The following is a 54604-nucleotide window of genomic DNA, read 5'->3' as shown; positions in this document are numbered from 1 at the left end:
GTCCTTCCCGCGTTTAGCTATCCGGCGTATACCCCCGTTCGCCCGGAATATCCGTTCCGACCGAACTATTGCTCGCCGGCTCGATACCGCAGGCGTGCGGTGCATTTCATCCGCTGTTCAGCCGGGGCGGGTACGCCCAGAGGTGTGAGTAGACAGCGCAGCTGGACGATCGATCTCGGTCGGGTCTTCGCCATCGGTGTTGTCGTAGTCATTCATTGGATTTCGGTGCGGGTGACCGTCACCGACGGGGTGGTGCGCGGCGAAACCGCGCTGCACGGCAGGCCGATCTGGGCGCTGTCCTGGGTGATTCAGGTGATGCCGCTGTTCTTTCTCGCGGGTGGGTTCGCGAACACGTTGATCGTGGATCGTTGGCGGGCAAGCGGGTTGAGTTACGGGGAGTATCTCGGGCCGCGGGCGCGGCGGCTCGTCACGCCGGTGATCGCGTTGGTCGCGGTGCTCGCACCGGTGATCGCGGTGCTCGGTGGCTACTCCGAGCGGACGGCGACGACCGCCGCGTATGTGGTGGCCAGTCCGCTGTGGTTCCTCGCGGTGTATCTGATCGCGGTGGCGGTGGCGCCGGGCGCGGTGTGGGTGCACGATCGGGGTCCGTTGCTGCTGCCGACGGTATTGCTGGCGTGCTCGATTGCGGTGGACGCCTTGCGATTCGATGGTGTGGGGCGGTTTGCCGAATGGAATCTGTTGTTCGTGTGGTTGTTCTGCCATCAGCTCGGTGTCGTGCACGCGCGCGGGCTTTTGCGCCGGGTGAACGATGCCGGTGTGCTGCTGGTCGCTGCGCTCGGTGTCTGCCTGTTGGTGGCGATGGTGGGGCCGGGGCCGTACTTTCCCACCAACTTCGGGGTGGCCGATGCGCCGGTGTCGAATCTGGCGCCACCTACTTCGGTCATCTCGATTCTCGCCGTGGTGCAGTTGGCGGTGTTGACCTTGGTGGATCGGCGGCTGACCGGGTGGGAGCCGCGTAGGTCGTTCCGGCGGGTGATCACCACGATCGTGCCGTTGTTGATGACTATCTATCTGTGGCATGTGCCCGTGATCGCGATGTTGACCGGGGCGGCGACGCTCGCGCCGTCGCCGTTGCTGCCCGCCGATCCGCAAACCTGGTGGGAGACAAGGCCGTTGTGGATTCTGCTCGGTGCGGTGGTGTTGTTCTTCGTGGTCCGGGTCAGTACGCGGTGGGATGAGTTCTGCGCGCGGTACGCGGCGCGTGACGCCACGGTGCCCGCGTTGGTCGGGACGGTGCTGGCCGCCGGTGGGGTCTACTCGATCTGGCAATTCGGGCTGTTTCCGGTGGGGCCCGGCGCGGCTGTGCTCGGTGTGCTGCTCGGTACCGTTGCGCTCACCACGACGCGGCGTGGCACCGACGCCGTCGCGGCACCCGTGTGAAGCCTTGTGCGTGGGAACACTTGCCACAGCCGAATCGTTCGACGGATATGGCGTCGGTACTGCAATGGTGGATCCCCGGCTGGATCATCTTGCTGATGCTGGTCGCGGTCTACGAGCTGATGATCGGCAAGCGGCGCAGGCGGCGACGAACCCCGGTGTCGGGCACCTTCACCGACGAATTCACGGCGCTGTTCTACGGGACCAAGCGGATGGAGCTCGATCATCGCGAGTCGGTGTCGATGCTGCGGGACGAGGATGCGGAGGGTGCGCCGCCGTTCGGTGTCGACCTGGATCGGCGCACCGTTGTGCTGCGGCGCGAGCGGCCACAAGCCGAATGACCCGGTGTACCGACCCGGTCAGGAACACCGGGTCGGCGCACGATTCGGCACGAGTGCCGGTTGTCAGGTCCGGCCAACGATTACGCTTCTTCCAGCTCGCCCGCATGCCGACCTTCCAGGAGGTAGCACGATGAGCAGGTCTTTCTTCCGAGTCGCGGTTGGTGCCGCTGCCCTCGCCGCCGTCACCGTGATCGGTCCACCGGCGAATGCCGATGTGGTGTCGGTCAGCGTTGCCGCCGGACCCGAGGGGCTGCTGACCGGCTGCCGCTATACGGTGACGGCCGCGGTCACGGATTCGGTGATCCCGCCGGGCTCGGTGTTCTTCCTGCTCGCCGGGGGTGTGATCCCGGGTAACGGGGAACGGATTCCCGGCGAGGCCGTTCATCATCCGGAGAACAACACCGTCACCGCCAGCTGGACGCCGACCGGGGTGGGTTCGCAGAACCTGATCGGGATGCAGAGCGAGCCGGGCAAATACACGTCGACGAAGTTCATCACCGTCGATGTCGTCGGCAGCGGACTCGATACCGGCAGCTCCTGTCTGCGGATCGGGTAACTGTCAGGCGAAGTCGGCGGCGTGGTCGGCGGCCCACTTCGCGTAGCTGCGGGCGGGTACGCCGGTGACCTCCTGGACCGTGGACGTCCGCGGCCCTGGCGCGTCGACCATCGCGGCGAGTCCACCGAGAATGTAGTCGGCGAATTCCGCTGGGAGCCAATCCATTTGCGCCCTAGCCTGGGCCGGGGTGATCTCCTCCCAGGTCAGCGGACGGCCGAGGGCCGCACCGATCGCCGCTACCTGCTCGACCCGGCTCAGTCGCGCCGATCCGCTCAGCTCGTATCGCGCCCCGATGTGCTCGTCGGAGGTCAGTGCGCGCACCGCGACCGCCGCGATATCCGCCTCGTGCAGCAGCGTCATCGATGCGGCCCCGTACGCGCCGCGCACGACATTGCCGGTGCGGATCTGCGGTGCCCATTCCAACGTGTTGGTCGCAAAACCGTAGGGGCGCAGGAAGGTCCACTCCAGACCGGAATCCCTGATCGGCTGTTCGATGAGCGCGTGCGCCTTGCCGATCGGATTGTCCTGTTCCTCGACGTCGTCGCGGACCGCGCCGGAGGACAGCAGGACGATGCGGCGCGCGTGCTCGGCAATCACCTCGACCACCGCCTTCGCGGCGTCGGCGGGCAACGCCGGCCAGGTCAGGTGCACGGCGTCCACTCCGTCGAGCGCGCGAGTCAGCGTTTCCGGCTTGGTCAGATCGCCCTGCACCACCTCGACACCGGTCGGCATCGATGCCGCCGCGGGTGTGCGGGCCAGCGCGCGTACCTCGACATCGGTTGCCGCGAGCTGCGAAACAACGTGTCCGCCAACGTGACCGGTCGCCCCGATCACCAGAACCTTCTTGATGTGAGCCATGAACACACCATACGAAGGCGACTAACATCTGGTAAGGCCCTACCTCAAAGTAAGCTCTAGGCGTGAAGTTAGGTTCCCAGGCCATCGGCTCGCCCGACACCATGCGGCATGCGATATTCGACAACGACTGCCCGGGCCGCACCGTCCTCGACAAGCTGACCAGCCGCTGGGGCGTGCTGATCCTGTCCGCCCTGCACGACGGGCCGATGCGGTACCACGTGCTGCGCGACCACGTCGGCGGCATCAGCGAGAAGATGCTGTCGCAGAACCTGCGCACCTTCACCGACTACGGCCTCACCGAACGCACCGTGGAACCAACCACCCCGCCGAAGGTCACATATTCACTGACCCCGATGGGTATGGAAGTAGCGGAACGATTGCACGGTCTGCTGGACTGGGTAAGCCTCAATGGCGCGGCAATCGTGAAATTCCAGTCAGGGAGGTCAGCACGATGAGCAGGTCCCACTCTCGAGCCGCAGTGCGCGCGGCGGTGTTCGCGGCCGCGACCGCCACCGCCGTCCTCGCCGGTCCACCGGCCAACGCCGAGGTAACCGGCGTCAGCGTCGACTTAGGATCCGAGGGCATCGTGACCGGCTGCCACTATCGAGTAACCGCCACAGTCACCGACGCCTCCACCCCACCCGGCACCGTCTACTTCTGGCTCTCCGGTGGTGTCATCCCCGGCAACGGTGAACGCCTCCCCGGTGACCCCATCCACCACCCCGCCAACAACACCGTCACCACCACCTGGACCCCCACCCACCCCGGACCCCAAAACCTCACCGCCATCCAAAGCGTGCCGGGTGAGTACACGTCGGCGATGTACACCACCATCAATGTCGAGGGAACCGGATTAGATACCGGAAGTTCTTGCATCAGAACGGGATAGAACGCCAGCCGACAAAGCCTCCCATCCGTGCGAATGGATGAGAGGCTTTGGATTTGAGCCCTCCCACCGGATGCCACGCAACCGCTCCCGACTGCATCCAACAACAGTTAGCGTTGGACGATGATCGAGCACGAGTCGTCTTGGGCTTGGCGTCTGGCTCAGAGCGAGTTGGAGATACCCCTGCGTCGGCGTTGGGCGCACTCGAAGGGAGTGGCCGCAGCCGCGGTTGAGCTGGCCGCACAACTGAACTGCGATCGGGGCATTGCTCGAAGCGTCCGCCATCCTCCATGACGTCGGCTACGCGCCCCGGCTTGTGGCGACCGGGTTTCATCCGCTGGACGGTGCCCGTTTCCTGCGGGACGAGCATCGCGCCGACGAGCGGCTTGTCCGTCTGGTTGCGAACCACACCTTCGCGTTGTTGGAAGCGGACGAGCGTGGGTTGCGTGATGAGCTGGAGTCAGAGTTTCCGATCCTGGATGATCCACTGCTGGTAGATGCCTTGACCTACTGCGACATAACAACAACACCGGATGGCACACGGACGACGGCGGGCGACCGGGTAGCAGAAATTCTGAGCCGCTACGGTCCAGATACTGTGGTGGGTCGATTCATTCAGCGTGCTGCACCGGATATCTTCGCGACAGCGGCGCGGATCGAGCAAGCGCTATTAGCTCATCCGAGGTAGGGGTAGTTTCCTGACAGATAGTCGCCGATCTGTTGGCGCATGCTCGGGTGTATGTCGTACTGGTCCAAATCTGCTGGGAGCACGAAGGTTACGCCGTCCGCTTCATCGTTGATGGTGGGTTTTCCACCGACCGGTCGGCCGATGTAAGCGTTCTCGTACTGCTGGCGAATTTCGCCATCGGTATAGGCAACGATGTGATTCGGGTTGCTGTAAACACCTAGGAAGCCGGTGATCTCAGCCGTGATGCCAGTTTCTTCATGGCATTCTCTAATCGCGCACTCGGCAGGCGTCTCGCCCATATCCATAGCGCCACCGGGCAACGCCCATTGCCCCGTATCGCGACGCCGCTGAAGCAGAATCGCCCCGGACTCGTCGGTGACGAGCAGATTGCATGCCACCACAAGCGAATTGGGCTTGGGCGCCTTCGGGTCGAAGTAGTACTCGATCCTGCCCATGATCAACCTTTCGTCAGAGTGTCCAGGGTTTCGTGTCTACCCAGATCGCGCGTGATCGTCGACTCGATACCGCTCGTGACCACATCAGCGAGGCGAGGAAATTAGCACGCTACATCTCGGGCGAGTGCGACTCCTACGGCACCGTGTTCAGCAAGGCGAACATCGAAATCCACTCCTGTGCAGTCGAATTAGAGGCAGGCGACCCCGGCAAGGCGGCGCGCGATGGATCGGCGTCACTCTCTGACCTACGGCTCGCCCCGCCGAGCGTGTGACTTGTGGCTGTCCCTGCTGGGACGATGGGTCAGTGAACGAGAACGGAGCGCCCGTCCTGTACGCCATCGTGACCGGTGCACGAGTCGCCCGAGATGTCGACAAGCTGATCGATCTCGCGCACGCAGACGGCTGGGATGTGTGCGTGATCGCCTCACCGAACGGCCGCCGGTTCATCGATACCGATGCCCTGGCCGCCAAGACCGGCCACCCAGTGCGAAGCGAGTACAAAGACCCCGATTCGCCGGACGCGCTTCCGCCCGCCAACGGAATGATCGTGGCGCCGATCACCTCGAACTCACTCGCGAAATGGGCCGCAGGCATCTCCGATACCCTGCCGCTCGGGCTACTGGTCGAAGGTGTCGGACTGGGACTACCCGTCGTAGCAGTACCGTTCGCCAACCGAGCATTGATCAGCTTTCCACCCGTGCGAGAAGCGGTACACAAGCTTTCACAATGGGGCGTAACCATGCTGGTCGAAGACACACCACACGAGCCGAAGTCCGGCGGCGATGCCGCCGACCGGTTCCCGTGGGCCGCGGCATGGCAAGCACTACTCGACCACCCTCGGCTATCTGCTCCGAAGTAGGGCGCTCTCGAAATTCGCGCCCCGCCTACCGACTCCAACAGGTGCTCGCAATCACTGCACGGACAGGCTGAGGGCTCGGTACACCGCGACAACTGTTGCAGCACCGACGATTTCGCCCCGGTCGATCATTGAGACCGCTTCCTCCAGAGGTATCCACCTGATCTCTTCGGCTTCGTTGATATCCGGCGGCGTATCGGTCAGGTCCGCGCCGCGCGCGAGGTAGATCTCTTGCGGCTGGTCCAGGGAGCCGATCGATGGCTGGTAGGTGACCAGGTGTTCCATGGCTTTCGGCCGCCACCCGGTTTCCTCTTCGACCTCACGCGCGGCCGCGACGGCGACATCCTCGGCATGGTCGACGTAGCCGCCGGGCAGCTCCCATACCCAGCGATCGATGATGAACCGGTGCCGGAACATCAGCAAGGCTTCTCGTTTGTCGTTGAGTACCAACGTCATTGCGCAGCGAGGCAGCCGTGCGACGTACTGCGTGAACTTCACTCCGTCGGGCAACTCGATATCGACGGTCGAGAGCTTGATGTGTCGGTTCTCGTCCACGACGTTCTCAGCGTGGATCGTCCACTGGGTGCGACTCACAGGTCGACGGTAGCCGCTACAGCGCGGCGGAGGCAGAAATGCCGCCCTCGAGTCAGCCGCCTCTCCGGTGAGGAGCTCGATCGAAACAGTGGGGGCAAGAAAAAGCCCCTCACCTGTAAGGACAGGTGAGGGGCTTTGGCGGTGGCGGAGGGATTTGAACCCTCGGAGGGGGGTTACCCCTCACACGCTTTCGAGGCGTGCTCCTTAGGCCGCTCGGACACGCCACCGCCGACAACCATACCGGAGTGGGGGCTGATCGCTAAATCGGCTGGGTAGGGGTGGGAGGGGTGTGATTTGGGGCACGGGGGCGGGCGCTCGAAGCGGGCGGCGGGGGTGGGGAGGGTTAGCGCTGGGTGCGGAAGAAGGTGTCCAGGAGGGCGGCGCAGTCGGGTTCGAGGATGCCGCCGCGGACTTGGGGGCGGTGGTTGAGGCGGCGGTCGCGGACTACGTCCCAGAGGGAGCCTACGGCGCCGGTTTTGGGTTCCCAGGCGCCGAAGACCAGGCGGGAGACGCGAGCTAGGACCAGGGCGCCTGCGCACATGGTGCAGGGTTCCAAGGTGACGGCGAGGGTGGTGCCCTCTAGGCGCCAGCCGTCGCCGTGTAGTTCGGCGGCGCGGCGCAGGGCCAGGACTTCGGCGTGTGCGGTGGGGTCGCCGAGGGCTTCTCGGGCGTTGGCTGCCCGCGCGAGTTCCCTTCCGGTGGAGTCGAATACGACGGCACCGACGGGAACGTCGCGGGGGTCCGCTTCGGCGGCCGCGGCGATCGCGGCACGCACCATGTCGGTGTCCGAAGGGAGTGACGGGCCGGGCACGTCAGCGGGGCAGCTTGTCCAGCACCGCCGATAGTTCGTCGGCGAAGCCGAGTCGTTGGGCGATCATGCCGAGCTGCTCGTCCGGGTAGAGATCTGTGTCGGCGAGGATGACGCTCAGCACCGGCTCGGGCAGACCCAGATCGGCGAGGACGCCGAGGTCGCCCTCTTCCCACGGCTCGATGTCGTCGAGCTCGTCGGGGTCGATGTCCGGGATTTCCACATTCAGGGCGTCGAGTACGTCCGCGGCGATGTCGTAATCAATGGCGGCCGTCGCGTCCGATACCAGCATCCGGGTGCCGCTGGGCGCGGGCCGGACCACGATGAAGAACTCGTCGTCGATGTCGAGCAGGCCGAAAACCGCACCCGAGCTGCGCAAGGCCTTCAGTTCGTTTTCCGCTGCGGACAAATCCGTAAGCGCATCGTGGCTCAGCGGGCTGCACCGCCATTTGCCTTCTTCGCGGACAACCGCCACTGCGAACCCTTCTACGTCGTCGTAATCATCCGACGCCGCCCTATTCGTGCCCGAGCGCTGTGCTGCCATGGCCGCAACGGTAGTCTGCCCGAGCCGAAATGTTGAAGTCGTATGCGAATCTGTTCAGGTGACTTCTGCTGAGAAAGCGTCCGTGTGCGTCCTCGGAACCGGCTTGATCGGCGGTTCCCTGCTGCGCGCCGCCGTCGGCGCCGGTTACGACGCCTGGGGGTTCAACCGATCGTCGGCGGGTGCGCAGACGGCGCGGGCCGACGGCTTCGAGGTGACCGAGGAGCTGTCCGCCGCGCTGACCCGAGCCGCCGAAGCGGACGCGCTGATCGTCATCGCGGTGCCGATGCCCGCGGTCGCGCACATGCTGTCCGCGATTGCCTCGTTCGCGCCGCGCTGTGTGCTGACCGATGTGGTCAGCGTGAAGGCACCGGTCGCCGAGGCGGTGCGCAAGGAAGGTCTGTCGGCTCGCTATGTCGGCGGGCATCCGATGGCCGGGACCGCCGAATCCGGGTGGGGTGCCACCGATTCCGGGTTGTTCCGCGACGCCGTGTGGGCGGTCGGCGTGGACGAGGGCACCCATGTCGAGGCGTGGACCAGGGTGGTGCGGCTGGCGCTGGACTGTGGCTCGGTGGTCGTCCCGGTGGTCGCGGACGAGCACGACCGCGCGGTGGCCCGGATCTCGCATCTGCCGCATGTGCTGGCCGAGGCGCTGGCCTCGGCCGGTGCGGCGGGCGGCGAGCTCGCCCTGGGGCTGGCGGCGGGTTCCTTCCGCGACGGCACCCGCGTCGCGGCCACCGCCCCCGATCTCGTGCGCGCCATTTGTGAACCGAATTCCGCGGCCCTGTTGGCGGTCCTGGAGGAAACGCTCACGGTGCTCGGCGCCGCCCGCGACAGCCTCCGCGCGGACAATTCCCTGGCCGATCTCATCGAGGCCGGACACGATGCCCGGGAACGGTACGAAACCGCGCAACGATGGGAAATCACGGATATCCACCCCGGTGACCACAATTGGCTGCCGAACCTGCGCGACGCCGGACAGCGCGGCGGGGTTATCACCCGGTTGAACCGATCCCGGTAACCCGAATTGTCAGATGCGTTCGGCGAGGCCCGGGTAGTCGAGCAGGAAGCCGTCGGCGTCGACGGTGACCGTCGCGCTGGACACCGGGGACAGCACACTGATGCCGTCGGCGGCGCTGCTGTAGGTGAGGCTCGCTTCCTGAACCAACAGATCGGGCAGGCGCACGTAGACGACCGGGACCTGGACGTCGTGCACCGCGTGCTGCAGATCGAAGCGGCGGATCGGCAGCGTGTTGAAGAACGGGCTGAGCACCACGTCGACATCGAGCGCACCGGCGAAGGTGGAGCGCACGTGGCTGCCACCCGCGTCGACCAGCCAGTAGTTCTCCTCGTCCCTGGCGATGGACGCGTGCCGCTCACCCGCCGCCGTGGTGGTGCGCAACGAGAGCCGCTTGGTGGCGCCGCTCTCGTCGGTGACCAGGTCGTAGGACGCGCTGAACGCCGGGTGGTCGTCGCACGCGCCGCCGATCATGCGACCGGCGGCGCGGATGCGATTGCCGTTCAACGTCACGCGGACCGACTCCATCCGCGACGCGTTGTGCGCGCGCCAGGTGAGAATCGCCGGCCAACGGGAGGCCGGTGGCGTCTCGGGGCCAGAGGCTTGGCTCTCGGGGGCTGGGATCGTCACGTATCTACCGTAAGCGACACCAGCCTGTAGGCCGCACCACACCAGCCCGCATCACACCAGGGATTCCCGCCACGCCGCGTGCAGGCTGGCGAACCGGCCGGTGCCCGCGATGAGCTCGGCCGGGGTGCCGTCCTCCACGACGCGCCCGGATTCCAGCACCAGCACCCGGTCGGCGACGGCCACGGTGGACAACCGGTGGGCGATGATCACCGCGGTGCGGTCCCGCAGCACCGTTTCCAGGGCCTGCTGCACCAGCCGCTCACTCGGGATGTCCAGGCTGGACGTGGCTTCGTCCAGCACGATCACCGCCGGGTCGGCCAGGAAGACCCTGGCGAACGCGACCAGCTGCCGCTGACCAGCGGACAACCTGCCGCCGCGCTTGCGCACGTCGGTGCCGAAGCCCTCCGGCAGCGCCTGCACGAAGTCGTACAGCCCGACCGCACGGGCCGCCGCGAACACTTCCGCGTCGGTCGCGTCCGGCCTGCCGAGCCGGATGTTGTCGGCGACCGATCCGGAGAACAGATACGACTCCTGGGTGACCATCACGACATTGCGGCGCAGGTCGGTGTCGGAGATCCGGCGCAGATCGACCCCGTCCAGGGTGACCGTGCCCGCGGACGGGTCGTAGAACCGCGTCAGCAGCTTGGCCAGTGTCGACTTGCCCGCACCGGTGGCGCCGACCAGCGCGACGACCTGTCCCGCCGGGATGTCCAGCGTGAACTCCGGCAGCACCTGACGCTCGGCGCCGTAACCGAACGACACCTGATCGAGCAGCACCGCGCCCTTCGCCTTCGCCAGCGGCGTCGGTTCGGTCGGCTCCGCCACCGAGGGCTCTTCCTCGAGCACGCCGGAGATCTTCTCCAGCGCCGCGGCCGCGGACTGATACGAGTTGAACACCTGGGCGAGTTCGTCGAGCGGACCGTAGAACTCGTTGAGGTACAACAGGTATGCCGCGAGCACACCTACCGCGATGTGTCCCTCGATCACCTGCCACGCGCCGACCACGATGATGATCACCGTGGTCAGGTTGCCGAGCAACCTGCTCAGTCCCGCGTAGTCGCCCATGCCGCGCATGGCCTTGGTGGTCGCCTGCTGGTAGTCGCCGTCCTCGTGCGCGAGCACCGACTCGTTGCGCTGCTCGCGGCGGAAGGTCTGCACCGCGCGCATGCCGCCCATCGACTCGACGAACTGCACGACCACCTTCGCGATGGCGCCGCGGGTGTGCCGGTAGCTCGCCCGCTGCCTGCGCTGTGCCCAGCGGGTGACGAACACCAGCGGCACGAAGCCGACCAGCACGATCGCGGCCAGCGTCAGATCCAGGTAGATCAGCAGCACCGCGATGGTCAGCACCGAAAGGATTGCGCTCAGCGCCTGATTCAGCGCGCCTTCCAGCAGCTCCTGCAGCGTCTCGATATCGCCGGTGAGGCGCGCGACGACCTTGCCCGAGGTGTACTTCTCGTGGAAGGAGACGCTGAGCCGCTGCATGTGTGTGAACGAGCGCACCCGCAGGTCGAACAGCACGCTCTGACTGAGCTTGCCGGACACCCGCAGGAACAGGAACGTGGTCGCCCCGCCGAGCAGCACCGCGCCGAAGTAGCCGCCGACCGCCCAGGTCAGCGGCGTCCAATTCCCTTGGCGGCCTGCGGCTATGCCGTTGTCGAGGCCGTGCGCGATGAACAGCGGCGCGGACACCATCGCGACATTGTCGACCACGATGAGTACCAGCGCGAGCGCCGCCAGCTTGCGATACGGCCGGACCAGGTCGAGCAGCAGTCGCCGGGATCGCCCGGCCAGCACCAGGTTTCCGGTCTGGGTGACCTCCTTGTCCTCGCTGGCGATGCCGCGCCAATCGGCGGCCTCGTCGCGCCGCTGTTCGGCCGAATCCTGTTTCGTCACCGCGTCTTTCGACGCGACCGTTTCTGTGCTCACTGCTGTTCACCTCCCATCAGTTCTCGATATCGGCTGCTGCTGCGCAGCAGTTGATCGTGGGTACCCTCGGCGACGATCCGGCCGTCGGCCAGCACCGCGACCCGGTCGGCCAACGCCGCCGTCGACGGCCGGTGTGCGACGAGCAGGGTCGTCGCGCCGGCCAGCACGGTGCGCAACCGGTCCTGTACCCGCTCTTCGGTTTCCACGTCCAGCGCGGACAGCGGGTCGTCGAGCACCATGATCCGGCTGCGGCTGTCCACACCGGCCCCGCTCAATACCGCGCGAGCCAGCGCGAGTCGCTGCCGCTGACCGCCGGACAGGCTGAGTCCCTGCTCGCCGATCCTGGTGTCCAGCCCCCACGGCAGGTTGTCCACGAACTCGGTGGCCTGCGCGACGTCCAGCGCGCTGCGCACGTCGGCGTCGGTGGCGGCCGGGTCGCCGAGCGCGACGTTCTCCCGCACGCTCGCCGAGAACAGCACCGGCTCCTCGAACGCGACCGAGACGAGCGAACGCAGGTCGGTCAGCCGCATGGTCGCGATGTCGATGCCGTCGATGGTGATGACGCCGCCGGACACGTCGTACAGCCGGGGAATCAGGTTGAGCAGCGCGGTCTTTCCGCTACCGGTCGCACCGACCAGCGCGACGGTCTCGCCGGGCCGCACCTTGAGCGAAACATCGTGCAGCACCTCCCCTTCCGCGTCGGGGAAGGCGAACTTCACGCCTTCCAAGCGCAGTTCGCCGACCACCGTTTCCGGCAGCTCCACCGGATCGGCCGGGTCGGTGATGTCGACCGGGGTGTCGATGATCTCCCAGTACCGATCGCCTGCCGTGCGCGCGTCGTTCAGCTCGGCGAGCAGGAAGCCGGTCCAGATGATCGGCCACTGCAGGAAGTTGGCCAGGGTGATCGCCGCTACCAGCGTGCCGAGCGTCATCGTGCCCTGCACCACGGCGTAGCCGCCGTAACCGAGCGCGAACGCGATCGCCAGCTGCGGCAGGCCGGTCATGGCGGACCACAGCCGCGCGTCCAGCTTCACCTTGAACAGTTCGGTCTTCTGCAGTTCGCGCGACTGCGCGAGGAATCGGCCGCCGAAGAACACACCGCGGCCGAACGCCTTCAGCACGCGCACGCCCTGCGCCGACTCCTCGGCGGTGGTGGCCAGGTCGCCGGACTGGTCCTGGGACCGCCGCGACGCCACCGAGTACTCCCGCTCGAAGCGAACGCAGATGTAGGTCAACGGAATCGCGATGATCACGAAGATGAGGCCGATCTGCCAGCTCAGGCCGAGCAGCACCAGCAGGCCGACCGGGATCAGCACGAAGTGGATGATCAGGAACGGCCCGGCGAACGCGACGAAGCGGCGCAGCGTGGCCATGTCGTCGACCGCACGCGAGAGCAGCTGACCCGATTCCCAGGCCTCGTGGCGCCCGATCGCCAGCGACTGCAGCTTGCGGAAGATCTTGGCGCGCATGGTGATCTCGACCATGGTCGCGGGCTTGGACACCAGCCAGCGGCGGCCCCACACGCCGAAGGCTTCCAGCAGGCCGAGCGCGAGCACCAGCGCCACCGGCGCGAAGACCCCCTCGAAATCGCGTCGAGCGATCGGCCCGTCGATGATCCTGGCGATCACCAGCGGAATGACGACCGCGGTCAACGCGGACAGGATCGCGAGCGTGGTCGCGGCGAGCAGCGCGCGCCGGTATGGACGCACATACGGCCAGAAGCGCCGCAACGATTGCAGGCGGCCCGGCGCGGACGCGGCGGGCCGCTCCGGTCTGTCGGCCTCCGGATCGGCCGTTGCGACGTCCAGTGCAACTGACATAGGTCCCCCTACAGGTGTGTGGTTGGCGGTGTCGAGAACCGGGACACTCAGTGATGTTCGCACCGGGGTCCGACACTTCAGGGTGGCAGCATTACCCCGAACAGCCAACCGATTTTCCGGGCGCGATGATTCCCCCGCGTCGGCGTTCGTGCTGGATATCACCGCTTGTCCGCAGGTCGCGCTGTCCGTCATGTACCCAGCAAACAACCTCGAGTAATCTTCAGGTCAATGGCTGATGTGCGTAATAGACTCCGCGACATGCTGATCGTCGCCGGGTACCTGAGGGTCACCGATCGAGACCGTTATCTCGACATGTGCCGTGCGGTGGTCGAACTCGCTCGCGCCACCGAAGGCTGCCTGGACTTCAGTCTCGGCGCCGATCTGGTCGAGCCGGATCGGATCAATGTCTACGAGCGCTGGACGACGCGCGCGGCGGTGGACAAGTTCCGCGGGGACGGGACATCGAATGACCTCGGCGCCCAGATCCTGGGCGCCGAGGTCAGTGAATTCGAGTATTCGAACGAGGTCCGGCTCTAGCGCACGCCCGCGCTTTCCCGCTCGGCCGGGGCATCCGGGAAGGCCTGCTGCTGGTATCCGCCGCGCAGCGTGCCGTCGAGATACGCGGTGCGGCAGGCCCGGCGGGCGATCTTGCCGCTGGAGGTCCGCGGAATCGAACCCGCGGGCACAAGCAACACGTCGCGCACGGTGACGCCGTGCCGCTGCGAAACGGCCGCCCGCACGGTGTCGGCGACCGGCTCGGTTTCCAGCTTGCCCGCGCCGGTGTTGCGTTCGGCGACGATCACCAACTGCTCGGAGTTGTCGTCGGCGTCGAACTTCAGGCCGGAGTGACTGTCCTTCGCGAAGACCAGCGCCGGAAGTTCGTTGGCGGGCACCGAGAATGCCGCGACGAAGCCCGGGCGCAGCGCCGTGCTGGATTCCTGCGCCGAGAACTCCAGGTCCTGCGGGTAGTGATTGCGGCCGTCCACAATCACCAGGTCCTTCACCCGCCCGGTGATGTAGAGCTCACCGTCGAGGTAGGCGCCGTAATCGCCGGTGCGCATCCAATTGGCGTCCTCGGGCGTGCCCTGCGCGTGGCTGCCCTCCGGCTGGCGCGAGGCCAGCTTGGCCTGGAAGGTGGCCGCGGTTTCGTCGGGCTTGCCCCAGTAACCGATGCCCATGTTCTCGCCGTGCAACCAGATCTCGCCGACCTCGCCGTCCGCACGCTCGACGCCGGTGTCCGGATCAACGATGGTCGCCCACTGCGACAACGCCACATACCCGCAGGACACCTGGGCGATCGAGTTCTCGGCGCCCTGCTCGACCTCGATCATCCGGCCCGAATTCAGTTGGGCGCGATCGACATACACGACCCGCGCCTCGTCCTCGGCCTTGGTCGCCGACACGAACAGCGTCGCCTCCGCCATGCCGTAGCAGGGCTTGATCGTCGTCTTCGGCAGTCCGTACGGCGCGAACGCCTCGTTGAACTTGTTCATCGACGACACCGACACCGGTTCACTGCCGTTGATCAGCCCGATCACATTCGACAGGTCGAGTTCTTCGCCCGGCTTCGGCTTGCCCCGCGCGGCGGCGTGTTCGAAGGCGAAATTCGGTGCGGCGGCGAAAGTTCCGGCGCCGTCGGAAGCAGCGGCCAGTTCCTTGATCCAGCGGTAGGGACGGCGCACGAACGCGCTCGGCGACATGATGGTGATGAACCCGCCGCCGACGGTCGGCAGAATCACGCAGAGCAGCCCCATGTCATGGAACAGCGGCAGCCAGGTGACGCCGCGCGAATTCTCTTTGACGCCAATGGCATCGATCATCTGCAGCAGATTCGTGCCGACGGCCCGGTGCGTGATCTCCACGCCCGCGGGCGTTCTGGTGGAGCCGGAGGTGTATTGCAGGTAGGCGACGCTGTCGATATTGATATCGGGCCGCACCCAACTCGCGCCGACGCTGTCCGGAATCGCTTCCACCGCAATGATCCGCGGCCGCTGTGCCGCGGGCAGATGACGGAAGAAGTTCCGCACACCGCCCGCCGCGGAACCGACCGTGAGGATCGCCGCGGGGGTGCAGTCGCTGAGCACCGCGGTGAGCCGGTCGGTGTGCCCCTGCTCCTCCGGGTCGAACAGCGGGACCGCGATATTGCCCGCGTAGACGGCCGCGAAAATGGAGACGACGTAGTCGAGCCCCTGCGGCGCCAGAATCGCGACCCGGTCGCCGGGCTGGGTCACCTGCTGCAATCGGGCCGCGACGGCCCGTAGCCGGACGCCGAACTGTCGCCAGGTCAGCTCGTGGTACTCGCCGTCGCGTTCCCGCGAATAGTCGATATAGCGGTAGGCGAGGTCGTCGCCGTTCTCCGCGCTGTGCTTGTCGACGAAGTCGATCAGGGTCTTGTCACCGCGGATTTTGATATTGCCCTGGTCGTCCAAATAGTCGTCGAATGTCTCGTCGATCATCGCCTTATCCTTTTGCCAAAGCACGCACACTGGCCGTGCATTTACACCGAACACAGGTCGATAACGAAGCGTCGGGAAGGCTAGCAGGTGCGCTGCCTTCCGACGCTCAGTACCGCCCGAAGGCGATCGCTACGTTATGTCCGCCGAAACCGAACGAGTTGTTCACGGCGTAGTCGATCCGACCCGGCCTGCTCTGGCCCTTGACGACGTCGAGGTCGATTTGCGGGTCCTGATTGTCCAAATTCAGTGTCGGCGGGACGATGCCGTCGCGAATGGAGAGCACGGTGATCACCGACTCGAGCGCGCCGACCGCGCCGATCGAATGCCCGAGCGCCGACTTCGGCGCATAGACCGAGGTGTGGCTGCCGATCGCCGACGAAATGGCCTGCGCCTCAGCGGTATCCCCGATCGGCGTGGCAGTGGCGTGCGCATTCACGTGGGTGACATCCTTTTTCGTCAACCCGGCCTTCTCGATCGCCCTGGTCATCGCGCGCGCCGCCCCCTTGCCCTCCAGGTCGGGCGCGACCAGGTGGAAGGCGTCGGATGTGATGCCCGCCCCCATGATTCGCGCGTGGATCGTCGCGCCGCGCGCCTTGGCGTGCTCCTCGGTCTCGATGATCATCATCGCGCCGGCCTCGCCGAACACGAAGCCGTCGCGGTCCTTGTCGAACGGGCGCGAGGCGCTCTTCGGATCGTGATTGCGGGTGCTCATCGCGCGCATCATGGTGAACGCCGCGATCGGCACCGCCTGGATGGAGCCCTCGACGCCGCCGGTGACCACCATGTCGGCGTCGCCCATCACGATCATCTGCCACGCGTTGGCGATCGCCTCCGAGCCGGACGAGCAGGCCGATACCGGCGTGACCACGCCGGCGCCCGCGCCGAGCTCGATGCCGACGCACGCGGCCGAGCCGTTCGGCATGATCCGTTGCACGGTCAGCGGCGAAATCTTGCGGTAGCCACCGTTTTTGATCCGGTCCCGCGCGTCGATGATGTACTCGCCGCCGCCGAGGCCGGTGCCGATGGCGACGCCGAGCCGGGTCTTGTCGACCTCCGGGCTGCCTGCGTTGCGCCACACCTCACGGCACAGCACGGTGGCCATCTGCTCCACGTAGGACAGGGTGCGCGCCTCGACCCGGGTCAGGCTCTCGGTGGGCGAGACCTTCAGATGCCCGCCGATGCGGACCGGCAGTTCGAACTGCTCGATGAAACTGTCTTCCAGGACGTCGATGCCGCTCTCGCCGTTGAGCAGGCCTTTCCACGTCGAGTCGATGTCGCCCGCGATCGAGGTCGTCGCCGCCAGGCTGGTCACGACGACGTTGGGAAAGCTCCTGTTTTTCGAAGGTATCTGCATGTTCGCTCACTTTCCCTAGCGTGACGACTAAGAAATTTCTCGAGCTCGAAACGAGGTGGAGCACGCACTGTGGAGCAATTGCATTTCGCATGCGGACGCGCCGCCGAGCACGTGGGGCGGCATCCGCGCGTATAGCGCTGGAGCGCAGGGAGATAAGCCTGCCGAGCCTGTCATCAGGGCCGCACACTTGATCGGCCGATAAGCATTATCGAGCAGCAGCAGACCGATCATGTTGCTGACACGCGGACGGTACCAGGCGACCTTCGCGATCGCTGCGTCGCGCCGTCATGGCGCTGTTCGCGGACGGCACCCGGCAACTCGAGTAACCTCTCCCCGGCACGGGGCGCGACGTCGGCGGCGTCTCGACCGAGGACGCGAGGAAGGGACAGTCGGTGACGGGCGCGCGGATGGTCGGGCTGTTCGCCGGGATCGGCGGGCTCGAGCTCGGTCTCGGCCGCAACGGCTGGCAGACCGAGTTGCTGTGCGAGATCGACGCGGGCGCGCAGGGAGTGCTCGCCGCCCGTTTCCCGGATGTACCACTGCATTCCGACATCACCAGCCTGCGTGCGCTACCGGCGGGCACCGAGTTGGTCGCGGCCGGATTCCCCTGCCAGGACCTGTCTCAGGCCGGGCGCACCGCGGGTATCACCGGCAAACGGTCGGGCCTGGTGGACGAGGTGTTCCGGCTGGTGCGGCGCAAGCGCGGGCCGCGCTGGCTGCTGATCGAGAACGTGCCGTTCATGCTGCAGCTCGGTCGCGGCGCCGCGATGCGGCACATCACCACGGCCCTGGAGGAGCTCGGCTACACCTGGGCTTATCGAGTGGTGGACGCGCGCGCGTTCGGGCTGCCACAGCGCCGTCAGCGGGTGTTGATGCTGGCTTCCAGGACCGAGGACCCGCGCGGGGTGCTGTTCGGTGACGACGCGGGCCCGCGGATCGTCGGCGATGCCGAGCGCGATCCGTGCGGGTTCTACTGGACCGAAGGAGTGCGCGGGCTCGGGTGGGCGGTCAACGCGGTGCCGACGGTGAAGGGTGGGTCGGCGTTGGGGATCGCCAGTCCACCCGCGGTGCGGCTGCCGTCCGGGGAGATCGTCACGCCCGGTCTCGTCGACGTGGAACGGCTGCAAGGCTTCGGTGCCGATTGGACCGCACCGGCGGGTGAGGTGCCCGGTATCCGGCAGGGGCATCGCTGGAAGCTGGTCGGCAATGCGGTGAGTGTGCGGATGGCCGACTGGGTCGGGTCACGGTTGTCCGCACCGACCGGGCTGGTCCCCGGTGACCTGCCGCTACCACCTGGAACGCCGTGGCCGGTGGCGGCTTGGGGGCACAACGGGGAGGCCTTTCGGGTGCCGGTGTCGACCTGGCCGGTGCACGAGCCGTACGAGGATCTTGGGAACTTTCTGACCGGTTCGCGGCTGCTGTCGGCGCGGGCGACCGCGGGGTTCTTGCGTCGAACCGGCATGGGCAGCCTGCGGTTTCCGCCCGGTTTCCTCGACGATGTGGAGAGTCATCTCCATCGGATGGGTGGCTGGGCGGCATGAGTCGGCGGACGGGTGCGGGGCCGGAACCGACCGGCGACGCGCCCGACGCTGCGCAACGATTTCCGAGCGACCCGAAGCGTCCGACAACCGATGCGGCGACGAGTGCGCGGATGGCGCGGCAGCGGCGCAGCGGGACCAAGCCAGAGCTGGCGTTGCGTAAGGAACTCCATCGGCGCGGGCTTCGATACTTCGTCGATCGGGCACCGCTCCGCGGGCAGCGGCGGCGCGCCGACCTGGTGTTTCCGCGGCTGCGGGTGGCGGTCTACGTCGACGGGTGCTTCTGGCATCGCTGCCCGCAGCACGCGACCGATCCACGCAACAACGCGGAATGGTGGGCCGCCAAGCTGGCCGGAAATGTGGCGCGGGACCGCGCGACCGACGCGGCGCTGATCGACGTGGGCTGGCAGGTGATTCGGGTGTGGGAGCACGAGGACGCGGTGGCCGCCGCCGATCGGGTGCAGGCCGCGCTCGGGCTTGGTACTAGCGAGACTTGACCCGGACCAACGTGCGCGGCGCGTGGGCGGCGAAGTAGCTCGACACCACCATCACCGACATCACGGCAACTCCGGCGGCGGCTGTCATGTAGCCGATCATGTGGACCTCCTTGGGAACGCTTCCCTGACAGCCTGTCCGTCGAACCTGACAGGAGCCTGTGCGCCGGTTGGCAAAGGCGTGTGTTTGATCCCATCGGGTAGGTGATCCCATGACTCTTCGGCCGCGCTGACCTACGGTTTGATCATCGGTCCAGTGGCAGGTAGGAGAATGGGTCCGTGACAGATAGCCAAAAGATCGCCGAACGGCGCGTGCGGGTGGCGTCCTTGGTGATCGCGGCGGCAATCCTGATCGCGGGCGTCTGCTACTCGTCCTGGGTGCTCGAGTTCGTGCTGAAGATCGACGTCGATCCGGTCAACTCGTTCCTCAGCGAACTGGACGCCGAGGGCAAGCCGTACCGTGCGGTGTTCGCGACCGCCGACAAGATCGTCGGGGCCGTGCTCATCCCCGCCGCGATCGGCGGACTGCTGGTGTTCCCGCGGCGCCGGTTCACCACGATCGGCTGGGTCGCGCTGTTCTGCTTCGGTGCCGCGACGATCGCCGATGTGTTGCTGCCGCTGAAGGACTGCACCGCGAGCGACAATGCGTGCGGCGGTGGCAGCGAGCTCTTCCCGCAACTGCACCAGCCGCACGCACTGTCGAGCACCATCGCGGTCACCTCGATCGCCGTCGCCACCTTCGCGTTCAGCCTGGCCGCGTTCCGCTATCACCGCTGGCGGATCCTGCGCGAGGCCGGGCTGGTGGTGCTGGTGGTCGGGTCGGCGGCGACCGTGTGGATGTTGGTCGCCGACAACCTGCCCGGCAACTACGCGCTCGGGATCGCCCAGCGGATCCAGGTCGGTTCGATGTCGCTATGGCTGATCACGTTGGCGGCAGCGGTGATCCTGGAGGGCCGGGAGTGGATCGATCCGGGCGACTAGCTATTTCACATTCAGCTTGACCGTGTGACCCTCGGTCTTCGCGGGCAGCTTGGTGGTGTCGACGAAGAGGATCTCGCCGCTGTCCTGCACGCCGTTGGGCAGCGTCTTGGGCTTGAGCTCGAACGGCGGCTGCTCGCCCTTGCTACCGGCCAGGCCGAAGTCACTGTCGTTGGCGATGTAGAGCGTCTTGCCGCCGTCCAGGGTGGCCACACCCTCGATCTTGTCGTGGCCGAAGAACTTGCCGTCGGCGTCGAGATCCTTGACCAGGCCGTTCAGGTCGAGGTTCTTGGGCTTGGCGGCCGGGGTGATGCCCGCCTTGGTCAGCGCGGCGACGCCGTCGGTGGTCGAGACCGTGCCGACCAATGTCTCCAGCGCCTTGCCGTCGATCTGCAGGCCGCCGTGTTCCGGATCGTAGTGTGCGCCGGGCACCTTCGAGTCCGGGCCGACGTCGGTGGCGTTGGCGATATCGACGGTCCACAGCTTCTTGCCCGCCTTGGGCGCCAGGTTGCCGTCGCGTTCGTCGATCAGGAAGGTGGTCGCGCTCAGCGCAGTGATCTCCGAGTCGGCGACCTTGGTGCTCTTCGGGTTCTCCAGCGGAACCACGAATTCCTTCTGCGCCTTGGTCTTCAGGTCGACGGTGACGATGCGGGTCAGCGGGACCTCCTTGGCGGATCCGCTGAGGCCGGGCGTGTTCAGCCCGCTCTGCACCAGGCCGACGAGGGTGCTGCCGTCGGGCGTGATGGTCAGGCCCTCCATGCCCTGGTTCGGGGTGCGCAGCGAAAGTTCCTTGGGCAGGCCGGATCCCGGGGCGAGGCGCTCGAGCTCGCCGCCCTTGGCGTCGAAATGCACCAGGAACGGGCCGTATTCGTCGGAGACCCAGAAAGTGCCGTCGGGCAGTGCGACCAGGCCTTCCGGGTCGAGGCCGTGATCGGTGGGCGGCAACACGTTTCCGGCGAGGTCCTTGATGGTCTCACCGGTGTTCGCGGCCACATCGACCTGACCGTTGAACGGGACGCCCGCCGCGGTGTGCAGGTCGAGGCTGGACTGCAGCACCGCGCGGGTGCCGACCAGCTTGAACCGGCCGATCTTGGGGACGAAACTCGCTGTCGGCGAAAGCTTCTCGTTCTTGCCGGGGCCGTCCACGTTCGGTCCGCGGTCGGTCAGCCCGTAGAACTCGTCCTTGCTGCCGGGCACCGGCGTCCAGGCCGAGCCGAAACCGCTGCCCTGCACCGTTGTTCCGCCGAACTCGCCGAGCGGCGGGATGTCGGTGGTGTACAGGCGCACCGCGTCGGTGGTGGTCACCTTGAAGGTGTCGGATCCCGTGTAACCGGCGTTGGGCGTGTAGACGAGCGCACCGTCGGTACGCCGGCTCAGCTTGCCGTGTTCCGGATCGGCGATGCGGACGGCAGCGCTGCCACCCGTCTTGGCGAGCAGGTCATCCAGGGAGATCACCAGCGGCTGGTCCTTGGTCGCGGTGAAGTCCGCGGCCGAGTCCGACGATGAGCAGCCTGCGGCCAGTACGCCGACACAGAGGACGGCGACGGCGGTGATGCGAGGACGAGAATGGGCTTTCACTGGGACTGCCTACCGCGCCGAGCCGACATCTGGCCGACGCGCAGGTGACAAGTCGGTGCCGATCCGCGCCAGCCCCTAGTTCTGGGCCATTAGCTCCAAGATCAGGCCCATGCGATGCTGTCGCCATGACCGCACGCGTGAACATTTCCTCCGGCTCCGAGTTCGAAGACATCGTCGGATACTGCCGCGCCGTCCGGGTCGGCAACACCATCGCGGTCAGCGGCACCACCGCCTCGATCACCGGCAGCGCCGCGGTCGGCGGCGACGACATCGGCGAGCAGACCCAGGAAACCTTGCGGCGCATCGCCACCGCGCTGACCGACGCGGGCGCGAGCCTCGCCGACGTGGTCCGCACCCGCATCTTCGTCACCGACATCGCCCGCTGGCCCGAGGTGGCCATGGCACACGCCGAGGTCTTCGGCGATATCCGTCCGGCCACCTCCATGTACGAGATCAGCGCTCTGATCACCCCGGCCCTGCTCGTCGAAATCGAGGCCGACGCGATCGTCAGCGAGACCTGCCGGGGATCGCTAGGGTCGCAGTTGTGACCAGTGCTGCCCCGGAAGATCCCGTCTCACTCGACACCCTCGCCGAGGCGACCGATCGTCTCCTCGACACCATTCGCAAGCTGAACAACGACGACGTGACCGAACCGTCGCTGCTGCCCGGCTGGACCCGCGGGCATGTGCTCGCACACCTCGCTCGCAATGCCGACAGCCTGCTCAATCTGCTGCTGTGGGCACACACCCGGGTGGAAATCCTGCAGTACGCGAGCATGTTCCTGCGCGACTTCGACATCGAAGCGGGTGCGCCAAGGCCCGCCGCCGAGCAACTCGTGGACAACGAGGCCGCCACGAAACGGTGGGCGGCACTGGCGAATTCGCTGACCGAGGAGACCTGGCACGCGGAAGTTCGCACCCGCCAAGGACGCCCGATCCCCGCCAGCGAAGTGCGGTGGATGCGGTTGCAGGAGGTGGAAATTCACCATGTCGACCTGAATTCCGGCTACACCCCGGCCGATTGGCCCGCGCCGTTCGTCGCCCGCGTGCTCGGCCAGGCCACCGTCGACATGAACCGAATCACCGCCGCCGCAACAGAACCGGTCCCGGCCTTCGAACTCCGCGCCACCGACACCGGCTTCACCGGCATCGTCGGCGCCGACTCCCCCGCCAACACCATCACCGGTCCCGCCGCCGCACTCGCCGCCTGGCTGCTCGGCCGCTCGGATGGCGCCGACCTGACCGGCACCATCCCCACCCTCCCCGCCTGGAAGTAGTCCGCTGCGATCGGCCCCTCCATAGGGAGGGGCCGATTCGGCGAAATCACCTGCTGCTCAGCCGAAGTAGTGGCCCTGCTCGAGATCCTCGATGAGTCCGACGCGGGTCGGGTGCCAACCGAGCAGTTCCCGAGTGTGCGCGCTCGACACCTGGGAATCGATCCCGAAGAACGCACCGATCCACCCGAAATGCTCGGCCGCCTCTTCGCGCGGGATCGAGACCACCGGCAGGTTCAGGTGACGGCCGATCACCTCGGCGATGGTGCGGATCGACACGCCTTCCTCGGCGACGCCGTGCAGGACGGAACCCTCCGGCGCCTTCTCCACCGCCAGGCGGAACAGCTGCGCGGCATCGAGCCGATGCACCGCGGGCCAGTGGTTGGTTCCGTCGCCGACGTAACCGGAAAAGCCTTTGGCACGGGCGATCTCGATGAGGGTCGGGACAAAGCCGTGATCGCCATCGCCATGTACCGACGGCGGCAGTCGCAGGGCCGCCGAGCGCACGCCGGACGCGGCGAGGGCCAGCGCGGCCCGCGTTCCGGCGTCGCGCGGCGCGGCGGGTGAGTCCAGCGCCGGGTTGTCCGCCTCGGTCGCCACCCGCCCCTCGGGGAGTCCGAGTGTGCCGCTGGCGATCACGAGCGGCCGACCCGATCCCGCGAGCGCCGAGCCGAGCGCCTCGATGGCGCGCACATCGGTCTGCACGGACGCGGTGAAGTCGGTGAAGTCGTGCACGAAGGCGAGGTGGATGACGCCGTCGGACGCGGCCGCACCGGCCCGCAGGCTGTCCAGGTCGTCGAGCGCACCGCGGTGCGCGGCGGCCCCGGCAGCGGTGAGCGCGGCGGCCGATGCGTCCGAGCGCGCGAGCCCGACGACGTCATGACCTGCGCCGATGAGCTCGGGAACGACCGCTGAGCCGATGAAGCCGGACGCACCGGTGACGAAGATACGCATGAGAGAACCTCCAGGAGATCGACTGGTCCGCGCCTTACGGCACACACCAGGTTGATGTCAGTCACTGCCATCACCGACCGTACTCCTGATGTCAGTCACTGTCATCAGTTAAGATTCGCGGCATGGGCCGATGGGAGCCGAACGCGCGCGGCCGGCTCGAGCAGTCGGCGCTGGAGCTGTACCTCGAGCGCGGGTTCGAGCAGACCACGGTCGCCGAGATCGCCAAGCGCGCGGGACTCACCGAACGAACGTTCTTCCGGCATTTCACCGACAAGCGCGAGGTGCTGTTCTCCAGTCCCCTGCGCGAACACCTCGCCGCCACCATCGCGGCCACCCCCGCGGACACCACGCCGATCGGCACCGTCGCCGCGGCCCTCGAATCGGTCGGCGACCTGTTCGAGGAGCGCCGCGAATTCGCCCGGCAGCGCTACGCCGTGATCTCCGCCAACCCGGGGCTGCAAGAGCGTGAGCTGAACAAGTTCGCCTCACTCGCCTCGGCCATGGCGGATGCGTTGCGCGAGCGCGGCGTCGCGGACCACACCGCGAGCCTGACCGCCGAGGCCGGGATGGCGGTCTTCAAGGTCGCCTTCGAGCGCTGGATCAACGCGCCCGACCCGGGCAGCTTCACTCAGGGCATCCGGGAGTCGCTCGACGAACTCGAGGCCATCGTTCGGGCGAAGTAGTTACCACCCCCACCGAAACACGAACGGCCCCGCCAGATTTGGCGGGGCCGTTCGGGTATCTGATGCGTCAGCGGACCGTGAACTCGAATGCGGGTCCGGCCTGATGGGGACGATCCGTCGTGGTCGTGATGCTGATTCGGCCACGGCCGGTGGGGAGGTCGGCGCGGCCGACGGCGCCCGGGTTCGCGGGCAGCGCGAATCCCCAACCGCCACTGACCAACACGGGCGCGGTGCCGGATGCGCCGGTGTCGAGGTTGCGCCAGTTCGCGAAGACGGTCACGGTGCACGGCGGGTACACGAACAAGTAGTGCTGGATGCCGTACCAAACACTGGCGGCGCCCGGTCCGCCGACATCGGGACGGTTGCCCGCGTTGCCGGTGATCGTCGCGAAGGTGAGTGGGTCGTAGCAGAGGGTGTTGGTGTATCCCAGTTGGGTTCCGAGGGCATCATCCGCGGTGGCGGTCGCATTGGTGGCGAGGAGCGCGCCAACAATCAACGTGCCGACGAGCGGTACCCGAATCAACCATTTGCGCATGGGTTTCTCCGTATGGGGCAGGTGGGTGTCGATCAGCGGGAGGTTTCGTACAGGCGAGCGTCGGTGGCGATGCCGAAATGTCCGGTTATGAATTCATTGCATTCGGCCCTGGGATGGGTCTGCGTGGCATCCATCTCGGGGTGCGGGCCGGCGTACGCGTTCCGCTGGCTCGATTGCCGATAAGGGCCGAACCCGATACCGCCACGGGTGACGAATACCCCGACGCAGTCGGCTTCGACCGTGAAATACCCGTCTCCACCAGGGCAGAAGCCGGTCGCCCCGGTCGCCGATCGGTCCAGGACACAGTCCCTCGGTTCGGCGACCGCCGAACCGGCGGTGGCGATGGCCGCGGCCGCCGCAATGCCTAGTAGGGCCGAACTACTGATGATGCGGCGCCAGATTGCTGTCATTCCGATCTCCGTTCGTTGGACCATCGCAGCAATGTATCGGCCCATTCCACTCGGAAGTTTCAGCTTCACTGACCCCAATTCCATTGGCAGTAGTGTTCAGCCCTCGGGATAGAAGACGAAAAGCGTGCAACCGGTCGTCGTCTGCGGAATGTGCGAGGAGCCCGCGGGAGCGTGGATGAACGAGCCCGCGGGATAGTCCCGGACCCCGTCGTTGAATACGCCGGAGACCACGAAGACCTCCTCCGGCCCGGGCTCGTGCACGTCGATGCCCTGCCAGCAGGTGTTCGGGTCCATCTCGAGGGCGTAGGCCTTCGCACCGTTGTCGCCGAGCCACAGCGAGCGGGAACGGATGCCGGGGAACAGCTCGCGAACCGGCGCGTCCTGCATGGCGGACCACTGGTAACCGATCATGTTCAGTTCTGTTGTCATGCAGCCAGCCTCTCCCGGTCGGTATTCCCCGGCCGAGTGTCAGAGATGACATCTCGAGGTACTTTTCTGCCATGCACCGAGTTGTCGCGCTTGTCCACGCTCCGCAGTCGACCTTCGAACTCGGTTGCGCGGCAGAGGTGTTCGGACTCGAGCGGCCCGGACTGCCGATGCGATACGAGTTCGGCGTCTGCACCGAGCACCCCTGACCGGTCACTACATACGCCGGGTACGCGATGCTGGTGACCGACGGACTCGACGCGCTCGACCGGGCGGACACCGTGATCATCCCCGGCTGGTTGCCCACCGAGGAGACTCCATCACCAGCCATCGTCCAATCCCTGCGGCGCGCACACGATCGCGGCGCGCGGCTGGTCAGCATCTGCTCCGGGGCTTTCGTGCTGGCACACGCGGGCCTGTTGGACGGGCGCCGGGCGACCACGCACTGGGCCCGGGTAACCGAACTGGCCGAACGCTTTCCCGCCGTATCCGTCGACCCGGACGTGCTCTACGTCGATCACGGCGACGTGGCCACCAGCGCGGGCGCCGGAGCAGGCATCGACCTGTGCCTGCACCTGGTGCGCACCGATCACGGAGCCGGTTACGCCGCGCAGGTCGCGCGAAGCATGGTCATGCCGCCACACCGCGAGGGCGGACAGTTGCAGTACGCGTCGCCGCCACACCCCGCGCAGATCGACGGTTCCTTGGCACCACTGCTGGAGTGGATCACCGGGCGACTCGGCGAACCGCTCACCGTCGAGGACCTGGCCGCACAGGCCGCCGTCTCGGCGCGCACCCTCGCCCGCCGATTCACCGACCAACTCGGCATCGGCCCCGGCCAATGGCTGCTGGCCCAGCGAATCGCCGTGGCCCGAGAACTACTGGAAACCTCAGACCTCCCCCTGGACGCCATCGCCCGCCGCGTAGGCCTCTCCTCGGCCACCAACCTCCGCAGACGCTTCCTCCGTGCTCTCGGCACAACACCAGGCGCGTACCGCAGGGCGTTCCGGACTGTTCCGCGATAACGCCCACGACCCCGCCCGTCGACGATTGGTCGGCCATGCGGAATCCCCTTAGCGCGCTACGCATTTCAGCGATGTCGTCAGACATACGAGCAGACCCCCTCGGAGATCCGAGGGGGTCTGCTTCTAATGTGCGGCTGAAGGGATTCGAACCCCTAACCTTCTGATCCGTAGTCAGATGCTCTATCCGTTGAGCTACAGCCGCATGGTCATTCAGTTGTGTACCGGTTTCCCGGGTTGTGGCGGAGGCGAGAGGATTTGAACCTCCGGTCCCCGTGAAGGGACAACTCATTAGCAGTGAGTCCCATTCGGCCGCTCTGGCACGCCTCCTGGAGCCTTCTCTTCGAGGGCACCGGTCCTTTCGAACCGCCGAGCATGAAGATTACAGGAGCCGTTGTCCAGATCGCAAAACGGCTGGTTATCAGCGTAAGTTGCTGTCGAACCAGTCGAAAATCCGGGTTTGCGAGTCGACCAGACCGTACTCGTCCTCGATGGCGGGATGGTCGGCCCGATGACGCAGGCCGGGGTAGCTGACGACCAGGCTCGCGACGGCGGCGCGGCCGGTCGCGTCGCGGAGTCGTTCGACCTCGACGGGCGGGGTGGCCGGGTCGTCGGTGCCGAACAGGCCGAGCCAGGGCGCCTGCAGGTGCGGGGCCACCCGGACCAGGGCGTCGGCCTGGTCGGTGAGCGGCTCGATGATGCCGGGCGCCGCGACGCTGACCGCCGCGCCGACCGGACGGTTGGTGGCGACCAGGAACGCGGCGGTGCCCGCGGAGTCGAAGCCGAGCACCCCGATGGTGTCGGGGAAGACGCCGTGCCGGGTCAGCCAGTCGAAGCAGGCGTCGAAGTCGTCGAAGAGTTCGTCGCCGAACACCTCCCGCACCGAATCGCGACTCGACCGATGGAACAGGTTGGGCGCGACCACCGTCCAACCCTCGGAGGCCAGCGCGCTCATCAGCGCGAGCAGCGCGCCGGTGAACTCGCGGGATTCGTGCAGCATCACGATCCCGCCGCGGGCGTTGCCCTCGGGTTCGACCACGATGATGGGCACCTGGGTATCGGCGGCCCGGCGTATCGATTCGGTCGCGGGTTCGGGCGACAGTTCGTCGCGGCGCAGGGGGGCGAGGTCGTTGTAGGTGCCCGACATGAAACCAGCGTAGGGCGACTTCCTGATCTTCGGTAGAAATTGCTGCTGAGGGCCTATCGGCCACAGAATTTCCGGTACGCGAGCCATGCTTTGGGCGAAGCCACCTATGGTTGGTATGTGACTGCGTCAACCCGGCCGGATCTCGACTCGATTCCGGCGTATGTCCCCGGCCGCAACCATCCCGGCGCCGTGAAGCTCGCGAGCAACGAGACCACCTTCGGTCCGCTGCCCGCCGCCGCCAAGGCGATCGCCGAGGCGGCCGAGCTGGCCAACCGGTATCCGGACAACCAGGCCCTCGAATTGCGCGCCGCGCTGGCCGATTTCCTCGGCGTCACGCAGGCCAACGTCGCGGTCGGCTGCGGCAGCGTCGCGCTGTGCCAGGAACTGGTGCAGATCACCTGCGACGCACCGACTGACGAGGTGCTGTTCGCCTGGCGCTCGTTCGAGGCCTATCCGATCGTCACCAAGGTGGGCAACGCGACCGCCGTTCAGGTGCCGCTCACCGCCGACCACGTGCACGATCTGGACGCGCTGGCTGCGGCGGTCACCGAGCGAACCAAGCTGATCTTCGTCTGCAACCCGAACAATCCGACCGGCACCGCGGTCGGCACCGCGGCGCTGACCCGCTTCCTCGACGCGGTGCCCGAGCGGGTGCTGGTCGTGCTGGACGAGGCGTACTTCGAGTACATGCGGCTCGCGGAGGAGGACTTCCCGAACGGCATCGAACTCGGTCGCACCCGGCCCAATGTCGTTGTGCTGCGTACCTTCTCGAAGGCCTACGGGCTGGCCGGGCTGCGGGTCGGCTACGCGGTGGGCGATCCGGCCGTGATCACGGCGCTGATGAAGGTGCACATCCCGTTCAGCGTCAACCGGGTCGCGCAGGCCGCGGCGATCGCCTCACTGGAGGCGCGGCACGAATTGCTGGACCGCACACACACTCTGGTGATCGAACGCGACCGCGTGCGCGACGCCCTGCTCGCGGCGGGCTATCAGGTGCCGCCGAGCGAGACCAACTTCGTCTGGCTGCCGCTGGGCGAGCGCAGCGCCGAGTTCGGTGAGGCGAGCGCCGAGGCGGGCGTGCTGGTGCGGCCGTACGGCACCGACGGGGTGCGCATCACCACCGGCGACCCGCACGAGAACGATCTGTTCCTGAGCTTCGCCACCGATCCCGCGGTGCTCGAACGCTTTTCGATCTAGCGCCTCAGACGCCGAGCGCGCCCGCGATGACCGGCCACGACTGGACCAACTCGTCGGCCCAATAGGGCCACGAGTGGGTTCCGGTCGCCCGGAAATCGGCGGTCACCGGGATACCGAGGACGCGAAGCCGATCGGTGAGCCGGCGCGTGCAGGCATTGGTGGCGGCCTCCAGCGGCCCGCCGAAGCTGATCGCGGTGGCCACGTCGACGTCCGGCTCGCCGGGCACGTCGTGGATGCCGGGCACCCCGCTGCCGACGGACATGTAGATCGTCTTGCCGCGCAACGCTTCCGCGTGCAGCGTCACGTCGTGGTCCAGCCAGGCCGGATCGTCGGACGCGCCGAACATGTTGTCCGGCTCGCCCTGATAGGTGGCGATCACGGCCCTGGCTTGCGCCTGGCCGAGGTCGGTGCCCATGGAGAAGCAGCCGCTGTGCGCCGCGATCGCCGTGTACAGCTGCGGGTGCCGGACGGACAGCATCATCGCGGCCTCGGCGCCCATGGACACACCCATCACGGCGTTGCGCCCGTTGCCGTTGAACTTCGCGTCGATCAGCGGCGGCAGTTCGCGGGCCAGGAAGGTGTCCCACATGTTGGTGCCGAGCACCGGATCCGGCTTCTTCCAATCGGTGTAGAAGCTGGCCGGGCCGCCGACGGTCAGCACCACGTTGACGTCTTTGTCCTCGAAGAAGCGGTCGGCGTGGCCGAGGTCGGTCCAGTTGTTGCTGGTCGGGCTCGCGCTGCGACCGTCGAGCATGTAGACGGTCGGCCGCGGTCTCGAGGTGTCACGCGGCAGCATCACCTGCACCTCGACGGTGCGGCTCATCGCGGGTGACTCGACGAAGACCCGCAGCCACCGATCGTTGATCGGTTCGATGTGATCGATCGCCGGTTTCGCCGGTCGGTCCGTGGTCGGCTCGGCCGGGCCCGGGCCATCGGAGGAGCCGGTACTTGGTTTGGATGGTTCAGAAGGGGCCGCGGACAACTGGGGAGCACCGAACGCCACAGCACCGGAAACCAGTGCCGCGCTGACCAAGACGCTGGAAACCCAGCGCCGCACCCCACGCCGAGACAGCATGCGACCCATCCTGCCAGAAATGCGCAGATCGACCGGTCGACTATAGCGGGTCGCCATAAGATGTGACCAGGACCACGTTTGAGCTTGTTCGGCGAAGGAATTCGGCACTACCAGCGCCGTTCCGCGCCCGGCGAATTACCCCACCGCACATGCGGCCACTCCGGTGGACACAGCGGCTCGGCATCGGTGTAGCCGACATCACCCGTTCAGTCAGCCGAACGCTGCCGATAACAGCGCGACCGAACCGTTCGGGCCACTGCGCGCACGGCCTCGTCGAACACCCGAAGCGTGCCGTCGGCAGAAGCAGCAAACCCTGACTACCCGAGCCTCGAGCGTCGTCAATGGGACTCGACGACACTCGATTTCAGAGCGCGACATGGGCCGACCCAGCAAATCCAGCAAATCTGGGCACACCGCCAGCACACCCGCCGTACGCTACTCTCCGGGCCTTTTCCGGGCATGAACAAGGACGAGCATGATCGTGGATCCGCACCATCGGCATCGAGGTCAGCCTGCTGCGCGTATGCGCAGCAAGCAGACCGGCCGCTCGGTACGGAGTCGGGACAGCCCCGGCGAGACCGCACTCTTCTTCGAGCCGAAGCTATTTCGCGGCATCACCATTTCGACCCGCTCTCGCGGACCACCGACGAGAGCCGGTGTCGGCTGCGCGCCTACGCGAATTCTCCCGCTCGAACTTGTCTGTTTCACCGCAGTACCTATGCCCGACCGGAGAAAACCGTGAATCCTGTGTTACCTGTACCATCGCTCGAAAACTCGCCGGACACAAAGCCTTTCAGCACCGACCTGAAACGTCGGCTACGTGAGTGCGACGAATTCTTCCGTATGCCGGAATTGGCCCATCTGTCCGCCCAGCGCCGCCGCACCGCGCTGGAGCAGCTCGAACAAACCGGCGGCTATCTGCAGACCGCCGAGGAAATCCTGATCGGAGCCAAGCTCGCGTGGCGCAATCACGCCCGCTGCGTCGGCCGAAAACATTGGCGCTCATTGAAATTGCTCGACGCGCGGCGGGTGCGGTCCGCACGCGAACTGGCCGAGGTCTGCTGGCAGCACCTGCAGATGGCCACCAATGGCGGCGCCATTCAATCCATGATCACCGTCGGGCCGCCGCGGCAGGCCGACGGGCGGGAATTCCGGGTGGTCAGCCCGCAGCTCATTCGGTACGCGGGCTACCGCAACGGCGACGGCACGGTCACCGGCGACGCGGCGAATGTGACGCTCACCGAATTCGCGATGAAGCTCGGATGGCGCGGCGCCAGAACACCATTCGACATTCTGCCGCTACTGATCAGCACCCCGGACGAGCCGATCCGCTGGTTCGACATTCCGCCGGAGCTGGCCCGCGAGGTGGAGCTGGAGCATCCGGAGTTCGAGTGGTTCGCCGGGCTCGGCCTGCGCTGGCACGCGTTGCCCGCGGTCTCCAACATGAACCTCGAGGTCGGCGGCGTCACCTACCCGTTCGCGCCGTTCAACGGCTGGTACATGGGCGCGGAGATCGGCGCACGCAATCTCAGCGACACCAATCGCTACAACATGCTGCCGCTGATCGCCGAAATGATGTGCCTGGACACCCGTTCCGAGCGCAACCTGTGGCGCGACTCCGCACTGGTCGAACTCAACCGCGCGGTGCTGCACAGCTTCCGCAAGGCGGGGGTGTACATCGTCGATCACCACACGGTGGCCAAGCAGTTCTGCGATCACGTGCAGCGGGAGGAGGCCGCGGGGCGGACCTGCCCGACCGACTGGAGCTGGATCAATCCGCCGATCTCCTCGGGTCTGACACCGACCTTCCATCGGTACTACGACCCGCCGGATCCCGATATCCGGCCCAACTTCGTCCGGCGGGATTTCAGTGGAGACGCGGATGATTGAGGCGGTTGCCGACGTCTGAACAGCCCCGCCGATCGGAGGGGCTGTTCTCGTACCGGGCAGAGTCGCGCTATTGCGGCGGCATCATGATTGCCGTCGGCGCAGGATCCACCAGACGATGAGGGCTGCGAGTACCGCGGCTCCGGCGACGGCGGCGGGCTGCGTGCGAGCTACGTCCACGGCCTGCCTGCCGCGTTCGACGACCGGCTCGGGTGTTGCGGCCGCTGCCTCGTCGACCAGTTCTCGCGTCTGGGCCTCGGCCTGCTGGGTCTTCTCTTCGGCGCGATGCTTGGCCTGGGTCGCGGATTCCTTGGCCTGCGCGACCTTCTCGCGCATGACCACCTCCGCCTCGGCCGCCTTCCGGCTGGTGGCCTTCCTTGCTTCGGCCGACTTGCGAATCGCGGAATCCTTAGCCTCAGCCGCAATCTGGCTCGCCACTTCCTTGGTCTCGGCAGCAACCTGATTGGCGGAATCCTTGGCGTCCGCGGCCTGCTGGCTCGCGGATTCCTTGGCCTCAGCGGCGATCTGACCCGCGGAATCCTTGGCCTGCGCGCTCTTCTGGCTCGCTGCCTGCTTGGTCGCGGCAGCCTTCTTGCTAGCGGCGGCTTTGGTCTCGGCTGCCTTCCGGCTCGCGGTCGCCTTGGCCTGCGCCGTCCTCGCGGCAGCTGCTTCGACTGTCTCCGTGGCCTTTTCCCGCACCGCGTCAACGGTCTCCTGCGGTTTGTCCGCCTGGCCGTCGTTCTGCTTGTCGGTCGACTCCGAAACCGGCTGCCCGAGTTGCTCTCTGGCCGCAGCACCGTCCGCGCGCAGCGCCTCGTCAGCGATCGGCCCGCTCACGATCGGCTTGTCGGCTTCGGTTGCGTCGTCGGCCGCGCGACGTTCCTCATCGCTCATCGGCGTCTCCCGTCCTCGATTTCGATGTCGCGTTCGACGCTCGCGGCACGCCCTCCTGGACGTCTCGGCCTAGTGGCACGCTCCGGGCTTCCGTGATGCGACATCCCAGTCGACGGCCGGTTACCCGACCGCGCGGGAGACAAACCGGCGGACGGTCGCCGATGAGCGGCGCAGGGGCCGCAGCGCCTGCGCCACTCGTGGTGGCGGTCAGCCCGGACTAGCTACCGAAGCTGCCGGTGGCGGGCTTGTTGGTAGGGACGGCAACGGTGACCGTCTCGCTCAGCTCGTACCCGCCCGCGGTGCTGGTGTCCGCGCAACCGCCCCGCGCGGTGATCTTGGTGCCCGGCTCGAGACCGGTCAGCGAGGTCTTGATCGTCTGGCCGGGCTGGGCCAGCGACTCCAGCTTGCCCTCACCGAAGAAGACGTGGTTGTTCTCCGGGCCGACGCCGGCTTCCGCCCAGCACTGCCCGCGCTCGTTCGGGTTGTGCAGCGTCGCGGTCACCGTGCCGGGGCCGGTGCCCTCGAAGGTGACGACGGGGGCGCGGAACGGCGCCTCAGCGACAGCGGGAGCGGCGGTGAAGGGGGCGAGTGTCACGGCCGCGGCGGAGACGGCGAGCAGCAGGGATCCATGGATTCGTCTGTTCATCACACGACCGGATCCTGCCCGCTAAAGGGTTCGAGCACAACGGCTTACGTGGCCACAAAGTGAACTATGGACCGCAGGATCGGTTCGAAAACAATCCCGACCTGCGGCCTTCCCAAGCGGAGACGGAGGGATTTGAACCCCCGGTCGATCTCTCGACGCTCGCTTTCAAGGCGAGTGCATTCGGCCGCTCTGCCACGTCTCCTCAGTTGACGATGGTAGCGGACGGCTCAGGCGGGTCGCGTTCCGATTTCCTGATCGATGCGGGCGAAGACTTCGGCGATCACCTCTAGCTGGTGCGGCGTGAGTAGGTCGATGAAGTCGCGGCGGACCGCGTCGACGTGGCCTGGGGCGGCGGCTTCGAGGCGGCGCATGCCTTCGTCGGTGAGCTCGGCGAGGACGCCGCGGCCGTCTTCGAGGCAGGTGTTGCGGCGCACCATGCGCTCGCCTTCCAGGCGGCGGATCTGGTGGGTGAGGCGGCTCCGCGAGGAGAGCACGCCGTCGGCCAGCTCACTCATCCGCAGGGCACGGCCGGGCGCCTCGGACAGCAGCACCAGGATGCGGTACTCGGCAACGCTCAGATCGCTGTCGCGCTGGAGCTGCCGGTTCAACGTGGCCATCAGACGCTGATGCCCGTCCATATAGGCCCGCCAGGCCCGCTGCTGCGCCGGCGTGAGCCAACTCGGCTCGGCCGCCACGGGGCTGCTCGGTTCGGATTGCACGCCGCTCATTCTATGTCGCCCCCAACTGCGGAAACTCCCTGTGGGGAAAGACGTATCAGTCAGCGGGCGGCAGCGGGCCGGTTCGGACCGAACTGCGGCGAGGGGCCCACGGTTCGCGGCGGCGTGGGCGGGGCAGTATGGAGTTCATGCGTGCTATCGAGCTGAACGGTTTCGGCGGGCCCGAGGTGATGGCGCTGGCGGACGCGCCGGATCCGGTACCCGGACATGGTGAGGTGCTGATCGAGGTGGCGGCCGCCGGGGTGAATCGGGCCGACCTGATGCAGCGCCAGGGGTTCTACCCGCCGCCACCGGGGGCGAGCGCGGTGATCGGCCTCGAGTGTTCCGGCGTCATCGCCGAACTCGGTGACGGCGTGCACGACTGGCAGGTCGGCGATCGGGTCTGCGCGCTGCTGTCCGGCGGTGGTTACGCCGAAAAGGTGGTCGCCCCCGCGGCGCAACTGCTGCCGGTGCCTGAGGGCTTGGACCTCGGTGCGGCGGCCGGGCTGCCCGAGGTGGCGGCGACGGTGTGGTCGAACCTGGTGATGACGGCGGGCCTGCAGTCGGGGCAGCTGCTGCTGATCCACGGTGGCGGCAGCGGGATCGGCACGCACGCCATCCAGGTGGCGCGCAGCCTCGGCGCGCGGGTCGCGGTCACCGCCGGGTCGGCCGACAAGTTGCAGCGGTGCAAGGAGCTCGGCGCGAGCGTGCTGATCAACTACCGGGAGGACGATTTCGTCGCGGCGGTGCGCGCCGAGGGCTCCGGCGCCGACGTCATCTTCGACAACATGGGCGCGGTCTACCTGGATCGCAATGTCGAGGCGCTGGCGAATTTCGGGCACCTGGTGGTGATCGGCATGCAGGGTGGCGCCAGCGGTGAGCTGAATCTCGGTGCGCTGCTGCGGAAATGGGGCACCGTGCACGCCACCAACGTGCGCAACCGACCGGCCACCGGTCACGGCAGCAAGGCCGAGATCATCGCCGAGGTGCACCGGCACCTGTGGCCGTTGGTCGCCGACGGTTCCGTCGTGCCGGTCATCCACGCGGAAGTGCCGATCGCCGAAGCGAGCGAGGCGCATCGCCTGCTGGAATCCGGCGACGCCTTCGGCAAAGTCGTGCTGCGAGTACAGGAGCTCTGAGCACGCGCGCCGCGCACGAATTGGCTTGGCGCGCACCAGATCACCGACGATTTCGAGCGCAGCATGCGAATCGATGCGCGGCAGACCGACCCTGTCGCGCGCACCGCGCGTACGGATTGGCGTGGCGCGCAGGGGATTGCCGACTGTTTCGTGCGCGGGGCGAGAATTGTTGCGCGCGAGGCGGATCGGCGCTACTCCAGGGCGGCTAGGGCGCGGCCGAGCTGGTCGATTTCGAACTTGGTGGTGTAGGGCGCAAGGCCGATGGTGACCGCGCCGCCCTCGTCGTTGACGCCGAGCGCGTCCAGCAGGCGGCTGCCGCCGTGCACGCCGCTGAGGGTGCCGATGCGGTTGTCGGCGAGCTTGGCGGCGACCTTCTCGGCCTGCATGCCCGCGAGAGTGAAACTGACGGTGGGGATTCGGGTGGAGGCGCGGCCGATCACGGTCAGGTTCGGGATCTTGTCCAGCACGTCCATCAGGTGCTCGAACAGCTGATCGTGGTAATCCTGCAGCGAGGTGATCGACATCTCCAGGCGCTGGCGCCTGCTGCCGCGGGCCCGCTCGTCGAGTCCGGCGAGGAAGTCGATCGAGGTGGTCAGCCCGGCGAGCAGGGCGTATTGGTGTCCGCCGACCTCGAGCCGTTCGGCGCCCTTCGCGTAGGGGTTCAAGGACATCGAGGGAATCCGGTCCAGGAAGGCCGGGTCGCGGAACACCAGCGCGCCGATCTGCGGACCGCCCCAGGCGGGTGCGCTGAGCGCGACCACGTCGGCATTGAGTTCGTCGATGTCGATGAGCGCGTAGGGCGCGGCGCCGAACGCGTCCGCGACGAGCAGCCCACCCACCTCGTGCACCCGGTCGGCGGCCACCCGGACCGCGGGCGCGGAGCCGACGATCGGCGAGGCGGCGGTGAGCGCGACCAATCGCGCGGTCGGCCCGATCAACTCCTCGAACTGCCAGGACGGCATCTCGCAGGTCTCGATCTCCACCTCGGCCCAACGCACGTGCGCGCCGTACCTATTGGCGATCCGCAACCACGGCGCGACATTCGCCTCATCGTCCAGCCGGGACAACACGATGCCGGTGCCGAGACCGAGCCGCGAGCTCAACGATTCGGCCAGCCAGGCCAGCAGCACGGCCCGATCGGGGCCGAGCACAACGCCCGCCGGATCTCCGCCGACTAGATCCGCCACCGCCTCGCGGGCCGCGTCCAGAATGGCGGCGCTGCGCACCGCCGCGCCATTACGACCGATATGCGAAAAAGATGAAGTTCGGAATCCTGTTGAGACGGCGCGAGATACCGCATCGGGCACCAACATGCCCGCCTGCGGGTCGAGATGAATCCAGCCGTCGCCGAGGGACGGTATCAGGCCCCGAACCCTCGCGACGTCGTAAGTCATGCTGGCCACTCTAAGGGCAGTGGGCGAGCCAGCGTAACCGCGTTCCCCTCCGCTGCATAGCGGGGGCACAGCGACCTGGGACTCAGCATGGCAACCGACTTTCAGCAAATCCGAACCACACGACCCGAACAGAATAGAACGCCACCCGGTCACCATGCGCGGCCTCGCGCATTCGCGGCTCGCAAGCGCTCCAAGAGTACGGGAGCAACCTGGTCGCAGCCTGTTATCCGCGGGCCCGTGAACACCGACTTAGCGCGTTCGCGAGCAACGCGACATGATAGGGACCATGACGCAATCGGATGAGGCCCCGGACCACATTGTCGTTGTCGGGCCGGACGGCCGCCCGTTGGTCATCCCAGCGGAGGCCGCGGCGGACGCGCCCTTCACCGCGCAGGTGGTGACCGGCGAGGACAAGAAGGACGAGTCGGGCGACCGGGACGATTCAGGCGAATCGCTCGCCGACATGGTCGAGCAGCCCGCGAAGGTCATGCGCATCGGCACCATGATCAAGCAGCTGCTCGAAGAGGTGCGCGCGGCTCCGCTCGATGACGCGAGCCGGGCCAGGCTGAAGGAGATCCACAAGTCGTCGGTGCGCGAGCTGGAGCAGGGCCTCGCCCCGGAACTGCGCGCCGAGCTCGAGCGGCTCACGCTGCCGTTCACCGACGAGGAGATTCCGTCCGACGCCGAGCTGCGGATCGCGCAGGCGCAACTGGTCGGCTGGCTGGAGGGGCTGTTCCACGGCATCCAGACCGCGCTGTTCGCGCAGCAGATGGCCGCCCGGCAACAACTGGAGCAAATGCGCCAGGGCGCGCTGCCGCCCGGCATCCACGCGGGCGACCCCCGCGGCGGTCCGGCCAACCACGTGACCGGCGGGTCCGGGCAGTATCTGTGAGGTGGCCGACCCGCGTCCACGCGGGTCGGTAGGAATGTCCAAGGGTAGTGTCGAGCACCGTGCCCGCCGCTGCCGCCCGCCCCGACTCGGACATGGGTTCGGGGCGTCCTGAAGAGAGCTCAGTGCGTTCAGATGACAGCTCAGATGAATCCGTGCGCTCGGAGGACGATCCCTCCGACGACAGCGCGGTGCGCTCCGATGACAGCGCGGCGGAAGAGGATCCGGTGAGCCCCAGCGAGACCCCCGTGCTTGCCGAACCGGTGGACACCGAACCGCTCCCGTCGGATTCGCTGACCTACCGGCGGGCGTTCAAGGATTTCCGCGTCGGTTTCGGGCAGCGGGAACTGTGGTTGTCGCTCGGCTGGCAGGACATCAAACAGCGGTACCGGCGCTCGGTGCTCGGGCCGTTCTGGATCACCATCGCGACCGGTGTGCAGGCCGCGGCGATCGGCCTGCTGTACTCCGCCCTGCTCGGCCAGCCGATCAAGGACTACCTGCCCTATGTGGCGATCGGCATCATCGTCTGGAATGTGATCAACGCGAGCATTCTCGAGGGCGCCGATGTCTTCATCGCCAACGAGGGGCTGATCAAACAGTTGCCCTCGGCGTTGAGCGTGCACGTCTATCGCCTGGTGTGGCGGCAGTTGCTGTTCTTCGCGCACAACTTGGTGATCTACTTCGTGGTGCTCGTCGCGTTCGGTGTCTGGGAAAAGCTGCACTGGACCGCAATATTCGCCATTCCCGCGCTCGGACTGCTCTTCCTCAACGCGATGTGGGTGTCGATCGTGTTCGGCATCTTCAGCACGCGCTACCGCGATATCGCGCCGATCCTCGGCAGCCTGACGCTGATGCTGTTCGTGCTGACCCCGGTGATGTGGAGCACGAAAAGCCTGACGTCGCAGGGTGGTGCGGTCGGCGACCGCGCGAAGCTGGCCGAGATCGTCCCGACGTTCCACTACCTGGAGATCATTCGCGCGCCGTTGCTCGGCGACGATCAGCATCTGTATCACTGGGTGATCGTCGGCGCCATTACCGTGGTCGGCTGGCTGGTCGCGATCTTCGCGATGAAGCAGTTCCGCTCGCGCGTGCCGTACTGGGTTTAGGAGGGTATCGATGACCGACCATGTGAGTATCGAAACCCGCCATGCCTGGGTCGAATTCCCGATCTTCGACGCCAAATCGCGGTCGCTGAAGAAGGCGTTCCTCGGCAAGGCCGGCGGCGCGATCGGGCGCAACCAGTCCGATGTCGTCGTCGTCGAGGCGTTGAACGACATCACGCTGTCGCTGAAGGAAGGCGACCGGGTCGGCCTGGTCGGGCACAACGGCGCGGGCAAATCGACCCTGTTGCGCCTGCTCGCGGGCATTTACGAACCGACCCGGGGTAGTGCGCGCATCCGCGGCCGGGTCGCGCCGGTCTTCGATCTCGGAGTCGGCATGGACCCGGAGATCTCCGGGTACGAGAACATCATCATCCGCGGCCTTTTCCTCGGGCAGACCCGCAAGTCGATGCTGGCCAAGATGGACGAGATCGCCGATTTCACCGATCTCGAGGAATACCTGTACATGCCGCTGCGCACCTATTCGACGGGCATGCGGGTCCGCCTGGCGATGGGCGTAGTGACCTCGATCGACCCGGAAATCCTGCTGCTGGACGAGGGCATCGGCGCGGTGGACGCCGAATTCATGAAGAAGGCCCGGCTGCGTCTGCAGAAATTGGTGGCCCGATCGGGCATCCTGGTATTCGCCAGTCATTCCAATGAATTCCTCGCGCAACTCTGCGATACCGCGCTGTGGATCGATCACGGACACATCCGGCTACGTGGCGGTATCGAAGAAGTGGTGCGAGCCTACGAGGGTCCGGACGCGGGCAACCACGTCGCGACCGTGCTGCGCGAATTGGAAGCCGAAAAGACCTTGGAAGCCGAAAAGACCATGGGCACCGAACGAGAACTGGAGCGGAATAAGGCATGAGTGAGCCGACCGGGCAGGACACCCCGATCGAGACCGGGGCGCACCCCCAGGTCGACTCCGCGCCGCAGAGCTCCAGTGCAGCCGCGCCCAACACACCGACGGGGACCGGTCCCGACGCTCGCATCGTGGCCGTCGTGGTCACCCACAAGCGCCGCGAGCTGCTCGCGGAATCGCTGAAAGTCATTGCGTCCCAATCGCGCCCGGTCGATCACCTGATCGTGGTCGACAATGCCAACGAGGCCGAGGTCGCCGACCTGGTGCGCGATCAGCCGATCGAGGCCACCTACCTCGGCTCGGCGCACAACCTCGGCGGCGCGGGCGGTTTCGCGCTCGGCATGCTGCACGCGCTGAGCCTCGGCGCGGACTGGGTCTGGCTGGCCGACGACGACGGCAGGCCCGAGGGCCCGGAAGTGCTTGGCACCCTGCTGGATTGCGCGCGGCGGCACAACCTCGTCGAGGTGTCGCCGGTGGTCTGCGACATCAACGAACCCGACCAGCTGGCCTTCCCGCTGCGCCGCGGCGTGGTGTGGCGGCGGCTGCGTTCCGAACTCGGCGACGAGGATTTCCTGCCCGGCATCGCCTCGCTCTTCAACGGCGCCTTGATCTCCGCCAAGGTCGTCGACGTGATCGGCGTGCCCGACCTGCGCCTGTTCGTGCGCGGCGACGAGGTCGAGGTGCACCGCAGGCTGGTCCGCTCCGGCCTGCCCTTCGGCACCTGTCTGCAGACCGCGTACCTGCATCCCAACGGCGCCGACGAATTCAAGCCGATCCTCGGCGGGCGCATGCACACCCAGTACCCGGACGACCCGATCAAGCGGTACTTCACCTACCGCAACCGCGGCTACCTCATGTCCCAGCCCGGCATGCGCAAGCTGCTCCCCCAGGAATGGATCCGCTTCTCCTGGTTCTTCCTGGTCACCCGGCGCGACCCGGCCGGTCTGCGCGAATGGTTCCACCTGCGCTCACTGGGCCGCCACGAGCAATTCGGCAAGCCCGACCAGCGTCCCTGACCAGCGGTTCAGCGGTCGCTGACCGCTGAACGTTAAATCGGTTGCGCGTGGTGGCGGAGCCATGTCAAAGTTCTGGGCAACTGCGAAAGAGTCGAGGAGGTGTGGACCGTGGCTAGGAACCTTCGGATTGTCGTGTTCGGCCGAGCTGTGCTTGTGCACGCCGCCACACGGAACGCCACCTCAATCTTCAGTCACTGAGTCCGCGTTGGGCTCGGTGCCCAACGAAAGACTCCTTCCATCATGGTTGAGAACGACCTTCTTGTTCCTTACGGCTGGACCGAAGCCGTAGCTGATGAATACGCCTCGCTGATCGAGGAAGGCTGTGTGCCAGCCCGGGTTGTCCGGATGGATCGCAGCGAATGTGATGTCGCCACACCGACCGGGATGGCCCGTGCCCGATGCCCTCGGGCCGACTCCGAGGTCAGCGGGCTGTGCACCGGCGACTGGGTGACGATCGACGCCGAATCGACTGTGCGGCAACTACTGCCGCGACGATCGGCGATCATGCGGTCGTCGGTGTCCGGGCGGTCGCAGGGGCAGGTACTCGCCGCCAATGTCGACACCGTACTGCTCTGCACGGCGGCCGACGCGGATGTCGACCTGGGTCGGATCGAGCGGATGCTCGCGCTGGCCTGGGAGAGCAATGCGCAACCCATCGTGGTGCTGACCAAAGCCGATGCGGCCGTGGATATTCCGATCGACGAGGTACGGGCCGTCGCGCCCGGCGCGAGCGCGCTCGCGGTGAGCGCGAGCAGTGGCGCCGGGCTGGATGTGCTCGCCGCGATGCTCGACGGGACGGTCGCCCTGATCGGTCCGTCGGGTGCGGGCAAGTCCACCCTCGCCAATGCCCTGCTCGGGCAGGAAGTGTTCGCCACCAACGCCGTTCGCGCGGCGGACAAGAAGGGGCGGCACACAACGGTGCACCGCGAGCTACGGCCGCTGCCGAACGGCGGCACGCTCATCGACACACCGGGACTGCGCGGGATCGGGCTGTGGGACGCCGCCGAGGGGATTGAGAAGACCTTCAGCGATATCGAATCCCTCGCCGCCCGCTGCCGATTCGGCGACTGCGCGCACAACGGCGAACCCGGCTGCGCGGTCCTGGCAGCCATCGATAACGGCGAACTCCCCCAGCGGCGCTTCGACAGCTACCGCAAGCTGGCCAAGGAGAACGCCTGGATGGCGGCGCGCACCGACAAGCGCCTGGAAGCCGAGCGCAAACGCGACTGGCGGGCAATCACCAAACAGCAGCGGCAGGGCCACCGGGAACGGAGCTCCCGCCGCTGAACCCGGAGCGCAGGGCGGGCGGCACGCAGTCGGCGATCGGCACCGCCCGCCCCGCGCAACGGCTCCCGCATCCGTCCCTGCGAGCTGACACCCTATGCAACCCGTTGCATATGACGAGGGTTTACGCTTAATGTGCAAACGGTGGAAGGCTGCGGGGTCTCACCTGCGGCGTTGACGACAGGAGCAGGTCTAATGACGGAACCGGGATCCAAGCCGCTCGCGGGCAGAACGCTGATCATGTCCGGCGGCAGCCGGGGCATCGGTCTGGAGATCGCCAAGCGAGCAGCGGCCGACGGCGCGAACATCACGCTGATCGCCAAGACCGATCTGCCGCATCCCAAGCTCCCCGGCACCATCCACACCGCGGCGGCGGAACTCGAGGCGGCCGGTGGCCAGGTGCTGCCGTTCGTCGGCGACGTGCGCATCGATGATTCGGTGGCCGAGGCCGTGCGGCAGACGGTCGAGCGGTTCGGCGGCATCGACATTGTGGTGAACAACGCCTCGGCGATCGACATGTCCCCCACCGACGCGCTATCGATGAAGAAGTACGACCTGATGCAGGACATCAACACCCGCGGCAGCTTCCTGCTGTCCAAGCTGAGCCTCCCGCACCTGCGCAAATCGGCAGCGGCCGACCGCAATCCGCACATCCTCACCCTGTCCCCGCCGCTCAACCTCGACCCCAAGTGGGCGGGTACCGCGCTGGGTTACACCATCGCCAAGTACGGAATGTCGCTCACCACACTGGGTTTGGCGGAGGAGCTGAAGGGCGACGGGATCGGCGTCAACTCGCTGTGGCCGCGCACCACCATCGCCACCGCCGCGGTCAAGAACCTGCTCGGCGGCGAGGAGATGATGGCCACCTCGCGCACCCCCGACATCTACGCCGACGCCGCCTACCTGGTGCTCACCTCGCCGGCCAAGTCGACCTCCGGCAACTTCTTCATCGATGACGATGTCCTTGCCGCCCATGGCATCACGGATCTCGAGAAGTACCGCGTGGTCCCCGGCGACGGCCCACTCACCACTGACCTGTTCCTGGACGACTCCCCGCTGCACCGGTAGCACCGAACGAACGACGGAGGGGACGGGCCAGTCGGCCCGTCCCCTCCGTCATATCCGAAATCAGCTGTCGCGTTTGGTATTCGAGATGCCGTACAGACGTTCCCAGTTGGCGCGGCTGGTGAGCTCCGGCACCGCGGCGCGGTACTCCTGCTGCAAGGCGGGGAGTTCGCTGCGGAGCCTGCGCAGCACGTGGATGGTGCGGCGGAGCAGCTGCCGCGCACGCGCCTTGTCGCGCTGCCGGACTCGAACGCCGGACTGCGAGGCGTCGGTGACCACCACGTGGTCGAACAGCGAAACATGCCACCAGTACGCGTCTTCGCGGGTGACGCCGATGACGCCGTGCTGGGTGCGGCCGAACCACTGGTTGATGGCCCGCTTGATCAGCACCAGCACCGGGCGGCTCGGTTCGCCGGTGGCGCGGCGCAACTGGATATCGCCGGACCGCACCGGCGGCGTCGACGCCGGATGCTTGATCGTCTCGGCATAGTCGGCCCTGGTGCCGCGGGCGGCGGCGAGCGCGTCGATGCCGCCGTCCTGCAACACCTTCGGACCCTTCAGGAAGTCCTCGATGCCCTGCAACGTGGTGTGCACCAGGCCGTACTGCATGGCGACCAGCTGCTCGGACAGCTCGCGGAACAGCTTGCGGGTGATCGCTTTACCGTCGAGGTCGGTGTGCAGCGAGCCGACGATCAACGAGTTGCGCGTGCTGAAGTAGCGCGCCCAGTCGTCGTAGTCCTTCCAGTAGAAGTCCGCGTGCCACACCGCCGCGTTCGGCAGGGTGACCGTGACGAAGCCGTTCTCCCTGGCCCGGATGCCGTATTCGACGTCGTCCCACTGGAAGAAGATCGGCACCGGCAGCCCGATCTTGGCGACCACCTCGGCCGGGATCAGGCAGGTCCACCACGCGTTGTAGCCCGCGTCGACCCGGCGCTCCTGGTTCTTCTTGAGCATGCTGGTGTTGCGCAACGCCTTCGGCACCTTCTGCCCGTGCCGCAGCTGCTGCAGATGCACCTCCTCGGCGCCGACATTGAGGTAGTCGGGGTTGAGCAGGAACAGCATCTGCGCGCCGACCAGGGTCGGTTCCACCGTCATGTTGGCGAAGGCGTTGAGCCGCAACACCGTTTCCGGCTCGCACAGGATGTCGTCGTCCATCAGGATGACGTCGGCGTGCTCGTTGGCCGCGGACACCTCGTAGAGCCCGCGGGTGAAGCCGCCCGCGCCACCGAGATTCGGCTGGCGGATGTAGCGCAGCTTGTCGCCGAAGACCGGCACGACCTCTTGGTAGCGCGGCCGGTTCTGCACCAGATCGGTGCCCTGGTCCACCACGTACACCGCGTCGATCGCGGCGAGCACGACGTCGTCGGACGCCAACGCCGCGACCGTGTGCGCGCAGTCCTCGGCCCGGTTGAAGGTGCAGATGGCGATGGCGACGGGCCGAATGTGGTCCGGCGCGGCGGTGGTCCAGCTGACCTCGGTGATGCCGAGGTCGCCGCCGATGGCGTCGAATTCGAGCCAGATCGCGCCGCCGTCGACGTACTGATCCAGCGGCGCGGTGAGCGTCAGCGGGCCGCTCTCGGTGACCTGCGCGGTGTCGATGATCCGGCGATGCCCCGCGATATCGGACGCTACTAGGCGGATCCTGGCCTTCTTGGTCACGTCGAGCACCATGGCCACCCGCACCTCGGTGACGGTGGTCCAGCGCTGCCAGTAGCTCGCGGCGAAGCGGCCGAAGTAGGTGTTGGTGTGCGCGGCCGTACCCTTTTCCAGCCGCAGCACCTGGCGTTCCCGATGCGCGCGACCCTTGACGACGGCATACAGCTCGTCGCTCACCTTCGCCGACGGACCGGTGAAGATGCCGCGCTGCAGCACCAGCCGATCCGGCGCCCGGTGGTCGGAGCGCAGCGAGGCCGGGGCGTCAACGGCCGGAGCTCGATCGTTCGTTTCGGTCACGGCCTGGGTAGCCGACTGATCCATGAAGTCCTCGAAATCGTTATCGTGCCGGACGGGACAGACTGCCCCTGGATGCCGTTCGCGGCGGGGGTGAGGATATCAACCAGCGTAGGTAGCTGCCTGCTCAGGCGTGGTGCCGCCGTGTCTATTTCTGTTGCTGAACATTCGCTGAAGTGTCGGTGCCGACCGCGTCGCCGCCCTCGCGCGCGCCGGTGAAGACGAACTTGTCGTAGGCCCAGTAGCGGAAGACCACGGCCACGATCTGGCCGATGAGCGTGCCGGAGATGTTGTCCGAGAGCGGTGAGGACAGGTCGAGCACATACCGCGAGAAGCCGAGACAACCCAGTTGCAGGCCGATCGCGACGACATTGAAGACGGCGTAAAGAAGGTATTCGCGCCCGGGGTTGTCGGTCTTCTTGTGCGCGAAGGTCCACCACTTGTTGCCGAAGTAGGTGACCACCGTGGCCACCACAATCGCGATGATCTTGGCGGGTAGTGGGTAGTGATAGAGCACGCCCTCGCCACCCCAGAAGACCAGGAGGTTGTAGGTGCCCGCGTCGACGAGAAAGCCGAGCGCCCCGACCACCAGGAACGCGCTGCCCTGCCGTAGCGCGGTGCGCACCTTCCCGACGATCGATCTCTCGACGGGCGGCACGGTCTCGCCCGCCTGCGCGGTCGACTCACTGGTTGGCACGGCCCGACGGTACCGCAGCCCGCGCGCGGCGCACCCCGACCGGAAATTCCGCCCCCGACGCGGTGAGGTCGGCCACGCGTCGGCGGTGAGTTGCTGTATCCGACTTGGCGGCGTTCGCGGCCCCTACGTGGTTACGCAAGCTGCCGCCTCCGGGCCAACGCTCGCGCCGCCGTGTACCCTCCCGGTGTTCCCACATTCACCACCGATCGCGAGGATTGACCCGGGTGGACTCCACCGAGCTTCGTATTGCCGCCGTGGTGCCGTGCCACAACGAAGAGGCGTCCGTCGCCAAGGTCGTCGCCGACCTGCAGGCCGCCGTGCCGGGGATCGTCGTTTATGTCTACGACAATCTGAGCACGGACCAGACGGCCGAACGTGCCCGTGCCGCAGGCGCGATCGTGCGCCACGAATACACCAAGGGCAAGGGCAATGTCGTGCGCCGCGCCTTCGCCGACATCGAGGCCGATGTCTATCTGATGATCGACGGCGACGACACCTATGAAGCGTCGGCCGCGCCGCTGATGATCAAGACGCTGCTGGACGGCCCCTACGACCATGTGCTCGGCGTCCGGAGACAGGACGAGAGCGGCTCGGCGTACCGGGCCGGCCACGAGACCGGCAACAAGGTGCTCAACGGCGTGGTCGGCAAGGTGTTCGGCGAGAACGTCGAGGACATGCTGAGTGGGTTCCGGGTGTTCTCCCGCCGCTTCGTGAAGAGCTTCCCCGCGGTCTCCCGCGAGTTCGAGATCGAGACCGAGCTGACGGTCCACTCGCTGCACCTGCGGGTGCCGCGGACCGCGGTGCCGGTCGATTTCCGCGACCGCCCGGCGGGCAGCGAGAGCAAGCTGCGCACCTACCACGACGGTCTCAAGATCCTGGCGCTGATCGTCGGGCTGGCCAGGCACGAGCGGCCGGTCATGTTCTACGGCCTGTTCGGCACGCTGAGCTGGCTGGTGTCGATCGTGCTGAGCATCCCGATCGTGGTCGAGTTCTACAACACGGGCACGGTGCCGCGGTTCCCGACGCTGTTCCTCGCGTTCACGTTGCTGCTGCTCGGCAGCCTGGCGTGGACCGCGGGCCTGATCCTGGACGGCATCCGGCGCTCGCGGCACGAGGCCGCGCGACTGGTGTATCTGCGCTACTCCGCGGTGAGCGCGGACGACTTCCATCCGAACGGCAACGGCGGTGACGCCCGCACCGGCGGAGACGGGCAGTGACCGCCTCCGCAGCACGAGCCACCACGGAAGACAGCGGATCGAATCCGGCGCAGACGCTGGACGAGACGACCCCCGCCTCGGCGAACGGCAACGGCACCCCGAAGGCGGTGTCGGTCAAGACTTCTGACGGCTCGACCGGATCGGCCCGCGATTTCGCGGGCCGCATCGTGACGCGCTTCGGTGGGGCGACGATCGCCTTCACCGTGCTCGTCGCGATCTTCGGCGGGCTGTTCAGCGTCCTCACGCCCGCCTTCTGGGGCCATGACGAGATCACCCAGTTCGGCCGCGCCTACCAGGTCGCGCACGGCGGGCTGCTGCCGCAGAAGATTCACGACGATCGCGGTGTCGCCTACGGCGGCGACGTCCCGACCAGCATCACCGCCCTGATGGGCTACGCGCTGCGGGACTACACGACCAACCCGGAAGAGCCGGACCCGATGGTCGCGGACCCGGCCGGGTACGACCGGCTCGGCGGCGCCGCGGTGTCCGACCAGACCGAACCCGTCTGGTTCACCAACACCGCCGCGTACTCGCCGGTGCCGTATATCCCTGCCGCCGTTGGCCTTCGGCTGGCCGAGCTGTTCGGCCTCGACGTCGGCGGGACGATCGCGCTGACCAGGCTCGCCGGGCTGCTCGCCTACCTGGCCGTGGTCGGCTTCGGCCTCTACGCGCTGCGCAAGCATCGGGTGCAGTGGCTGGCGTTCACCGTCGCGGTGCTGCCGATCGCGGTGTTCCAGGCGGGCACCGTCACCGCGGACACGATGACCAACGCGCTGGCCATCATGGCGTCGGCGCTGCTGGTTAAGGCGCTGTTCCTCGGCGACCGGCTCGGTCGGCTGGAGACCGGTGCGCTGCTCGCCGCGACGATCCTGCTGCCGGTGAGCAAGCCGACCTACGTGCTGCTCGCCATGCTCGTCGTGCTGGTGCCCGCGGACCGGCTCGGGTTCACCGGCTGGAAGCGCTGGATCCCTTGGGCCTTCGCGGCTTTGGGGGGTGCGATCTTCGCCGTCTGGATGAAGATCGCGGCGCCCACCGGCGACGGCATGGGCCTGATGCGACCCGAGCATCAGTGGCATTCGGTCAAGCCGGGCGAGCAGTTGCGCGGCATCCTCACCGACCCAGGGCATTTCATCAACGTGTTCGGCGAGAGCATCGCGCTGCGCGACGAGCGGTGGTTCAGCCAGTTCTTCGGTGAGCTCGGCTTCGCCTACATCGACGTGCCCGCGCTGACCATGCTGGCCTGCCTGTTCGCCTTCGCGGTCAGCCTCGGGGTGGCGGACCGGATGACCGCGGCCACCTTCCGGCGCACCCTGCTCGTCGCGCTCACCGTGGCGGCCAGCGTGGCGATGATCTACGTGACGCTGTACATGTCGTTCACGCCGATCGGCTACTACATCATCGACGGGGTGCAGGGCCGCTACTTCGTGCCGCTGGCGATCGTCGCGTTCGCGGTGCTGCTGCGCTGGATGCCGTTGCGGCTCACCAACATCGCGGGCAAGACCCCGACGGTCGGGCCTGCGGTCACCGTCATCGTCGCCACCGTGATCGCGCTCATCGGCGCGGTCTGGAAGTACTACGACATCGTCTGGGGCTGATCCCCAGCGCGGCTATTCCGTTGCGCCGCTGAGGGTCTGCTCGCCCGCGGCCACATAGGCGCGCTCGGTGACGGCCTTGTGGGGGCGCCACCAGGATTCGTTGTCGCGGTACCACTGGACGGTCGCGGCCAGGCCCGCGCGGAAGTCGGCGTAGCGCGGGGTCCAGCCGAGTTCGGTGCGCAGCAGCGTCGCGTCGATCGCGTAGCGCTGGTCGTGGCCGGGGCGGTCGGTGACGTGATCGAAGTCGGCCGGGTCGCGGTCGAAGGCCTCCAGGATCATCCGCACCACGGACTTGTTGTCCAGCTCGCCCTCGGCGCCGATCAGGTAGGTCTGCCCGATTCGCCCGCGCTCCAGGATGTCCCACACGGCGCGGTTGTGGTCGTCGACGTGGATCCAGTCGCGCACCTGATGGCCCGCGCCGTAGAGCCGCGGCCGGACACCGTCGATCAGGTTGGTGATCTGGCGCGGAATGAACTTCTCCACGTGCTGGTAGGGCCCATAGTTGTTGCTGCAGTTGGACAGGGTGGCGCGGACGCCGAACGAGCGGGTCCAGGCGCGCACCAGCAGATCACTGGACGCCTTGGTGGCCGAGTAGGGGCTCGACGGGTTGTACGGGGTGTGTTCGGTGAACGCGGGCTCGTCGGGCAGCAGATCGCCGTAGACCTCGTCGGTGGACACGTGGTGATAGCGCACGTCATAACGGCGCACGGCCTGCAGCAGTGAATAGGTGCCGACAATATTCGTCTGCACGAACGGCCACGGCTCGGCCAGAGAGTTATCGTTGTGTGATTCGGCGGCGAAGTGCACGACCGCGTCCACACCGCTGACGAGTTCGTCGACCAGATCGAGATCGGCGATGTCACCGTGGACGAAATCGATCCGATCGGCCACCGGGTCCAGGGATGCTCGATTTCCGGCATAGGTCAACGCGTCCAGAACCGTTACGGTGGTGTCGGGACGGCCGACAATGGTCTGCTTGACGAAGTTGGCTCCGATGAATCCGGCTCCGCCGGTGACAAGCAATCGCACGCCATGACCTTACGTCCACGGACGACCGGACACGGGATGCAGTCCTTATCAGCCGAACCGGGTCGGTCGGCCAGAGTTGCGCTCTGTGACCTTGGTCTCTTACTCTTCGGTAGAACTAGGACGCCCAGTCCGATTTACCGCCCAAACGCGCACCTAGAGTGCATGTTTCCGCAACCCCACCATGCTACGGGTCTCTTTGGTGAACAAAATTTGAATAAAAGGTCACAACCGGTTCACCACCCGTTAGCTGGTCTAGATTTCGATCGTCTAGTCCCCTCCGAACGCTTCACATCGAGGTTCCGAACAAAATGCTGATGAGGAAATTCGCCGCTACGTCGGCGCTGCTGATCGCCGCTCTCGGCGTTTCGGCAGGCACGGTCAACGCGGCTCCGGCCGCCGACCAGAAGGTGATCAACTACACGGCCACCGGCACCGACACCCAGTCCATTCTCTCGATCGATCAGGGTTCGATCGAGGTCGAAGACGGTGCCCTCAAGATCAAGGATGCGGCCGGCACCACCGTCGCGGGCACCCCGCTCGCGATGCGCATCGACGACTTCGAATTCCCCATCGGCGCGGAGATCTCCGGCCGCACCGCAACCCTGACCCCGCAGGTCGACATGTCGCACGCGACATACAAGCCCGTCGCCCTCCCGTACGAAGACAAGGCGCCCTGGAAGACCGAGTACGACCGTGAGCAAGCGGCGTTCAACCGTATGAAGGACACCATCGCGATGGGCGCCACCATCGGCACCCTCGTTGGTGGCCTCGGCGGCGCCGCTATCGGTTGTGTGCTCGGCGGTGCCACCGGCGCCGTGCTGACCGGCGCGATTTCCGTACTGCTCGGCGCCCCCGCCGGATTTGTGGGCGGCTGCATTGCCGGCTTCCTCGCCATCGGCGCCCTCGGCACCCTCCTGGGCCAGATCTTCGTGACCGCTCCGGTCGCGATCGGTGCGGTGATCCAGTACTTTACGACCATCAACCAGCCGTTCGTCGCTCCCAAGTAAGACGAGTCACGCTGCCACACAACTGAACTCGCACAACTGAAAGCGAGCCAGGAGCCCCGGCCCGGCTACTGCCGAGACGGGGCTCTTGTTGGGCCGATCGAGTTACCCAAAGTTTGCGAACTTGGTCGACGGTCGTTTCTGCTTACTGAATGCAACTGATAGAGGACTACAGCACATGGTTATTAAAAAGTTTGCCGCCTCTTCGGCGCTGCTGATCGCCGCCCTCGGCATCACCGCCGGAACCGTCAACGCGGCCCCAGCCGCGGAAGCTGAAGCGCCGATCAACTTCACTTCCCAAGCCACCGACTCCAAGTCCATCATCTCCATCGACTCCGGCTCCATCGTGGTCGAGGACGACGCGCTGAAGATCAAGGCCGCCAACGGCACCACCGTCGCCGGCACCCCGCTGAAGTTCCGCCTCGACGACTTCGAGTTCCCGATCGCGGCCAACATCTCCGATCGCACCGCGACGCTGACCCCGCAGATCCAGATGGACAAGGCCACCTACAAGCCGGTCGCCCTGCCGTTCGAGGACAAGGCGCCGTGGAAGAACGAATACGACCGTGAGCAGGCGGCCTGGAGCCGCATGACCTCCACCATCTCGATGGGTGCCACCATCGGCACCCTGGTCGGTGGCCTCGGCGGCGCGGCTGTCGGCTGTGTCCTCGGTGGCGCGCTCGGTGGCACCATCGTCGGTGGCACCATCGTCGGCCTGTTCGGCCCGTTCGTCGGCGGCATCATCGCCGGCTGCCTCGCCGGTGCGGCCGCGATGGGCGCGCTCGGCGTGATCGCCGGCCAGATCTTCGTGACCGCCCCGGTCGCGATCGGTGCGGCGATCCAGTACTTCACCACGATCAACCAGCCGTTCGTCGCGCCCCCGGCTGCCAAGTAGTCGACAGCGCAACCGAATACAACGTCGAAACCCCGCTCGGCCACTGGCCGGGCGGGGTTTCGACGATTCTGGGCGGACATGCGCGAGCCCCGTCCCGGCCACAGCGGAACGGGGCTCGCCTGGACAGGCCGGACGGTTTACGCCGTCCGCGCCTGTTGGCCCTCCTCGATCCGCGCGCGCACGAAACGCGACACCCTGGCCAGCGCCGCCCGGCTCTCCGGCAGGCTCGGCGCGATGCTCATGAACGCGTGCACCTGACCGCGCCAGAGCTCCACCGCGTTCGGCACGCCCGCCGCAGTGAGGCGCTGCGCCATCAGCTCGCAGTCGTAGCGCAGCACCTCGTCCTCCGCGGCGATCAGCAGCACCGGCGGCAGGCCCGCCAGCAGCCCGTTGACCGGAGACAGGAGCGGATCGAGCTTGCCGTCGATCTCCGCGCCGATGCGGACCACCGCCTCCAGCGCGAGCAGCGGAATGTAGGGATCCCGCCGGACATTCACGTGCGTTCGCTTCGCCGCGTAGTCCAGATCGAGCAGCGGGCTCAGCCCGACCAGCCCGGCGGGTGCGGGCAGCCCCTCCTCGATCGCGCGCAGCGCGGTCGCGAAAGTCAGGTAGCCGCCTGCGGAATCACCGGCGAACACGATCCGGCTCGGGTCCGCGCCGTGCCGCAACAGCCAGCGATAGGCGGTGAGGCAGTCGTCGACCGAATTGGTGATGCGCTTGCTCGGCAGCTGCCGATAGTCGACGTTGACCACCGGCAGGCCGGTACGCCGCGCCAGGCTCGCCGCCACCGGCCGGTGGGTACGGAGCCCACAGACCGCGAATCCGCCGCCGTGCATGTACAGCAGGGCACCGTGTCGCAGTGCCCTGGCCGCGCCCGCCGGGCGCACGATCTCCATCCGGAAACCGTTGAGCGCCACCTGCTCCCGATCGATCCCCTGCGGTTCCGGCCGCAGCCGGGCCAGCGTGTCGATGGCCAGCGCACCGATCGGAATGGTCGCGCGGGTGATCGGTGCGGCACGCAGCGCGGGCCGGACGACGCCGAGGCAGGCCGCCAGCACCAGGCGTGCCGGGGCACTCAGATTTTCCGGATTCATTACATTGCCGGGCTCGCCGACGCTGGTCGCTACCATCGCGCACCTACCTCACAACTGGTGCGCCGAGCCACGACCGAGCGGTCTCAGGCGAGCTGTCGGCGCTGACATCTCACACAGTGATGTTTCAGAACACCATGTGTTGTGTGACCTAAGCAACAGAATCGCCGAATCGGCGGCTCCGGAAACCGCGAACGCCGATTCCGTAATCAATTCGAACAGCACTCGGAACCTCGCCGACGCCTACTACCGGCCGAGCTGGCAGACTCCTGGTCATGCGGGGAATCATCTTGGCGGGTGGCACCGGGTCTCGGTTGCATCCGATTACACGCGGGGTCAGCAAGCAGCTGGTCCCGGTCTACGACAAGCCCATGGTCTATTACCCGCTGTCCACCCTGATGCTCGCGGGCATTCGCGACATCCTGGTCATCACCACGCCCGAGGACGCCGACGCGTTCGGCAGGCTGCTCGGTGACGGCGCGCAGTTCGGCCTCTCGATCAGCTACGTGGTGCAGCCCGAACCGGACGGCCTGGCCCGCGCCTTCGTGCTCGGCGCCGACCACATCGGCACCGAGAACGCGGCACTGGTGCTCGGCGACAACATCTTTCACGGTCCCGGCCTCGGCACCAGCCTGAACCGCTTCGCCGGCATCGACGGCGGCGCGGTGTTCGCCTACCGGGTGTCGGATCCGACCGCGTACGGCGTGGTCGAGTTCACCGACGGGCGCGCGGTGTCCATCGAGGAGAAGCCGAAGACCCCGCGCTCGAACTACGCCATCCCCGGGCTGTACTTCTACGACAACGACGTGGTCGAGATCGCCCGCACGCTGCGGCCTTCCGCGCGTGGCGAATACGAGATCACCGACATCAATCGCGCCTACCTGGAACAGGATCGGCTCCGGGTCGACGTGCTCGCCCGCGGCACCGCGTGGCTCGACACCGGCACCTTCGATTCGCTGCTCGACGCCGCCAACTACGTGCGCACCATCGAAGAACGGCAGGGCCTCAAGATCGGCGTGCCCGAGGAGGTGGCCTGGCGGATGGGTTACATCGACGACGAACAGCTGTGCAAGCTGGCCGAACCGCTGGCCCGCTCCGGCTACGGCAGTTACCTGCTCGACATCCTCGAACGCGGCCGGGACTGGTGAGCATGGAGTTCAGGGAACTCGCGGTGCCCGGCGCCTGGGTGATCACCCCGCGCCAGCTCGGTGACGGACGCGGCATGTTTCTCGAGGGATTCAAGGCCTCGGAGTTCGAGAAAGCCACCGGCCGTCCGTTCGATCTGCGCCAGGTGAACTGCTCGGTCTCGGCGGCGGGCGTGCTGCGCGGCATCCACTACACCGAGGATCCGCCGGGGCAGGCGAAGTACGTAACCTGTGTGCGCGGTGCGTTTCTCGACGTGGTCGTCGACCTGCGGCCGGGCTCGCCCACCTACGGGCGCTGGGACAGCGTGCTGCTCGACGACGTGGACCGGCGCTCGATGTTCCTGTCCGAGGGGCTCGGGCATGCGATCCTGTCGCTGGAGGACAACTCCACCGTCACCTACCTGTGTTCGCTCGAGTACGCGCCCGAATTCGACCGGGACATCGACGCTTTCGATCCACGGCTCGGGATCGACTGGCCGACGGTCGGCCGGGACGGCAGCCCGCTGACGTTCATTCGCTCGGCCAAAGACACTGCGGCACCGCCCTTTTCCTGAACAACGCGAAAGCCGACTGGCACCACCCCAC

At 66.9% G+C, this 54604-nt stretch carries 57 protein-coding genes, 4 tRNA genes and 1 pseudogene; 33 read left to right on the top strand and 29 right to left on the bottom strand.

The window, feature by feature from the left end; genetic code table 11:
* Positions 1 to 144 precede the first annotated feature (144 nt).
* From ACQPW1_RS01625 to ACQPW1_RS01615, 3 genes are all read left to right on the top strand, one after another.
* Positions 145 to 1401 carry an acyltransferase family protein gene (locus tag ACQPW1_RS01625; RefSeq protein WP_433661002.1) on the top strand — a complete coding sequence of 419 codons (1257 nt, stop codon included), beginning with the start codon at positions 145 to 147 and terminating at the stop codon, positions 1399 to 1401.
* A 47-nt stretch (positions 1402 to 1448) separates the two neighbouring features.
* Positions 1449 to 1739, top strand: a complete 291-nt coding sequence (locus ACQPW1_RS01620; RefSeq protein ID WP_433661001.1) for a DUF6191 domain-containing protein — start codon at positions 1449 to 1451, stop codon at positions 1737 to 1739.
* A 130-nt stretch (positions 1740 to 1869) separates the two neighbouring features.
* Positions 1870 to 2295, top strand: coding sequence for a hypothetical protein (locus ACQPW1_RS01615; protein WP_433661000.1), 426 nt, complete (start codon positions 1870 to 1872; stop codon positions 2293 to 2295).
* A gap of 3 nt (positions 2296 to 2298) precedes the next feature.
* Here the strand turns inward: ACQPW1_RS01615 and ACQPW1_RS01610 are convergent, their stop codons facing one another.
* Positions 2299 to 3153, bottom strand: a complete 855-nt coding sequence (locus ACQPW1_RS01610; RefSeq protein WP_433660999.1) for an SDR family oxidoreductase — start codon at positions 3151 to 3153, stop codon at positions 2299 to 2301.
* 62 nt (positions 3154 to 3215) lie between these two features.
* Here ACQPW1_RS01610 and ACQPW1_RS01605 point away from each other — a divergent pair, with 62 nt between their 5' ends.
* From ACQPW1_RS01605 to ACQPW1_RS01595, 3 genes are all read left to right on the top strand, one after another.
* Positions 3216 to 3608: a winged helix-turn-helix transcriptional regulator gene (locus ACQPW1_RS01605; protein ID WP_433660998.1), complete on the top strand. Its 393-nt coding sequence runs from the start codon at positions 3216 to 3218 to the stop codon at positions 3606 to 3608.
* Complete coding sequence (locus ACQPW1_RS01600; protein ID WP_433660997.1) at positions 3605 to 4042, top strand: hypothetical protein; 438 nt, start codon at positions 3605 to 3607, stop codon at positions 4040 to 4042. Before ACQPW1_RS01605 ends, ACQPW1_RS01600 begins: the two co-directional genes overlap by 4 nt.
* A gap of 262 nt (positions 4043 to 4304) precedes the next feature.
* Positions 4305 to 4727, top strand: a complete 423-nt coding sequence (locus ACQPW1_RS01595) for an HD domain-containing protein (RefSeq protein ID WP_433660996.1) — start codon at positions 4305 to 4307, stop codon at positions 4725 to 4727.
* On the opposite strand, the gene ACQPW1_RS01590 is transcribed toward ACQPW1_RS01595, so the two are convergent.
* Complete coding sequence (locus ACQPW1_RS01590) at positions 4715 to 5182, bottom strand: NUDIX hydrolase (protein WP_433660995.1); 468 nt, start codon at positions 5180 to 5182, stop codon at positions 4715 to 4717. The genes ACQPW1_RS01595 and ACQPW1_RS01590 overlap by 13 nt on opposite strands.
* 304 nt (positions 5183 to 5486) lie before the next feature.
* Between ACQPW1_RS01590 and ACQPW1_RS01585 the strand changes: the two genes are divergently transcribed.
* The gene (locus ACQPW1_RS01585) at positions 5487 to 6041 is read left to right on the top strand and encodes a flavoprotein (RefSeq protein WP_433660994.1); all 555 of its coding nucleotides are present in this window, start codon (positions 5487 to 5489) and stop codon (positions 6039 to 6041) included.
* Positions 6042 to 6092: 51 nt separating this feature from the next.
* On the opposite strand, the gene ACQPW1_RS01580 is transcribed toward ACQPW1_RS01585, so the two are convergent.
* The 4 genes from ACQPW1_RS01580 to ACQPW1_RS01565 form a co-directional block, all read right to left on the bottom strand.
* Complete coding sequence (locus ACQPW1_RS01580) at positions 6093 to 6632, bottom strand: NUDIX hydrolase (protein WP_433660993.1); 540 nt, start codon at positions 6630 to 6632, stop codon at positions 6093 to 6095.
* A 136-nt stretch (positions 6633 to 6768) separates the two neighbouring features.
* Positions 6769 to 6859, bottom strand: a tRNA-Ser gene (locus ACQPW1_RS01575).
* A 116-nt stretch (positions 6860 to 6975) separates the two neighbouring features.
* On the bottom strand, positions 6976 to 7410 hold the full coding sequence (locus tag ACQPW1_RS01570; protein ID WP_433665587.1) for a nucleoside deaminase: 435 nt from the start codon (positions 7408 to 7410) through the stop codon (positions 6976 to 6978).
* Positions 7411 to 7444: 34 nt separating this feature from the next.
* Positions 7445 to 7984: a tRNA adenosine deaminase-associated protein gene (locus tag ACQPW1_RS01565; protein ID WP_150400650.1), complete on the bottom strand. Its 540-nt coding sequence runs from the start codon at positions 7982 to 7984 to the stop codon at positions 7445 to 7447.
* Between ACQPW1_RS01565 and ACQPW1_RS01560 the strand changes: the two genes are divergently transcribed.
* Positions 7983 to 9002: a prephenate dehydrogenase gene (locus ACQPW1_RS01560; protein ID WP_433660992.1), complete on the top strand. Its 1020-nt coding sequence runs from the start codon at positions 7983 to 7985 to the stop codon at positions 9000 to 9002. The genes ACQPW1_RS01565 and ACQPW1_RS01560 overlap by 2 nt on opposite strands.
* A 9-nt stretch (positions 9003 to 9011) precedes the next feature.
* On the opposite strand, the gene ACQPW1_RS01555 is transcribed toward ACQPW1_RS01560, so the two are convergent.
* From ACQPW1_RS01555 to ACQPW1_RS01545, 3 genes are read right to left on the bottom strand one after another with little or no spacing between them, the layout of a single operon-like run.
* Positions 9012 to 9629: a putative glycolipid-binding domain-containing protein gene (locus ACQPW1_RS01555; RefSeq protein ID WP_433660991.1), complete on the bottom strand. Its 618-nt coding sequence runs from the start codon at positions 9627 to 9629 to the stop codon at positions 9012 to 9014.
* Positions 9630 to 9680: 51 nt separating this feature from the next.
* A complete protein-coding gene (locus ACQPW1_RS01550) occupies positions 9681 to 11525 on the bottom strand; it encodes an ABC transporter ATP-binding protein (protein ID WP_433665586.1) in 1845 nt (614 codons plus the stop codon).
* A 29-nt stretch (positions 11526 to 11554) separates the two neighbouring features.
* Positions 11555 to 13378 carry an ABC transporter ATP-binding protein gene (locus ACQPW1_RS01545; RefSeq protein ID WP_433660990.1) on the bottom strand — a complete coding sequence of 608 codons (1824 nt, stop codon included), beginning with the start codon at positions 13376 to 13378 and terminating at the stop codon, positions 11555 to 11557.
* Positions 13379 to 13636: 258 nt separating this feature from the next.
* Here ACQPW1_RS01545 and ACQPW1_RS01540 point away from each other — a divergent pair, with 258 nt between their 5' ends.
* A complete protein-coding gene (locus ACQPW1_RS01540) occupies positions 13637 to 13915 on the top strand; it encodes a putative quinol monooxygenase (RefSeq protein WP_433660989.1) in 279 nt (92 codons plus the stop codon).
* On the opposite strand, the gene fadD32 is transcribed toward ACQPW1_RS01540, so the two are convergent.
* On the bottom strand, positions 13912 to 15834 hold the full coding sequence (fadD32, locus tag ACQPW1_RS01535; protein WP_433660988.1) for a long-chain-fatty-acid--AMP ligase FadD32: 1923 nt from the start codon (positions 15832 to 15834) through the stop codon (positions 13912 to 13914). The genes ACQPW1_RS01540 and fadD32 overlap by 4 nt on opposite strands.
* Before the next feature lie 106 nt (positions 15835 to 15940).
* Positions 15941 to 17188: a KasA/KasB family beta-ketoacyl-ACP synthase gene (locus tag ACQPW1_RS01530; RefSeq protein WP_433660987.1), complete on the bottom strand. Its 1248-nt coding sequence runs from the start codon at positions 17186 to 17188 to the stop codon at positions 15941 to 15943.
* A 407-nt stretch (positions 17189 to 17595) separates the two neighbouring features.
* On the opposite strand from ACQPW1_RS01530, the gene ACQPW1_RS01525 reads away from it, so the two are divergent.
* The 3 genes from ACQPW1_RS01525 (at position 17596) to ACQPW1_RS01515 (ending at position 20201) form a co-directional block, all read left to right on the top strand.
* On the top strand, positions 17596 to 18729 hold the full coding sequence (locus tag ACQPW1_RS01525; protein ID WP_433665585.1) for a DNA cytosine methyltransferase: 1134 nt from the start codon (positions 17596 to 17598) through the stop codon (positions 18727 to 18729).
* Positions 18726 to 19223 carry a very short patch repair endonuclease gene (locus ACQPW1_RS01520; RefSeq protein WP_433660986.1) on the top strand — a complete coding sequence of 166 codons (498 nt, stop codon included), beginning with the start codon at positions 18726 to 18728 and terminating at the stop codon, positions 19221 to 19223. The genes ACQPW1_RS01525 and ACQPW1_RS01520 overlap by 4 nt, the downstream gene beginning before the upstream one ends.
* 276 nt (positions 19224 to 19499) lie before the next feature.
* Positions 19500 to 20201 carry a DUF998 domain-containing protein gene (locus ACQPW1_RS01515; RefSeq protein WP_433660985.1) on the top strand — a complete coding sequence of 234 codons (702 nt, stop codon included), beginning with the start codon at positions 19500 to 19502 and terminating at the stop codon, positions 20199 to 20201.
* Here the strand turns inward: ACQPW1_RS01515 and ACQPW1_RS01510 are convergent, their stop codons facing one another.
* Positions 20202 to 21776: an esterase-like activity of phytase family protein gene (locus ACQPW1_RS01510; RefSeq protein WP_433660984.1), complete on the bottom strand. Its 1575-nt coding sequence runs from the start codon at positions 21774 to 21776 to the stop codon at positions 20202 to 20204.
* A gap of 125 nt (positions 21777 to 21901) precedes the next feature.
* Between ACQPW1_RS01510 and ACQPW1_RS01505 the strand changes: the two genes are divergently transcribed.
* Both ACQPW1_RS01505 and ACQPW1_RS01500 read left to right on the top strand, forming a co-directional pair.
* Positions 21902 to 22324 (top strand): RidA family protein, encoded by a 423-nt coding sequence (locus tag ACQPW1_RS01505; protein ID WP_433660983.1) that lies wholly within the window; start codon positions 21902 to 21904, stop codon positions 22322 to 22324.
* Positions 22321 to 23052 (top strand): maleylpyruvate isomerase family mycothiol-dependent enzyme, encoded by a 732-nt coding sequence (locus tag ACQPW1_RS01500; protein WP_433660982.1) that lies wholly within the window; start codon positions 22321 to 22323, stop codon positions 23050 to 23052. The genes ACQPW1_RS01505 and ACQPW1_RS01500 overlap by 4 nt, the downstream gene beginning before the upstream one ends.
* A gap of 57 nt (positions 23053 to 23109) precedes the next feature.
* On the opposite strand, the gene ACQPW1_RS01495 is transcribed toward ACQPW1_RS01500, so the two are convergent.
* The gene (locus tag ACQPW1_RS01495) at positions 23110 to 24003 is read right to left on the bottom strand and encodes an SDR family oxidoreductase (RefSeq protein ID WP_433660981.1); all 894 of its coding nucleotides are present in this window, start codon (positions 24001 to 24003) and stop codon (positions 23110 to 23112) included.
* Between the two features lie 122 nt (positions 24004 to 24125).
* Here ACQPW1_RS01495 and ACQPW1_RS01490 point away from each other — a divergent pair, with 122 nt between their 5' ends.
* A complete protein-coding gene (locus ACQPW1_RS01490; protein ID WP_433660980.1) occupies positions 24126 to 24686 on the top strand; it encodes a TetR family transcriptional regulator in 561 nt (186 codons plus the stop codon).
* A gap of 67 nt (positions 24687 to 24753) precedes the next feature.
* Here ACQPW1_RS01490 and ACQPW1_RS01485 read toward each other — a convergent pair whose 3' ends face one another.
* The 3 genes from ACQPW1_RS01485 to ACQPW1_RS01475 all read right to left on the bottom strand — a co-directional run bounded on the left by ACQPW1_RS01485 (position 24754) and on the right by ACQPW1_RS01475 (position 26060).
* Positions 24754 to 25221, bottom strand: coding sequence for a hypothetical protein (locus ACQPW1_RS01485; RefSeq protein ID WP_433660979.1), 468 nt, complete (start codon positions 25219 to 25221; stop codon positions 24754 to 24756).
* Positions 25222 to 25253: 32 nt separating this feature from the next.
* Positions 25254 to 25631 (bottom strand): hypothetical protein, encoded by a 378-nt coding sequence (locus ACQPW1_RS01480; protein WP_433660978.1) that lies wholly within the window; start codon positions 25629 to 25631, stop codon positions 25254 to 25256.
* Positions 25632 to 25727: 96 nt separating this feature from the next.
* The gene (locus tag ACQPW1_RS01475; RefSeq protein ID WP_433660977.1) at positions 25728 to 26060 is read right to left on the bottom strand and encodes a cupin domain-containing protein; all 333 of its coding nucleotides are present in this window, start codon (positions 26058 to 26060) and stop codon (positions 25728 to 25730) included.
* Between the two features lie 71 nt (positions 26061 to 26131).
* On the opposite strand from ACQPW1_RS01475, the gene ACQPW1_RS01470 reads away from it, so the two are divergent.
* The 3 genes and pseudogenes from ACQPW1_RS01470 to ACQPW1_RS01460 all read left to right on the top strand — a co-directional run bounded on the left by ACQPW1_RS01470 (position 26132) and on the right by ACQPW1_RS01460 (position 27082).
* Complete coding sequence (locus ACQPW1_RS01470) at positions 26132 to 26266, top strand: hypothetical protein (RefSeq protein WP_433660976.1); 135 nt, start codon at positions 26132 to 26134, stop codon at positions 26264 to 26266.
* Positions 26267 to 26281: 15 nt separating this feature from the next.
* Positions 26282 to 26629, top strand: a pseudogene (locus ACQPW1_RS01465) (DJ-1/PfpI family protein); the annotation flags it as partial.
* A gap of 54 nt (positions 26630 to 26683) precedes the next feature.
* On the top strand, positions 26684 to 27082 hold the full coding sequence (locus tag ACQPW1_RS01460) for a GlxA family transcriptional regulator (protein ID WP_433665584.1): 399 nt from the start codon (positions 26684 to 26686) through the stop codon (positions 27080 to 27082).
* A 129-nt stretch (positions 27083 to 27211) separates the two neighbouring features.
* Here ACQPW1_RS01460 and ACQPW1_RS01455 read toward each other — a convergent pair.
* The 3 genes from ACQPW1_RS01455 to ACQPW1_RS01445 all read right to left on the bottom strand — a co-directional run bounded on the left by ACQPW1_RS01455 (position 27212) and on the right by ACQPW1_RS01445 (position 28226).
* Positions 27212 to 27284 (bottom strand) — tRNA-Arg (locus tag ACQPW1_RS01455).
* Positions 27285 to 27319: 35 nt separating this feature from the next.
* Positions 27320 to 27409 (bottom strand) — tRNA-Ser (locus ACQPW1_RS01450).
* Between the two features lie 91 nt (positions 27410 to 27500).
* Positions 27501 to 28226 carry a dienelactone hydrolase family protein gene (locus ACQPW1_RS01445; RefSeq protein ID WP_433660975.1) on the bottom strand — a complete coding sequence of 242 codons (726 nt, stop codon included), beginning with the start codon at positions 28224 to 28226 and terminating at the stop codon, positions 27501 to 27503.
* 117 nt (positions 28227 to 28343) lie between these two features.
* Between ACQPW1_RS01445 and hisC the strand changes: the two genes are divergently transcribed.
* Positions 28344 to 29423 (top strand): histidinol-phosphate transaminase, encoded by a 1080-nt coding sequence (gene hisC / locus ACQPW1_RS01440; protein ID WP_433660974.1) that lies wholly within the window; start codon positions 28344 to 28346, stop codon positions 29421 to 29423.
* Positions 29424 to 29427: 4 nt separating this feature from the next.
* Here hisC and ACQPW1_RS01435 read toward each other — a convergent pair whose 3' ends face one another.
* Positions 29428 to 30498, bottom strand: a complete 1071-nt coding sequence (locus tag ACQPW1_RS01435; protein ID WP_433660973.1) for an alpha/beta hydrolase — start codon at positions 30496 to 30498, stop codon at positions 29428 to 29430.
* An 804-nt stretch (positions 30499 to 31302) separates the two neighbouring features.
* Here ACQPW1_RS01435 and ACQPW1_RS01430 point away from each other — a divergent pair.
* Complete coding sequence (locus tag ACQPW1_RS01430; RefSeq protein ID WP_433665583.1) at positions 31303 to 32388, top strand: nitric oxide synthase oxygenase; 1086 nt, start codon at positions 31303 to 31305, stop codon at positions 32386 to 32388.
* Between the two features lie 81 nt (positions 32389 to 32469).
* Here the strand turns inward: ACQPW1_RS01430 and ACQPW1_RS01425 are convergent, their stop codons facing one another.
* The 4 genes from ACQPW1_RS01425 to ACQPW1_RS01410 form a co-directional block, all read right to left on the bottom strand.
* Positions 32470 to 33279, bottom strand: coding sequence for a hypothetical protein (locus ACQPW1_RS01425; protein ID WP_433660972.1), 810 nt, complete (start codon positions 33277 to 33279; stop codon positions 32470 to 32472).
* Positions 33280 to 33496: 217 nt separating this feature from the next.
* The gene (locus tag ACQPW1_RS01420) at positions 33497 to 33925 is read right to left on the bottom strand and encodes a hypothetical protein (RefSeq protein ID WP_433660971.1); all 429 of its coding nucleotides are present in this window, start codon (positions 33923 to 33925) and stop codon (positions 33497 to 33499) included.
* 117 nt (positions 33926 to 34042) lie between these two features.
* Positions 34043 to 34127 (bottom strand) — tRNA-Ser (locus tag ACQPW1_RS01415).
* A gap of 25 nt (positions 34128 to 34152) precedes the next feature.
* Positions 34153 to 34653, bottom strand: a complete 501-nt coding sequence (locus tag ACQPW1_RS01410) for a MarR family winged helix-turn-helix transcriptional regulator (RefSeq protein WP_433660970.1) — start codon at positions 34651 to 34653, stop codon at positions 34153 to 34155.
* 137 nt (positions 34654 to 34790) lie between these two features.
* Between ACQPW1_RS01410 and ACQPW1_RS01405 the strand changes: the two genes are divergently transcribed.
* Positions 34791 to 35780: an NAD(P)H-quinone oxidoreductase gene (locus ACQPW1_RS01405; protein ID WP_433660969.1), complete on the top strand. Its 990-nt coding sequence runs from the start codon at positions 34791 to 34793 to the stop codon at positions 35778 to 35780.
* 191 nt (positions 35781 to 35971) lie between these two features.
* Here the strand turns inward: ACQPW1_RS01405 and ACQPW1_RS01400 are convergent, their stop codons facing one another.
* Positions 35972 to 37174 (bottom strand): cysteine desulfurase-like protein, encoded by a 1203-nt coding sequence (locus tag ACQPW1_RS01400; RefSeq protein ID WP_364726169.1) that lies wholly within the window; start codon positions 37172 to 37174, stop codon positions 35972 to 35974.
* A gap of 286 nt (positions 37175 to 37460) precedes the next feature.
* On the opposite strand from ACQPW1_RS01400, the gene ACQPW1_RS01395 reads away from it, so the two are divergent.
* The 6 genes from ACQPW1_RS01395 to ACQPW1_RS01370 all read left to right on the top strand — a co-directional run bounded on the left by ACQPW1_RS01395 (position 37461) and on the right by ACQPW1_RS01370 (position 43399).
* Entirely contained in the window at positions 37461 to 38066 is a 606-nt protein-coding gene (locus ACQPW1_RS01395) for a bacterial proteasome activator family protein (protein ID WP_433660968.1), read from the top strand.
* Positions 38067 to 38218: 152 nt separating this feature from the next.
* Complete coding sequence (wzm, locus tag ACQPW1_RS01390; RefSeq protein ID WP_433660967.1) at positions 38219 to 39169, top strand: galactan export ABC transporter permease subunit Wzm/RfbD; 951 nt, start codon at positions 38219 to 38221, stop codon at positions 39167 to 39169.
* A gap of 10 nt (positions 39170 to 39179) precedes the next feature.
* Positions 39180 to 40037, top strand: coding sequence for a galactan export ABC transporter ATP-binding subunit Wzt/RfbE (gene wzt / locus ACQPW1_RS01385; protein ID WP_433660966.1), 858 nt, complete (start codon positions 39180 to 39182; stop codon positions 40035 to 40037).
* Positions 40034 to 41047, top strand: coding sequence for a galactofuranosyltransferase GlfT1 (glfT1, locus tag ACQPW1_RS01380; RefSeq protein ID WP_433660965.1), 1014 nt, complete (start codon positions 40034 to 40036; stop codon positions 41045 to 41047). Before wzt ends, glfT1 begins: the two co-directional genes overlap by 4 nt.
* A 240-nt stretch (positions 41048 to 41287) precedes the next feature.
* Complete coding sequence (gene rsgA / locus ACQPW1_RS01375) at positions 41288 to 42334, top strand: ribosome small subunit-dependent GTPase A (RefSeq protein WP_433660964.1); 1047 nt, start codon at positions 41288 to 41290, stop codon at positions 42332 to 42334.
* A gap of 192 nt (positions 42335 to 42526) precedes the next feature.
* Positions 42527 to 43399: an SDR family oxidoreductase gene (locus ACQPW1_RS01370; protein WP_433660963.1), complete on the top strand. Its 873-nt coding sequence runs from the start codon at positions 42527 to 42529 to the stop codon at positions 43397 to 43399.
* A gap of 60 nt (positions 43400 to 43459) precedes the next feature.
* On the opposite strand, the gene ACQPW1_RS01365 is transcribed toward ACQPW1_RS01370, so the two are convergent.
* Positions 43460 to 45373 carry a glycosyltransferase gene (locus ACQPW1_RS01365; RefSeq protein ID WP_433660962.1) on the bottom strand — a complete coding sequence of 638 codons (1914 nt, stop codon included), beginning with the start codon at positions 45371 to 45373 and terminating at the stop codon, positions 43460 to 43462.
* Positions 45374 to 45494: 121 nt separating this feature from the next.
* Positions 45495 to 46043 carry a GtrA family protein gene (locus ACQPW1_RS01360; protein ID WP_433660961.1) on the bottom strand — a complete coding sequence of 183 codons (549 nt, stop codon included), beginning with the start codon at positions 46041 to 46043 and terminating at the stop codon, positions 45495 to 45497.
* Between the two features lie 224 nt (positions 46044 to 46267).
* On the opposite strand from ACQPW1_RS01360, the gene ACQPW1_RS01355 reads away from it, so the two are divergent.
* Positions 46268 to 47260: a glycosyltransferase gene (locus tag ACQPW1_RS01355; protein WP_433660960.1), complete on the top strand. Its 993-nt coding sequence runs from the start codon at positions 46268 to 46270 to the stop codon at positions 47258 to 47260.
* Positions 47257 to 48855 (top strand): DUF2142 domain-containing protein, encoded by a 1599-nt coding sequence (locus ACQPW1_RS01350; protein WP_433660959.1) that lies wholly within the window; start codon positions 47257 to 47259, stop codon positions 48853 to 48855. Before ACQPW1_RS01355 ends, ACQPW1_RS01350 begins: the two co-directional genes overlap by 4 nt.
* A 12-nt stretch (positions 48856 to 48867) precedes the next feature.
* Here the strand turns inward: ACQPW1_RS01350 and rfbB are convergent, their stop codons facing one another.
* Entirely contained in the window at positions 48868 to 49884 is a 1017-nt protein-coding gene (rfbB, locus tag ACQPW1_RS01345; protein ID WP_433660958.1) for a dTDP-glucose 4,6-dehydratase, read from the bottom strand.
* Between the two features lie 308 nt (positions 49885 to 50192).
* Here rfbB and ACQPW1_RS01340 point away from each other — a divergent pair, with 308 nt between their 5' ends.
* Complete coding sequence (locus ACQPW1_RS01340) at positions 50193 to 50891, top strand: hypothetical protein (RefSeq protein WP_433660957.1); 699 nt, start codon at positions 50193 to 50195, stop codon at positions 50889 to 50891.
* Positions 50892 to 51066: 175 nt separating this feature from the next.
* Complete coding sequence (locus tag ACQPW1_RS01335) at positions 51067 to 51783, top strand: hypothetical protein (protein WP_433660956.1); 717 nt, start codon at positions 51067 to 51069, stop codon at positions 51781 to 51783.
* A 137-nt stretch (positions 51784 to 51920) separates the two neighbouring features.
* Here ACQPW1_RS01335 and ACQPW1_RS01330 read toward each other — a convergent pair whose 3' ends face one another.
* Positions 51921 to 52913 carry an alpha/beta hydrolase gene (locus tag ACQPW1_RS01330; protein ID WP_433660955.1) on the bottom strand — a complete coding sequence of 331 codons (993 nt, stop codon included), beginning with the start codon at positions 52911 to 52913 and terminating at the stop codon, positions 51921 to 51923.
* Positions 52914 to 53149: 236 nt separating this feature from the next.
* Between ACQPW1_RS01330 and rfbA the strand changes: the two genes are divergently transcribed.
* Together rfbA and ACQPW1_RS01320 are read left to right on the top strand one after the other, a co-directional pair.
* Positions 53150 to 54022: a glucose-1-phosphate thymidylyltransferase RfbA gene (rfbA, locus tag ACQPW1_RS01325; protein ID WP_433660954.1), complete on the top strand. Its 873-nt coding sequence runs from the start codon at positions 53150 to 53152 to the stop codon at positions 54020 to 54022.
* Positions 54023 to 54024: 2 nt separating this feature from the next.
* Positions 54025 to 54573, top strand: coding sequence for a dTDP-4-dehydrorhamnose 3,5-epimerase family protein (locus ACQPW1_RS01320; RefSeq protein WP_433660953.1), 549 nt, complete (start codon positions 54025 to 54027; stop codon positions 54571 to 54573).
* Positions 54574 to 54604 lie beyond the last annotated feature (31 nt).

This window comes from Nocardia sp. CA-128927, assembly GCF_050955855.1.
In the GTDB taxonomy this organism is placed as follows: Bacteria; Actinomycetota; Actinomycetes; order Mycobacteriales; family Mycobacteriaceae; genus Nocardia.
This window is presented reverse-complemented; position numbering and strand designations above follow the sequence as displayed.

Coding starts and splice junctions, on each gene's coding strand:
- ACQPW1_RS01620 (WP_433661001.1), top strand. CDS start 1,449: ATGGCGTCGGTACTGCAATGGTGGATCCCCGGCTGGATCATCTTGCTG.
- ACQPW1_RS01615 (WP_433661000.1), top strand. CDS start 1,870: ATGAGCAGGTCTTTCTTCCGAGTCGCGGTTGGTGCCGCTGCCCTCGCC.
- ACQPW1_RS01610 (WP_433660999.1), bottom strand. CDS start 3,153: ATGGCTCACATCAAGAAGGTTCTGGTGATCGGGGCGACCGGTCACGTT.
- ACQPW1_RS01600 (WP_433660997.1), top strand. CDS start 3,605: ATGAGCAGGTCCCACTCTCGAGCCGCAGTGCGCGCGGCGGTGTTCGCG.
- ACQPW1_RS01590 (WP_433660995.1), bottom strand. CDS start 5,182: ATGGGCAGGATCGAGTACTACTTCGACCCGAAGGCGCCCAAGCCCAAT.
- ACQPW1_RS01570 (WP_433665587.1), bottom strand. CDS start 7,410: ATGGTGCGTGCCGCGATCGCCGCGGCCGCCGAAGCGGACCCCCGCGAC.
- ACQPW1_RS01560 (WP_433660992.1), top strand. CDS start 7,983: ATGGCCGCAACGGTAGTCTGCCCGAGCCGAAATGTTGAAGTCGTATGC.
- ACQPW1_RS01565 (WP_150400650.1), bottom strand. CDS start 7,984: ATGGCAGCACAGCGCTCGGGCACGAATAGGGCGGCGTCGGATGATTAC.
- ACQPW1_RS01545 (WP_433660990.1), bottom strand. CDS start 13,378: ATGTCAGTTGCACTGGACGTCGCAACGGCCGATCCGGAGGCCGACAGA.
- ACQPW1_RS01540 (WP_433660989.1), top strand. CDS start 13,637: ATGCTGATCGTCGCCGGGTACCTGAGGGTCACCGATCGAGACCGTTAT.
- fadD32 (WP_433660988.1), bottom strand. CDS start 15,834: ATGATCGACGAGACATTCGACGACTATTTGGACGACCAGGGCAATATC.
- ACQPW1_RS01530 (WP_433660987.1), bottom strand. CDS start 17,188: ATGCAGATACCTTCGAAAAACAGGAGCTTTCCCAACGTCGTCGTGACC.
- ACQPW1_RS01525 (WP_433665585.1), top strand. CDS start 17,596: ATGGTCGGGCTGTTCGCCGGGATCGGCGGGCTCGAGCTCGGTCTCGGC.
- ACQPW1_RS01520 (WP_433660986.1), top strand. CDS start 18,726: ATGAGTCGGCGGACGGGTGCGGGGCCGGAACCGACCGGCGACGCGCCC.
- ACQPW1_RS01505 (WP_433660983.1), top strand. CDS start 21,902: ATGACCGCACGCGTGAACATTTCCTCCGGCTCCGAGTTCGAAGACATC.
- ACQPW1_RS01495 (WP_433660981.1), bottom strand. CDS start 24,003: ATGCGTATCTTCGTCACCGGTGCGTCCGGCTTCATCGGCTCAGCGGTC.
- ACQPW1_RS01490 (WP_433660980.1), top strand. CDS start 24,126: ATGGGCCGATGGGAGCCGAACGCGCGCGGCCGGCTCGAGCAGTCGGCG.
- ACQPW1_RS01485 (WP_433660979.1), bottom strand. CDS start 25,221: ATGCGCAAATGGTTGATTCGGGTACCGCTCGTCGGCACGTTGATTGTT.
- ACQPW1_RS01480 (WP_433660978.1), bottom strand. CDS start 25,631: ATGACAGCAATCTGGCGCCGCATCATCAGTAGTTCGGCCCTACTAGGC.
- ACQPW1_RS01475 (WP_433660977.1), bottom strand. CDS start 26,060: ATGACAACAGAACTGAACATGATCGGTTACCAGTGGTCCGCCATGCAG.
- ACQPW1_RS01470 (WP_433660976.1), top strand. CDS start 26,132: ATGCACCGAGTTGTCGCGCTTGTCCACGCTCCGCAGTCGACCTTCGAA.
- ACQPW1_RS01460 (WP_433665584.1), top strand. CDS start 26,684: ATGGTCATGCCGCCACACCGCGAGGGCGGACAGTTGCAGTACGCGTCG.
- ACQPW1_RS01445 (WP_433660975.1), bottom strand. CDS start 28,226: ATGTCGGGCACCTACAACGACCTCGCCCCCCTGCGCCGCGACGAACTG.
- ACQPW1_RS01435 (WP_433660973.1), bottom strand. CDS start 30,498: ATGCTGTCTCGGCGTGGGGTGCGGCGCTGGGTTTCCAGCGTCTTGGTC.
- ACQPW1_RS01425 (WP_433660972.1), bottom strand. CDS start 33,279: ATGAGCGATGAGGAACGTCGCGCGGCCGACGACGCAACCGAAGCCGAC.
- ACQPW1_RS01420 (WP_433660971.1), bottom strand. CDS start 33,925: ATGAACAGACGAATCCATGGATCCCTGCTGCTCGCCGTCTCCGCCGCG.
- ACQPW1_RS01410 (WP_433660970.1), bottom strand. CDS start 34,653: ATGAGCGGCGTGCAATCCGAACCGAGCAGCCCCGTGGCGGCCGAGCCG.
- ACQPW1_RS01405 (WP_433660969.1), top strand. CDS start 34,791: ATGCGTGCTATCGAGCTGAACGGTTTCGGCGGGCCCGAGGTGATGGCG.
- ACQPW1_RS01400 (WP_364726169.1), bottom strand. CDS start 37,174: ATGACTTACGACGTCGCGAGGGTTCGGGGCCTGATACCGTCCCTCGGC.
- ACQPW1_RS01395 (WP_433660968.1), top strand. CDS start 37,461: ATGACGCAATCGGATGAGGCCCCGGACCACATTGTCGTTGTCGGGCCG.
- wzt (WP_433660966.1), top strand. CDS start 39,180: ATGACCGACCATGTGAGTATCGAAACCCGCCATGCCTGGGTCGAATTC.
- glfT1 (WP_433660965.1), top strand. CDS start 40,034: ATGAGTGAGCCGACCGGGCAGGACACCCCGATCGAGACCGGGGCGCAC.
- rsgA (WP_433660964.1), top strand. CDS start 41,288: ATGGTTGAGAACGACCTTCTTGTTCCTTACGGCTGGACCGAAGCCGTA.
- ACQPW1_RS01370 (WP_433660963.1), top strand. CDS start 42,527: ATGACGGAACCGGGATCCAAGCCGCTCGCGGGCAGAACGCTGATCATG.
- ACQPW1_RS01365 (WP_433660962.1), bottom strand. CDS start 45,373: ATGGATCAGTCGGCTACCCAGGCCGTGACCGAAACGAACGATCGAGCT.
- ACQPW1_RS01340 (WP_433660957.1), top strand. CDS start 50,193: ATGCTGATGAGGAAATTCGCCGCTACGTCGGCGCTGCTGATCGCCGCT.
- ACQPW1_RS01335 (WP_433660956.1), top strand. CDS start 51,067: ATGGTTATTAAAAAGTTTGCCGCCTCTTCGGCGCTGCTGATCGCCGCC.
- ACQPW1_RS01330 (WP_433660955.1), bottom strand. CDS start 52,913: ATGGTAGCGACCAGCGTCGGCGAGCCCGGCAATGTAATGAATCCGGAA.
- rfbA (WP_433660954.1), top strand. CDS start 53,150: ATGCGGGGAATCATCTTGGCGGGTGGCACCGGGTCTCGGTTGCATCCG.
- ACQPW1_RS01320 (WP_433660953.1), top strand. CDS start 54,025: ATGGAGTTCAGGGAACTCGCGGTGCCCGGCGCCTGGGTGATCACCCCG.